The following is a 49,964-nucleotide window of genomic DNA, read 5'->3' as shown; positions in this document are numbered from 1 at the left end:
GACCACTGCACGCGGAAGCTTTCACCGGCGCGCGCACTGTCGGGGCCGGAGATGGAGACCTCGGGCAGTTCCGGCTCGGGGGGCGGCGTTTCTTCGACGATCGGCTGGGGTGCCGGGGCAGAAACGGCGGTCATCGCCTCGGACAATTCGGCGCCCGAGTTGGTATGGAACAACATGCCCCCGGTTTGCTCGGGCAGGCAGGAGAGGGTGTTAACCTCGTCTTCGGTCATGCCGAAACCCACCACATGGGCGCGGATGCCGATGCCTTGCGCGGCCAGTTCGGCGGCCAGCGCACAAGGGTCGCCGCCGCAGTTTTCCAGCCCGTCGGTGAAAAGGATCAGGTCGGCAGATTCGGCGGTGGGCGGGATCATGTCGCGCGCCATGGCCATCGAATCGGTCAGCGGCGTCATGCCCTGGGGGTTGAGCGCGCGTAGTCTTGCCGTCAGTTCCGCCCCGTCATGGACGCTGAGCGGCGCTATGGCCTCGATGTCGGAACAATCGCCGCGGCGTGTGTGACCATAGGCAACCACACCCAGCGGGACCGAGGCGTCACGTGTCTCGAAATACTCCTCCATGACGTCACGGGCAATCTCGATCCGGGTCAGGTCGCCTTCCAGTCGGTTCCACATGGATCCGGAAGCGTCGAACACCATGATGGCGACATGATCGCCGGCACGCTCCTGTGCCGCGAGCGGTGCGCCCAACAATGCAGTGGTCATGGCCATGGCTGTCAATCGTCGCATCATCAAATCCTTTTTGCCGGTTCTTCCCCTCGGATATGCCCCGGCGCGTGCTCAATAGTCACGGTAGCCGGTGGGGCATATCCACCAGATAAAGCAGGCGAAAGGTTTCAGTGCAAAGCCTTTCTGCATCGCGCCTCTGACCCGGGTGCCGGGTTTCGGCCTCACTTGCCGGAAAAAGCGAGCCCCGGTGTCGCGCCGCGTCCTGTCTGTTTCCACGCCTGCGCATGGCCGAGCCGGCGCAGCACTCTCGGGCTGCACCGGCAATGATACTGGCGGCGGATATGGTGGGGCGTCTCAGCCCGCCTTGAGCCGTTCGGCCAGCACCTTGCCGACCGCCTCTGCCAGATCGCCCTCGGGCAGTTCGTCAAGCGGCAGGGCGCCCATGGCATCCTGGGTGCGGGCAGTGGCGGCGGGCAGGTCGCCATTCAGGCCCAGCGCGTTCAACGTCGCCGCGCTTTCGCGCATCTCGGCGGCGCGGCGCTTGCCGTGGCGCAGGGTGCGTTCGAAATTGTAGCTCACATTCTCCGGCCAGCCGAGGCCCGGATAGCTTTTGCTGAGCGAGGCAAGCACCTTCTCGAATGCCCCCGAGGCCTGTGCGGCGAGCATGGCTTCGACGGTGATCGCCTCGAGCCCCTTCACGAAGACCGAGCGCACCATCTTGATCGCCGTGGCATCGCCCGGTGCATCCCCTGCGACCTCCAGCCTGAAGCCCAGCCCGGCCAGGTCGTCGGCCAGCGCCTCGGCGGCACCGCCAGCCAGCAGCACCGGTGTTGCGTGCCCCTTGGGGTGCACCGGTGCCATCACGGCCATGTCGATATAACGCCCGCCCCGATCATCGATCAGCGCGGCGGTTTCGCGCTTGCGCCCCGGCGAGACCGAGTTGATGTCGAAAAACACCTGCCCCTGCACCAGATGCGGGACGACGGATTTTGCCGCAACCAGGCTCTGGTCGGCGGTGACGGCGGAAAAGATCCAGTCGGCCTCGCGGATCGCATCGGCTGGATCGGAGCCCTGGCGCACGCCCCGGTTCGCCATGGCTTCGGCCATTGCGTCATCCTGACGGATATCGAAGGCTGCGATCCTATGGCTGCTGCCTGCAAGCAGGCTGTCTGTGAAGGCGCGGGCGGCCTCGCCGAAACCGATGAAAGCGATATTCATGCCTGTTCTCCTCAAGAATCATGGAGGTCCCTATCAGGACCTCGCACGCTATTGCAGCCGCGTTGCGCCGGTCGTGCGCGCGGCTTTGGTCTCTGGCGCCGGAGTGGCAGCGGCCGCGGGCAGCGGCGTGCCGGCCGGCACCAGGTATCTGGATGAAAGCTCTTGAATCCCGTTCAGCCCCAGCAGCCCGAGGTTTCGGCGGGTTTCGTCATTCAGGATCGCGATGGCGCGGTCGACACCGGCACGCGCACCCACTGCGGCCGCCGCCAGCAGCGGGCGTCCCACCAGCGCGAAATCGGCCCCCAGTGCCAGCGCCTTGAGCACGTCCGAGCCGCGCCTGACCCCGCCATCGATGCCGATGCAAAGCCCCGGGCAGGCCGCGCGGATCGCGGGCAGGGCGTGCAGTGGCGCCAGCGCCCCGTCAAGCTGGCGCCCGCCATGGTTGGAAACCACGATGGCCTCGGCGCCGATCTCTTGCGCGGTCACGGCATCTTCGGGCGCGAGCAGCCCCTTGATCACCAGCTTGCCCTTCCAGCGGTCGCGGATATGGCGGATGTGATCCCAGTTCAGGTGGTCGCGTTTGCCGAAATCGCGTTCGGCATGGCGCGACAGGATCGGCGCGCCGCGCGTGGCCATCGAGTTCTCGAAATGTGGCATCCCGTCTTGCGCCAGCGTGCGCATGAACGTGCCCAGCGACCAGCGCGGATGCGTCATCCCCTGCCACAACAGCCGCAGCGTGGGCCGCAACGGCCGGGTGAACCCGTTGCGGGTGTTGTTTTCGCGGTTGCCGGCGATCACCACGTCGATGGTGACGACAAGCGTGCCGAAGCCTGCCGCCGCTACCCGGTCGAGCAGCGCGTCGATCCGCTCATGCTCGCCGGGCACATAGGCCTGGAACCAGGCGTCCGGGTTGACCTCGCGGATCGCTTCAAGCGGGGTGAGCGACGAGCCGCTGAGCACGAAGGGAATGCCCGCATCGCGCGCCGCAGCGGCCAGCACCGCGTCGCCCTGATAGCCCATCAGCGCCGCAAGCCCCATCGGCGCGATACCGAAGGGCGCCTTCCATTGCTGACCCATGATGCTGGTCGCGATGTTGCGCTCGCGCACCCCCACCAGCGAACGGGGCACGAAATGCCACGACTGGTAGGCGTTGAAATTCGCGTCGAACGAGGCGCCGGTTTCCGCCACGCTGGCCAGATAGCCATATATCGCCAGCGGCAGATGCCGCGCGGCGGCGCGTTCGAAATCGCTCAGCGACAGCATACGCTCCATGCGCCGCACCGCGCGGGCAGGGCGATGATCGGCGGTCGAGATGCGGGCGGGAAGCTGGCTCATTGCGCGGTCCCCCCGCAGGCGGACTGTTCCGCAAGACCCGCGCAGGGCATCGCTGCCGCGAACGGCGCAGAAGGCAGGCTGTGACATGAATCTCGGGAGCCGATTGCGGGCGCGCAGAGGTGATAACCGTTCAAGGGTGACAGGCAATCCATAGGTTTCTTCCGGTTCACGATGTTACTTCCGGGGGTGATGCGCATCTGCGCCATCAGACGGCATCTAGGTCGCACCAATCGGCGCGGCTGTCCAGCAGGACTGCCGGTGTATTGCAGCCCGATCGGGGCGACTTCGCCTTTCTGCGGCGATTCCCGCAGGTCAGGGCAGCTGCGCGGCCGGTTTGCCAATTCTCTTGCGTAACTTCGCCGGGCAGGAGAAAACACCGGCATGACACAGCAACCTCCCCGCGCCCGCCTGCGTGTTCGCATCGTCTTTGACAGTCACGGCATGGTCGGCCCCGGCAAGGCCGAGTTGCTGGAGTGGATCGACCGGACCGGCTCGATCGCTGCGGCCGGACGCGAGATGGGGATGAGCTACAAGCGCGCCTGGATGCTGATCGAAACGCTGAACGCCATGTTTCGCGCGCCGCTGGTGGAAAGCACGCGCGGCGGCCCGCGCGGCGGCGGCGCCACCCTGACCGAGGCCGGGCGCGAGGTATTGCGCCTTTACCGCGCCTTCGAAGAGCAGGCCGCAAAGGCCGGCGATGCGCAGCTCGAGGCGCTGCGTGGACTCCTTTCGGATATTCCCCCAGGAAAATAACGCTTGCTCCGGCGGCGAACTTCCTGCGATATGTTCTGCGAGACATATCTGAGCCGGAGTGCCGATGCCATTTTCCGTTTTCCGCCGTGTGTGCCTTTCGTTTCTGGCTGTGTTCGCGCTGACCGTGTCGCCGCTGAAGGCGCAGGATCGCGCGCCGGTTGTCGCGGCCGCTTCGGACCTGCAGTTCGCGATTGCCGAAATCGCCTCCGCCTTCACCGTGCAGACCGGAATGCAGGTGCGGCTTTCGCTCGGCTCGACCGGAAATTTCGCCCGCCAGATTCGCGAAGGCGCCCCGTTCGAGATATTCATGGCTGCTGACGAGAAGTTCATCGCCGACCTGCACGCTGATGGCTTCACCCGCGACGAAGGCGACCTCTATGCCGTGGGCCGGGTGGTGATTATGGCGCCGCACGGCGCCAGCCTCGTTCCCGACGCCGAGTTGAACAACCTGGCCGAGATGCTGGCGGCGGGCCGGATCAGTCGCTTCGCCATCGCCAACCCCGAACATGCGCCCTACGGGATGCGCGCGCGCGAGGTGCTGCAATCCCGCGACCTGTGGGACGATCTGCAGCCTTTTCTGGTGCTGGGCGAGAATGTCAGTCAGGCGGCGCAGTTCGCGCTGTCGGGCAACGCCGAAGGGGGCATCATCGCCTATTCGTTGGCCCTCGCGCCGGAGGTCGGGCCCCGCGGCACCTATGAACTGGTCCCGGAGGACTGGCACGAACCACTGCGCCAGCGCATGGCGCTTCTGGACGGCGCGGGCGAGGTCGCCGAGGCCTTCTACGCCTATTTGATGGAGCCCGAGGCCCGCGCGATCATGGAGCGATACGGCTTCGCGCTCCCTGGCGGCTGAGCCATGGACTGGACCGCGCTTTTCCTCTCGCTGCGCCTTGCCGGATGGACGGTGGTGATCCTGCTGCCGGTTTCGGTGCTGGCGGGGCGGTATCTGGCTTATCGGCAGTTTCGCGGCAAGGGCGTGGTCGAGGCGCTGGTGATGTTGCCGCTGGTGCTGCCGCCCACGGTCTTCGGCTTTTATCTGCTGGTGGCTTTCGGGCGCGGCTCGCCCATCGGGCAATGGTGGCAGGAGGTCTTCGGCAGTCAGCTTGTGTTCAGCTTTCAGGGGCTGGTGGTGGCTTCGATCATCTTCAACCTGCCCTTTGCGATCCAGCCTGCGCAGCGGGGGTTCGAGGCCGTCGCCACAGAACTGCGCGAGGCGGCCGCCTGCTGCGGCCTGTCGCCCTGGCGCAGCCTGTGGAAGGTGGAGCTGCCGCTGGCCTGGCCTGGCGTGGTGACGGCAATGGTGCTGACCTTCGCGCATACGCTGGGCGAATTCGGCATCGTGCTGATGGTTGGCGGCTCGATCCCTGGTGAAACAAGGACCATCGCCATTGCCATCTATGACAGGGTGCAGGCCTTCGATGACCGTTCGGCGGCGGTCATGTCCCTGGTGCTGGTCGGCATTTCGCTGTTCACCATCGCGCTGACCTTCTGGCTGTCCTCGCGCCTGGGGCGGAGGCTGTCCTGATGGCGCTTGAGGTCATGGCACAGGCAGCTGCGCCCATCCCGCTTGACGCGGTATTCCGCGTCGCGTCCGGCGAGTTGCTGGCGCTGGTCGGGCATTCGGGTTCGGGCAAGACGACGCTTCTGCGCACGATCGCCGGGCTGTGGCGACCCGAAGTCGCAAGGGTAAGCGTGGACGGGCAGGCCTGGCTCGACACCGCCGCGGGGGTCAACCTGCCGCCGCACCGCCGCCGTCTGGGCGTGGTATTCCAGAGCTACGCGCTGTTTCCGCACATGACGGCGGCGCAGAATGTCATGGCGGCGATGGATGCTCCCGACCCGGCCGAGGCTGGGCGCATTCTCGATCTGGTCAATCTGCACGGGCTGGCGGCGCGCAGGCCCGCGCAGCTTTCGGGTGGGCAGCAGCAGCGCGTGGCACTGGCCCGTGCGCTGGCCCGCCGCCCGCGCGCGCTGCTGCTCGATGAACCTTTCTCAGCCGTTGATCGCGGCACGCGCGAGCGGCTTTACAGCGAGGTCATCGCCCTGCGCGCGCATCTGAACATGCCCGTGGTGCTGGTCACGCATGATGTGAACGAGGCGCAGCTTCTGGCCGACCGGATGGCGGTGATAGAAAAGGGCCGCATCCTGCGCGAAGGCACCACTGCCGAGGTCATGTCCGACGCGCAGGCCCTGCGCGCCATGGGTATCCGCGAGGTGGCGGTGATGCTGCCCGCCACCATCGCCGGGCATGATGCCGACGGGTTGACCAGGCTGGAGACCGCGGCCGGGCCGCTCTATCTGCCGGCGGTCGCGGGCCGCCCCGGTGCGGGCGTGCGCGTGCGGATCATGGCGCATGAGGTGATCCTGTCGCGTGCCCGCCCCGAAGGGCTTTCGGCGCAGAACATTCTTGCCGGAACCGTGATGCGGATCGTCCCTGGCAAGGGGCCGGCCGTTACCGTGCATGTGGCGGTTGGCGGGCACGAGATTCTTGCCCGGATCACCCGCCGTGCCGTCGAACAGATGGCCCTTGCCCCCGGCGATCCGGTTCACGCGATTCTCAAGACCATGTCGGTGGCACGCGATCATGTGGCGCAGGCGCCCGCCGGCCAGTGGCAGGCGGAATGACCCGCCCGGCGCGCCCCGGCCTTTCCTTCGGCATCGGCGCGGTCGTTGGCACGGCAGGCGGGCTGATCGGTCTGGGCGGTGCCGAATTCCGCCTGCCTGCGCTGGTGGGGGTGCTCCGCTTTTCCATGCGCGAGGCAATCGTGGTGAACCTGGTGGCAAGCTTCGTGGTGCTGACCGCGGCCCTGCCTTTCCGCACCGCCACCGTTCCCGTGGCCGAAATCCTGCCCCACATGCCGGCCGTGCTGGCGATGCTGGCAGGTTCGATGTCGGCGGCATGGCTGGGTGCGGGCTGGCTGCACCGGGTGCCCGACCGGGCTTTGGGGCGGCTGATCCTGATCCTGCTGGTCGTGCTCGGCCTCGTGCTGATTGCCGAAGGGCTGTTCGCGACCCAACCACAGCGGCTGGCGGGTGAGGGGCTGGCCGCCACCCTCCTTGCCGCGGCGGCCTGCGGCGTGGTGATCGGGCTTGTTTCGTCACTCCTCGGCGTGGCGGGTGGCGAGTTGATCATCCCCGCTTTCATCCTGTTGTTCGGCGTGGATGTGAAGCTGGCGGGCTCCTTGGCGATCCTGGTGGGGCTACCGACCATCGCGGTGGGGCTGTCACGCCATTTCGGGGCCGGCGCGGTGCTGCGTCAGAAAGCGCAGTGGCGTGGCACCATCCTGCCGCTTGCCGCAGGTTCCATCTGCGGCGCGATTCTCGGAGCGCTGGCGCTCGGGGCGGTGCCGTCGCAGGCGCTCAAGATCGGGTTGGGGCTGATCCTGATCTGGTCGGCCTGGGGGGTGTTTCGCCACCTGCCCGCGCCCGCGCGCCGCTAATTGCGTGCCGCCTCGCCGTTTGCCGCCCGCTTGCTCCGTGCGCGGGCTCAGCTTGCACAGGAGACGCAGCGCATCAGCGTGGGGTCCAGATCGAGGCGTTTGAAGCCGATAAACGTGCCGCAATCCTCGCACCAGCCGAAGTCATCCTCCTCCAGCCGCTTCAGGGCTGCCGCGATCGCCCGCTGCCGGCCGCTTCGGCGCGCTTCCTGCGCGGCGGCCATGGCCTGTTGCTGCATGGCATCCATCCGGCTCAGCCGCCCCACGCTTTGCTGATCCAGTTCGACAGGCCGGCGGTTGGCGGCCGTCTCGCCCGAGGCCTGGCGCAGTGCTTCGGCCTCGGCCTGCAGGCGGGGCAGATAGCGGGCGCGCAGCTCCTCGATATCCGGATCGCTCATGCTCGCAACGGAGCATGAAACCCGCCGCCCCGCAAGGGCAGGGCCACCGATGCTGGCGCGAACCTTCTCGCGCAAACGCAACCGCCGCCATTGCAGGGCAATGGCGGCGGTGTTTGCGGCGGTTCCAAAGGGACGAATCAGCCGCGCATTTGCCGGCTCGTCATTGTGTATTCCGATACTATCCATGCACCATGAGGCTGGGCACAATCATTTGCCTTCACATGGTGGTTTCCTGCAAGGGCTTGGTTGTATAAGGGGGCTGTGCCATCAGCTATCGTTGGCCTAGGGCCATGGAGGGGCAAGATTTCAACCATTGAATCCGTGAGCATCCGCCCCGTCACCGCAGCCGATCACCCCGCGCTGTGGGAGATGCTCGAACCAGTCTTCAGCGCCGGCGACACCTATGCGATCGATCCGGCCATTCCCCGTGATGCGGCGCTCGCCTACTGGTGCAGCGGAAACCACCGTGCCTTCATCGCAGAAGGCCCTCTCTTCTTGGAAAAAATATCCTCGGGGGGCGGCGCCGAAGGCGCCGGGGGGCAGACAGCCCCCCTGACCCTGCTGGGCAGCTATTACATCTGCCCCAATCAGCAGGGCGGCGGCGCCCATGTCTGCAATTGCGGCTTCGTCACCGCGCCACAGGCGCGCGGGCGGGGCATTGCACGCGCGATGCTGAACCATGCCCTGGACACCGCGCGCGCCATGGGCTTTCGCGCCATGCAGTTCAATTTCGTTGTCGAGACCAACACCCGTGCCATCGCCATCTGGCAAAGCCACGGCTTCGCTGTGGTTGGTCGCCTGCCGGGCGCCTTCCGCCACCCCACGCAGGGCTATATCGATGCCCTGGTGATGTATCGCAATCTTTGAAAGGATTCTCATGGCCCGTGCCGGTATCCCGCTGCTTGCCGTCCTGATCGACGCCGACAATTCGAGCCCACAATGGGCCGAGGCCATCTTCGAGGAGATCGCCGCGCTGGGCGAGGCCAGCGTGCGCCGTATCTATGGCGATTTCTCGCGCCCCGCGATGAAGGGCTGGAACGATCGCCTGGCGGGTCTGGCGCTGGTGCCGCACCATTCGCCCGCCAACACGGTGGGCAAGAACGCCTCCGACATCGCGCTGGTGATCGACGCGATGGACCTGCTGCATTCGGGCCGGTTCGATGGCTTCGTGCTGATCTCGTCGGACAGTGATTTCACCCGCCTCGCCTCGCGCATCCGCGAACAGGGGCTGGATGTTTACGGCATTGGCCAGCAAAAGACGCCCGAGGCCTTCCGCAAGGCCTGCAAGCGCTTCATCTTCGTCGAGAACCTGATGGCCACCGATGAAGAGCCCGACCCCAGGGCCCCGCGCGAGAAATCCCCCCGGAAGCTGGCACCATCGCAGGCGGTGCCGCTGATCGAGGCGGCGATGCGCGCCATCGGCGAGGATGAGGACTGGTATTCGCTGGGCCAGATCGGCCAGTTCATCATTGCCGCCAACCCCGATTTCGACGCCCGCACCTATGGCAGCGCCAAGCTCAGCGATCTGGTCGCCAAGACCGGGAAGTTCGAGATGCGCAAGGGCGAAGGCAACCAGACGGTGGTGCGCGCCAAGGGCTGACGTCTGCCGGGCGATTCCCTGAACTCCGAATTTCTGCTATGGTTCCTCCGTTTGGAGTGAAGCTAGGGGAGGAGGGTTGCAATGCCGGAATCAACATCAGCCGTCCATTCGGGCACCTGCTTTTGCCATTCCGTAGAGTTGCAGGCCGAAGGTGGACCATTCGCCATGGGATATTGCCATTGTGACGATTGCCGCCACTGGAGCGCGGGGCCGGTCAATGCCTTTACGCTCTGGCCGCGCGACGCGGTGCGCGTGACAAAGGGCGCCGACCGGCTCGCCATCTACCGCAAGACCGAAGCCAGCCACCGCATGTACTGCACCGAGTGCGGTGGTCATGTCATGACCGACCATCCCGGCGGCGATTTCACCGATGTTTATGCGGCCATCCTGCCCACGGTCCCGTTCAGGCCCGAAGTGCATGTGCATTACGCGCATTCGGTCCTGCCCATCCGTGACGGACTGCCGAAATACCGCGACGTGCCCGCCGAAATGGGCGGCTCCGGCGAAATGATGGCAGAGTGACGCGCGCGGCCTCCAGAAACAGAAGCCGCTTGTCAGGGAAATAGCTGCAGGGCGCGGCCTTCGGCGCCCCGGTGACGCGGGCCATCTCATCGACGCGCGCGCCTTCGTGGCCCGCGGGGCATCGTGGTCTCCTGCTTTGACTTGGGCCACCCGCCACGGCCAGAATGGACCGAACGGTTCAGTCCCGGCGCGTATCGCCTGCCTGTCGCGCGTATCCGCCGTGGCTGGTGCGGGTCTGGGGGGTGTGCTAACGGCTTGGCGTCATGATCGAGGTGTTTCTGCAGACGCTGCCGTTCTTCGGGCTTATCGGGCTAGGGTACTGGGCCGGGCGCAGCGGCTTCTTCAGTGCCGAGGCGACAGCCTATCTGACCAAGTTCGTTTTCTATTTCGCACTCTCGGCGCTGCTGTTTCGCTTCGCTGCAAACCTCTCGCTGGCCGAGGTGTTCGATTCCCGCTTCGTCGCGGCCTATCTTACCGGGAGCATCGCGGTTTATGCCCTGGCCACGCTGATCGCCCGGCTTCGCCGCCGCCCGGTGACCGAGGCCGCGATGGAGGCGCAATGCGCGGTGATCGGCAATACCGGATTTCTGGGTGTGCCGATGCTCGTCGTGCTGCTGGGCGAGGCCGCGGCGGGGCCGGTGCTGATGGTGCTGGCGCTCGATCTGATCGTGTTCTCCAGCCTGATCACGCTGATCGTCACGCTTGCGCGCGAAGGCCGGCTCTCGGCCGAGTTGCCGCGCATCCTGCTGGGCGGGCTGCTGCGTAACCCGATGATCGTGGCGATGGGGCTTGGCCTCGGCTGGTCGGCCATGGAGGCCCCGGTGCCGGGGCCGCTCAACGAGTTCCTCGCGATCCTCGGCGCGGCGGCGACGCCGGGCGCGCTCTTTGCCATTGGCGCGCAGCTCGCCACCAAGTCGGCCGAGCGGATGACGGTCGCCGGCTGGCTGTCCTTCGCCAAGCTGGTGCTGCATCCGGCGGCGGTGGCCTTTGCGGCGCTGGTGATCTTTTCTGTCGAGCCATTCGCCGCAGGGGTGATGATCGCCGCCGCCGCCTTGCCGGTGGCGGGCAATGTCTACATGCTGGCCCAGCATTACGGGGTGGCGCCACAGCGGGTATCGGCCGCGATCCTGCTTTCCACGGCGGCGAGCATCGCGACCGTGCCCGTGGTGATCGCCTTGATTGGAACACTTTGAACAGGCTTCAGGAGGCCGCAATGCAGACAGTTTCGGAAAACCGCTGCTTTGGTGGAGTGCAAGGGGTGTATGCGCACCCATCCAAGGCGACGGGCTGCGAGATGACTTTCGGCCTTTACCTGCCGCCTGCGGCCGAGCGGGGGCCGGTTCCGCTGCTGTGGTATCTCTCGGGGCTGACCTGCACGCATGAGAACGCGATGGTCAAGGCGGGCGCACAGCGTGCGGCGGCCGAGTTGGGGCTGGCGGTGGTGTTTCCCGACACCTCGCCGCGCGGCGACGGCGTGGCCGATGACGCGGCCTTCGATCTGGGCCAGGGTGCGGGGTTTTATGTCAACGCCACGCAAGCCCCCTGGGCGCCACATTTTCGTATGTGGGACTATATCAGTGACGAACTGCCGCGCGTGCTGTTGGCCAATTTCGCGCTGGACGAGACGCGTCAGGCGATCACTGGCCATTCGATGGGCGCGCACGGGGCGCTGACGTTGGCGATGTCGCTGCCGGGCCGCTTTGCAAGCGTCTCGGCCTTCGCGCCCATTGCCCATCCCACGGCAAGCGATTGGGGGCGCCCGCAGTTCACGGCCTATCTGGGCGAGGACGAGACCGCCTGGGCCGCGCATGATGCCACGCTGCTCATGCAGGCGCGCGGTTTCGATGGGCCGGTATTGGTGGATCAGGGGGGCGCGGATCAGTTCCTCGACAAGCTGATGCCCGAGGCGCTGGCACACGCGATGGCGGTGCGGCGCCAGCCGGGGCAGGTGCGTATCCAGAAAGGCTATGACCACAGCTATTTCTTTGTCTCCAGTTTCATGGCCGATCACGTCGCCTTTCATGCCGGAGCGCTGGGGCTGTGAGCGCGATCTACGTCGATGCCGATGCCTGCCCGGTCAAATCCGAGGCCGAGCGCGTTGCCACCCGCCATGGGCTGCGGTTGTTTCTGGTGTCGAACGGGGGGCTGCGGCCCTCGGCCAACCCGCTGGTCGAGACCGTCTTTGTCGCGCAGGGGCCGGATGAGGCCGATAAATGGATCGCCGATCGCGCCGGCGTGGGCGATATCGTCGTCACGGCCGACATTCCGCTGGCGGCGAAATGCGTTGAAGGCGGGGCGCAGGTGCTCAAACCCGATGGCGAGGCCTTGACGCAGGCCAATATCGGCAATGTCCTGGCCACGCGCGACCTGATGGCGGATTTGCGTGCAGCAGACCCGTTCCGTCAGGGCGGGGGGCGGCCCTTCTCACGCGCCGATCGTGCGAGGTTTCTCGACGCAATGGAACGCGCGGCGCGGCGCGCCATGACGGAAGGGAGGACACCGTGAGTATTGAAGTCATCGGCCCGGAGGCCGAGGCCCGCCTTGACTGGCTGGCGCTGCTGGACGCCTTCGAGGCCGGCCACCGCCTGCCGCGCGCCGAGATCACCGACAGTTTCCTCTATCGCGGGCAGGACACGCTCTTGTCACGCGCGGCCTGGATCGACGGGCTGGGGCTGGCGGTGAAGATGGCGACGATCTTTCCCGGCAATGCCGATGCGGGGCAGCCCACGGTCAATGGTGGGGTGTGCCTCTATTCCGACCGGGACGGCACGCTTGATGCGCTTGTGGATTTCCACCTTGTCACAAGGTGGAAAACTGCGGGCGACAGCCTGCTGGCGGCGCGGCATCTGGCGCGGCCCGACAGTCGCAACATCACGCTGTTGGGCGCGGGTACGGTCGCGCGGGCAATGGTCTCGGCCTATCGCGCGGTGTTCGAGGGCGCGCAATTCACCGTCTGGAGCCGCACCTTGGCCTCGGCCGCGCAGATGGCGGCCGAGCTTGACGGTGTGAGCGCCACCGACGATCTCGAATCCGCTGTGCGCGGGGCGGATATCATCTGCACCGCTACCATGGCGCGCGCGCCGATCCTGCGCGGCGCATGGCTGCAACCGGGCCAGCATGTTGATCTGATCGGCGCTTTTCGCCCCGACATGCGCGAGGCTGACGATGAATGCCTGCGCCGCGCACGGCTTTTCGTCGATTCGCGCGAGACCACGCTCGATCATATCGGAGAGCTGCGCATCCCGCTGGCCGAGGGCGTGATTTCGCAGGGCGATGTGCTGGCCGATTTCTATGACCTGCCGCAAGGCACATTCCGCCGCAACAGCGCCGATGAGATCACCATCGCCAAGAATGGCGGCGGCGCGCATCTCGACCTGATGACCGCGCGCTATATTCTGGATCGCTGGCGCATGGCTTGAAGCTGCGTTTCAGTCGATGATCTCGTCCGGATCGACACCCCAGAGCGCCGATTTCGGTGCCCAGCCGCGCTGACGCTCCACATTGAGGCGGCACCAGGTTTCGTTGCATTGCAGGATGCGGGCCACGACACCGGCCTCCAGATAGGCAATGACCGGCGCACGCGTGTCCGCCTGCAGGTGCAGGGGGGTCATGTCGGCTTCCACCAGGGCGGTGCGGGTGCCCGACAGCAGCGCAAAGTGCATCCAGCCCCCCGCCCCATCGGCATCCTGAACGCGGCGCCAATGCTCGAACTCGGCCGTGACCATGAGCGGCATGTCGCGCCGTTTGAAAACCCAATCCACCCGATGCGTCAGGCCGGGGCCGCGCCGTGCGTTGCCTTCGTTTGCCTTGAGCGAGACATAGCGCGGCAATGGCAGGTTGGTGACTGCCCCGCGCTCCTGTGCCGCGGCAACCGTGGGCGTGTGGACGGGAGAAACCAAAATCACCGCGGCCAGCGCCGCAAGCCGAAGAAATGTGAACATTTTTTGCCCGATCCAGTCTGGCGAATACGCGCGCCGGAAATGCCTGCCATGCCGGAGCTTGTATGCCGCCCCGCTATCGGTCACTTTGACAAGAGTGGGGTCTTTTGGAAAGCGCCAAGGAGGGGTCAGATGCCAGCAAAACGCCTGAGTGTGGTTGTCACGCGACGGTTGCCCGCTTCGGTCGAGACACGAATGAAGGAACTCTTCGATGTCGAGCTGCGAGACCCCGATACCAAAATGACCCGCGATGAACTGGCCGCCGCGATGCAGCGCGCCGATGTGCTGGTGCCCTGTGTGACCGATCAGATCGACGCCGGGCTGATGGCGCAGGCGGGCGACCGGCTTAAGCTGATCGCCAATTACGGTGCCGGGGTTGATCATATCGATGTCTCGACTGCACGGCAGCGCGGCATTCTGGTCTCGAACACCCCGGGCGTGGTCACCGAGGACACCGCCGACATGACTCTGGCGCTGATGCTGGCGGTGACACGGCGCATCCCCGAGGGGCTGGCGGAAATGCAGGCGGGCGCCTGGAACGGCTGGGCCCCGATGGCGCATCTGGGCGTGCGGATCGCGGGCAAGCGGCTCGGGATTCTGGGCATGGGCCGCATCGGGCAGGCGGTGGCCCGGCGCGCACGGGTATTCGGCATGCAGATCCATTATCACAATCGCAAGCGCCTGCGTCCGGAGATCGAGCAGGAGCATGAGGCCACATACTGGGAAAGCCTCGACCAGATGGTGGCACGGATGGATGTGGTTTCGATCAACTGCCCGCACACGCCCGCGACCTTTCACCTGATGAACGCGCGCCGGCTCAAGCTGATGAAGCCCACCGCGGTGATCGTGAACACCTCGCGCGGGGAGGTGGTCGACGAGAATGCGCTCACCCGGATGTTGCGCGCAGGCGAGCTGGCGGGTGCCGGCCTCGATGTGTTCGAGCGCGGCCACGAGATCAACCCGCGCCTGCGCCAGCTTTCCAATGTGGTGTTGCTGCCGCATATGGGATCAGCCACGCGGGAGGGGCGCGTTGAGATGGGCGAGAAGGTCATCATCAACATCAAGACCTTCGCCGATGGCCACCGTCCCCCCGACCAGGTGGTGCCCGGCGTGCTATAACCCGTGCGCGGCAGCGACGCGCGCCAAGCTGGGCAAAGGCCTAAATGACCGAAAATACCGGAAAAACCGTCACCGAGCGTTTGTCCCGGTCGGAGTTCTGGCCGCCGCCGCGCCCCCGCCGTGCTGACGGACGCCCCCGCCGCACCGGCATCGAGATCGAGTTTGCCGGCCTTTCCGTGCCCGAGGCGGCCGGCGTCGTGCAACGGCTCTGGGGTGGTGAGGCCCGCGCCGACGGCCCGCAGCGCATGGAGTTGCGCGGCACATCCATTGGTGAGGTCGAGGTATTGCTTGATACCGCGCTTGCGCGGCACGGCGGCACACCGCTGGCGGATGCCGCGCTGGAGTTGTCGCGCGCGGTTGTGCCGGTGGAGGTTGTTCTGCCGCCGCTGGCCCTGTCCGACCTGCCCGAGTCCGAGCGCCTGGTGCGGGCGTTGCGCGCCGCTGGGGCCGAGGGCACGCGCGAGGCGCTGGCCTACGGCTTCGGTGTGCATCTCAATCCCGAGTTGCCGGACGAGGAAGCCGCCACCATCCTGCCGGTGATCCGGGCCTATGCGCTGCTGGAAGACTGGCTGCGCAGCGCCGATCCGATCGACCCGGCGCGTTCAGTGCTGCCTTTTGTCGATCCGTACCCGCGCGGGTTTGTCGATCTGCTGGCGTCCGAGGCGCAGGAATGGTCGATAAACGAACTGGCGGGTGCCTATCTGGAGCATACGCCCAGCCGCAACCGGGGGCTTGATGCCTTGCCGCTGCTGGAGCACCTGCGCCCCGATATGGTGCGCGCGGCCCTGGGCGCCGGGGCGAAGGGCGGGCGGCCCACCTGGCATTACCGCTTGCCCGAGGCCCGCATCAATGAGCCCGGCTGGTCGCTGGCCTATGAGTGGAATCGCTGGTGCATCGTCGAGCGCGTGGCGGCGAGGCCTGTGCTGCTGGCAAAGCTGGCCGACGCCTGGCAGGCGCATCGGGCCAGCCTTGTGCGGCTGCGTAGCGACTGGGCGGTGCAGGTCGAGGCGATGCTTCGGGAGGCACGCATATGGCAGCCATAAAGCAATTTCAGAAAAAGTTGATAGACTTATTCGGTTCGAAATTGCGGCAAAACAGAAGGTTGAAGCGTTTTGGCGATTCAACAAATGGCCGAAACGCCTCAAGGCCGCTGATCGGAGTGACCACCTCGCGCCGCTCGGGCTGGCGGATCTTTCCGCTGATGGTGTTGTCTGTCTGGCTGGCCGGGGGCAGGGCGCGGCGCTGGGGCGCGGGCCGCCCGGCTGACATGGCCGCAGTCGATGGGGTTATTATCGGCGGCGGCGATGACATCTCGCCCGATCTTTACGGCGGGCGGCTGGTGATCTCGGCGCGGCTGGACCATGCGCGCGACGCGTTCGAACGCGCCCTGGTGCATGAGGCCCTGCAAGCGGGCAAGCCGGTGCTGGGTATCTGCCGTGGCTCGCAGATGCTCAACGTGGCGCTGGGCGGGACGCTGCATCAGGATGCCTATGCCGAATATACCGCCAGCGACAGGCGCTGGACTGTCTTGCCTCGTAAGCGCGTGGCGGTCGAAAGCGGCAGCCTGCTTGCGCGGGTGGCGGGCGGGGCGCAAATGCGCGTGAATGCGCTGCACACCCAGGCGGTGGACCGACTGGGCGCAGGGCTGCGCGTGGCCGCACGCGACAGTGGCGGCATGGTGCAGGCCATCGAGCGCGCAAGCGACCCTTTCGCGCTGGGCGTGCAGTGGCACCCCGAGCATCTGTTCTATGCCCGCCGCCAGCGTGCGCTGTTTCGCGCCCTGGTCGAGGCCGCGCGCGCCGGTCGAGACAGTGCCATGGCCCGGAACCATCGGGCGCAGTTGCGCGCCGTGGCGCTGGACGCCGAAAGAGGCGGTGCGGACGTTTGAGGCCGAAGGCGCGGCGTCGTGCTCAGGCCGCGTCACCCGCCGCCATGATCCGCCGGAACGCGTCGAAATCGGCCTGCGTGATGCCATGTCCCGCGCCGGGGTGCAGCCGCGTGGTGACATCGGCGCCCACTTTGCGCAGGATCAGCGCGCTTTGCTCGACGCGGGCGCGGGGAATGTGCGGGTCGCTGTCGTGGCAGCCCAAGTAAACGGGTACGCCGTCGAGCCTGTCTGCGTAATCGAAGGCCTTTGGCCCATGTCCGTAAAGCGCGGCTTCGGGTGTGCCCGCGGCGTCGCCAGTGCCGACCAGCCCGCCGGAAAGCCCCGCGACCCCGGCCCATGGCCCGCCGCTGCGCGCAGCATATTCCAGCGCAAGGCAGGCGCCCTGGCTGAACCCGGCGACAACGATGCGCGCGCGCGGCAATCCGCCCGCCTCGAGCAGCGCAACCGCGCGCCCGGCCGCGTTCAGAGCCGAGCCAAGCCATGGCTCAAGCTGCGCATGTGGCGCCAGGAAGCTGGTCGGCCACCAGGAATTTCCGGCCGCCTCGGGCGCGGCCACGGTTATGTCATCCATCCCAAGTGCTTGCGCCAGCCCCATGATCCCGGCCGCCGAGTCGCCCCGGCCATGCAGAAGCACCAGCCCCATCCGCGCCGCGGCGGGTGCGGCCCCCGCCGTGGCGATCGGCTTGCCCGCGTGTGGATCGGCCGCGCTCATGCCGGCACCTTGAGCGGCGGCAGATGCGCCTCGATCCTCGCGCGCAGCGGCTCGTGTTGTGGCGGAAGTTTCAGGCTGCTGCCCAGCTCGGCCTCGGTTTCATCGACCATGAAGCCGGGCGGGTCGGTCGCCACCTCGAACAGCACGCCGCCGGGCTCGCGGAAATAGATCGCGTTGAAATACTGCCGGTCGATCTGTGGCGTGACTTGCTGGCCTGCGGCCTGAAGACGGGCGCGAATGTCCAGTTGCATGGCGTCGTCGCTGGCCCGAAAGGCGATGTGGTGGATGGTGCCGGCCCCTTGCCGGCCGGGCGTGCCGTCGCGGCGCAGGATGTCGATGATCGCTCCCGGCGCATCGCCCGGCGCCTTGAGGCGCAGGCGTTCGCCGCCGCCGGCGTCGGCCTCGCTGCCAAGGTCGGTGTAGCCGAAGACATCGGTGAGGATACGCGCTGTCGGCGCCGGGTCATCGACCCAGAGCGTGACCGAGTGAAATCCGCCCAACGCGTCGCCGTCGATGTCGGCCTCGACCAGTTCGAGGCGCTGGCCATGCGGATCGCGCAGGGTCAGAACCCGCGCGCCGAAGCGCTCGCTCACCGTGCCTTCGGCGTGGCCCTCGTTGCGCAACCGTTCGGCCCAGTTGTCGAAGGCGGCGCGGGGCAGGTCATAAGCATAGGCCAGCGCCTGCCCGGGCCCCTCGCGCCCCGGAGCCGCGCCGACGAAGGGAAAGAAGGTAAGGATCGTGCCGGGGCTGCCGACGCGGTCGCCATAGTAGAGGTGATAGGTGCCGGGATCGTCGAAATTCACGGTCTTCTTGACCAGCCGCTGCCCAAGAACCCCGGTGTAGAAATCGAGGTTGGCCTGGGGTGCGCCGGATATGGCGGTGACATGGTGCAGCCCTGCAACGGGCGGCATGGCGGTGGCGGTGCGGGTCATCTCGATGTCTCCTGACTTGCGCGGCAGATGCGCATTCCCTTTACCAGCAAGATGAAAGCTGTTCGCCGCCGGAGCAAGGCACGCCGGTGCAGGGGAGATGTGCAGAATTGCAGAGGCTTCGCCGCTTTCACCGCTCGCGTGCGCTGCTTATCTTGTGAGACAAGCCGCACCCGCGCTTGAGGCACCCACACCCCTGTGCAATAACGTCCAGACGGCTTCTGCGGGCGTGGTGAAACTGGTAAACACAAAGGACTTAAAATCCTTCGCCGTCATAGGCTTGCGGGTTCAAGTCCCGCCGCCCGCACCAAGGATCGCGCATCGAACGCCAGGCATTCGGCAATACACGTCGGAACGGCCCGCGCCGCGCGGCATAACACTAGGAGCCCGTCATGGCCCATCCTCAGCCAAGTTTCCCGCCGCTGCATCCCGAAACGCGAATCGGCCACGTCCACCTCAAGGTCGCCGATCTGGAGCGCGCCATCGGCTTTTATGCCGGGGTGCTGGGGTTTGAGGTAATGCAGCGGATGGGGTCGGGCGCTGCGTTTCTCTCGGCCGGGGGGTATCACCATCATATCGGGCTGAACACCTGGGAAAGCGCCGGGGGCCGTCCGCCGGAACCGGGGCGCACAGGGCTTTACCATACCGCCATTCTCTACCCCACGCGCGCCGCTCTCGGGCATGCCGTGGCAAGGGTTCTGGCTGCGGGTATCCCGCTTGACGGGGCCGCTGACCACGGGGTTAGCGAAGCTGTCTACCTGCGTGATCCCGATGGCAATGGTGTGGAGCTTTACCGCGACCGTCCGCAGGCCGACTGGCCCCGCGATGCCGAAGGCGGTCTTGCAATGGTCAACGCGCCGCTCGATCTTGAGGGAATTCTCGCACAGGCGCGGGACGACCTCTGAAATACGCCTGGGCCGGCCTTTGCCGCCGCGCCAGACACATCGCTTGCCAGCCCTGCTGCCTATCGGTCATGATGCGCCCCGGTCTGAGGGGATGGATACATGCGGAAATTCCTCGTGGTGCTTGATGACAGCCGCGAATGTCTCAACGCGATACGGTTTGCCGCGCTGCGTGCGGCGCATACCGGCGGTGGCGTGACGATCCTGTCGATCATCCCTCCCGAGGAGTTTCAGCACTGGATCGGCGTGGGTGACATCATGCGCGCCGAGGCACGCGAGAGGATCGAAGCGCATTTCGAGGTTTTCGCGGCATGGATGCGCAAGAAGCAGGGGATCGACCCCGAACTGGTCATCCGCGAAGGCGAGCCGGTGGACGAAATCCTTGCCCAGATCCGCGAAGATCCGCAGATCGGTGTTCTGGTGCTGGGAGCCGGCACCGACCGCAACGGCCCCGGGCCGCTGGTGACACAGCTTTCGCGCGCGTCCGGCAGCCTGCCGGTGCCGATCACGATCGTGCCGGGCGAGTTGCCCAAGGAGCGACTTGAGAAGATCACCTGAAGCCCCGCACCGGGGGTCCCGAGCCTTGACTTGCTTAGGGCCGGGGCGCATATCGCTTGAAACGGAGGCGCCCATGTTCATCCAGACTGAATCAACCCCGAACCCCGCAACGCTCAAATTTCTGCCTGGCCAGCCGGTGCTGGATGCGGGCACGGCCGACTTCCCCGCGCCCGAGGCTGCGGCCCCCTCGCCGCTGGCGCGGCGGATCTTTGCCGTCGAGGGTGTCACCGGCGTCTTCTTCGGCACCGATTTCATCACCGTGACAAAGGACGACCCGGTGGACTGGGCGCATGTCAAGCCCGCGATCCTGGGTGCGATCATGGAGCACTACCAGTCAGGCCAGCCGGTGCTGGAGGGCGAGGCCGGTGCGCAATCGCGCATCGAACATGCCGAACATGACGGACCGGATGGCGATATTGTCGTGCAGATCAAGGAGCTGCTGGACACCCGCGTGCGTCCGGCGGTGGCACAGGATGGCGGCGACATCACCTTTCACGGGTTCGATCGCGGGGTCGTCTATCTGCATATGCAAGGCGCCTGCGCCGGCTGTCCGTCTTCGACGCTGACGTTGAAGATGGGCATCGAGAACCTGCTACGCCACTACATTCCCGAAGTGGTCGAGGTGCGCCCGGTTGCCGGATGATCCTCTGATCCTTGGCTTTGACACATCGGCCGCGCATTGCGCGGCCGCTTTGCTGTTTGGCGGAACCATCCTGGCTGAGGACCACGCCGAAATCGCCACTGGCCAGGCCGAACGCCTGATGCCCATGTGCGAGGGGCTGCTGGCGCAAGCCGGTATCGGCTGGCGCGATCTGGCGGGGCTGGGCGTGGGCGTGGGGCCGGGAAACTTCACCGGCATCCGCATTGCGGTGGCGGCGGCGCGGGGGCTGGCCCTGTCACTGCAGCGCCCGGCGGTGGGCGTGAGCGGCTTTTCCGCGCTGGCCGAGGGGGCGCCGGGCGCGGTGCTGACCTCGATCGATGCCCGGCGGGGGCAGTGCTATCTGCAGGTGATTGGCGCGGACGGGGTGGCGCAAGGCGCGCCCTTCATTGCCGCGCCCGATGCCCTGCCCGAACACCTGCCGGACCGGCCCGGGACGCGGTTGCGCGACAGCGGCCTTTCGGTCATCGGGCACGAGGCCGAGGCGCTGGCCCGGGTGACCGGCGGCGCCGCCACTGCGCCGCGCTTTTCGCTAGCCGTGGCCATCGCGCGCCAAGCCGCGGCCCGGCTTGATACGTCGCAGCCGCGGCCCGCGCCGCTTTACCTGCGCCCCGCCGATGCCGCGCCCCCATCCGAGGCGCCGCCGGTGCTGCTGCCGTGACCGGAGCGCGCGCGATGCCCGGCGCAGATCCGCAGGTTCTGGCACAGCTTCATGCGCGTTGCTTTGCCGATACGCGCGCCTGGAGCGCGGGGGAAATCGCAGCGCTCCTCGCCCGCCCCGAAGTCGTGGCCGTGACCTGCCCCGAGGGTTTTGCGCTGATCCGCGCCGCTGCGGGCGAGGCCGAGTTGCTGACCCTTGCGGTGGCCCCCGAGGCGCGGCGCCGCGGTGTCGGCAGGGCGCTACTGTTACAAGCGGTGCAGGCGGCGCGTGTGCGCGGCGCACAGGAGATGTTCCTGGAAGTTGCCAGCGACAACCACGCGGCGCTGGCCCTTTATGCCGCGGCCGGGTTCATGCAGGTCGGGCGGCGCCCCGGTTACTACCGCGATTGCCACGGTGGTGGCGCTGATGCCCTTGTGCTGCGATGCGAACTCGGCGATGTCTCGCCCGGGGGGTGATGCCCGGCTCCGGTTGGTGTTGCGGTGGCGAAATAGGCCCGACACAAGCGGAAGATGCCAAATCGCCCCCTTGCATTCGGCGCATTTCGACGTTGGAATGAGACATGCAGATCTACCTTCCGATCGCCGAGATTTCCATCAACGCCTTCCTGCTTCTGGGGATCGGCGGGGTGGTCGGAATGCTTTCGGGCATGTTCGGGGTTGGCGGTGGTTTTCTGATCACGCCGCTTCTGTTCTTCATTGGCATTCCCCCGGCGGTGGCAGTGGCGACCGGGGTCAATCAGGTGGTGGCCTCGTCGGTGTCGGGCGTGCTGGCGCATCTGCGGCGCAAGACGGTCGATCTGCGCATGGGCACAGTGCTGCTGGTTGGCGGGATATTCGGCTCGGCCCTGGGGATATGGGTCTTCTCGCAGATGCGCAGCCTCGGGCAGATCGACCTGTTCGTGCAGCTTTCCTATGTGGTCTTTCTGGGGGCCATCGGCTTTCTCATGTTGCAGGAGGCGCTGCGCGCCCTGTTGCGCACGCGCCGTGCTGATGCACCGCCCCGCCGCCTGCATCAGCACCTCTGGGTGCACAAGCTGCCGCTGAAGATGAAGTTCCGCACTTCGGGGCTTTATATCAGTGTGATCCCGCCGGTGCTGGTGGGGATCTCGGTGGGCTTTCTGGCGGCCATCATGGGGGTGGGTGGCGGCTTCATCATGGTGCCGGCGATGATCTACCTTCTGGGAATGCCCACCAAGGTGGTTGTGGGCACGTCGCTCTTTCAGATCATCTTTGTCGCGGCCTTCACCACGGTCATGCACGCCAGCAACACCTATTCGGTCGATATCCTGCTGGCGCTGTTTCTGATCATTGGCGGGGTGATCGGTGCGCAGATCGGCACCACGCTGGGCCTGCGGCTCAAGGCCGAACAGTTGCGCATCCTTCTGGCGCTGTTGGTGCTGCTCGTGTCGGGGAAGATTGCGCTCGATCTTCTGCTGACCCCGGCCGAGCTTTATTCGATCAGCATTGATGGGCGGTGGTGATGCGGATACCCGGGTTTCTCATCGCGTTCATCATGCTCCTGGGGCTGCCGGCCCGGGGCGAAGAGGTCGTGGCTGCGCTCAGCCAGACCAATGTGGCGCTGACGGCGACCTTCGAAGGATCGGAAATCCTGGTCTATGGCGCAGTCCGCCGCGAAGCGCCGATCCCCGAGGGCGATCCGCCCCTTGAAGTGATCGTTACCGTGCAGGGGCCGGCGGGGCCGCTGACTGTCTGGCGCAAGGCGCGCCGCGCGGGCATCTGGGTGAACGTCGAGGCCGTGAGCGTCAGTTCGGCCCCCAGCTATTACGCCGTGGCCACCAGCGGGCTGCTGGGCGATGTGCTTACCGCCACCGAGGATTTGCGCCATCGGGTTTCGATCCCGCGTGCGATCCGGGCCTTTGGCGCAGCCGACACCGTGCCTGACGCCGAGGCCTTCACCGATGCGCTGCTGCGCATCCGCGAGGAGGACGGGCTCTATCAACTGCTCGAAGGCGAAGTCGAGCTCGACCGCGACACGCTTTTCACCGCGCGCATTTCGCTGCCCGCGAATATCACCGAAGGGGTCTATTCGACGCGCATCTTCCTGACGCGGGGCGGCGCGGTGATCGACCGTTTCGACACCGCCATCGACGTGAGCAAGGTCGGTATCGAGCGCTGGCTTTTCGTCACGGCGCACGAGCAGCCGGTGTTCTATGGCCTGCTTGCGGTGCTGATCGCGATGTTCTCGGGCTGGGCTGCCTCGGCGGGGTTCCGGTATCTACGGTCCTGAGGCCGTGCCTGCGTTGCCGGATGCCCGCCCTGTCAGATCTGCTTGACCGGCATGTGCACGACCAGCCCGTCAAGATCATCCGTGACCTTCAGCTGACAGGTCAGACGCGAGCGTTCCGGATCGGGTTCATAGGCGAAGTCGAGCATGTCTTCTTCCATCGGCTCCCTGGCCGGCAGTTTGTCGACCCATGCGGGGTCAACATAGACATGACAGGTCGAGCAGGCGCAGGCGCCGCCACAATCGGCTTCGATTCCCGGAATGCCGTTGTCGCGCGCGCCCTCCATCACGGTCAGCCCGTTGGGCACATCGACATCATGCCTGGTGCCGTTCGACTCGACATAGGTAATCTTCGCCATTGATCGCTCCTTCCTACATGCTGCCTCGCGGCTGTCCGTGGGCACATAGGCCAGTCATCCTTGATTTGCCAGTCCGGAATGCAGCTTTGCCACCAGCCTGGCCGCCGCAGCCCGCCCTTTCGCGAAATCCTTCCGTCCTGCGGTGGAAAGGGGTATGCTTGCGGCCGGAAAACGGCATCAGACCGGCGAGCAGTATGACACGCACCTTCCTTGCCCTGGGGCTGAGTGGCGGGCTTCTTGCAGCCTGCGGCACGCCTGTGGCGCCGTTCGACGGGGCTGCGCGCGATCTCGGGCAGGAAGTGGTGCGCACCCATGATGACGGCCCGTCCGGTGCACGGCCGGGCACCTGCTGGGGGCAGGATGTGACCCCCGCAGTGGTTGAAACCGTGACCGAGCAGGTCATTCTCCAGCCTCCCGGTGCTGAGGGCGGCGGCGCAACTGTCTATCGCACCGAGACACACCAGAGCATCGTTCAGGAGCGTCAGGCGATCTGGTTCCGCACCCCCTGCGAACACGAGATGACCGCCGCGCTTGTGGAGACGCTGCAGCGCGCCTTGCGCGCACGCGGGCTATATGACGGCCCCATCAACGGGCAGATGGATGCCCCGACCCGTCGCGCCGTGCGGGCCTATCAGCGCGCGCAGGGGCTGAACAGCGGGCTTCTGTCTCTGACGGCGGCACGGCAGCTTGGGCTGGTGGAATACGATTTTTCCGAAGGGTGAGCGGGGCTGCTGCTCCGCAAGGGTAAAAAATGGGGCGCGGGAGTGGCCCCCGCGCCCCTATGCCGGCCGGTTCATGCCTGGCTTAGTTGTTTTCCTCGATGCTGACCGCAACGAAACGCGGATCACCGCCACGCCGCACCAGAAGCAGTAGTGTGCGGCGGCCGGCGTCGCGTGCCTCGGCAATGCGTTCCTCCAGGTCGCCGACACTGTTCACCGGGCGCTGCCCGGCTTCGGTGATGATGTCACCGGGGCGCAGGCCCTTGCTCCAGGCTTCGCTGAGTTCGTCAACATCGGTTACCGCCAACCCGGCAGTGCCGGATGAAAGCCCCAGTTCCTCGCGCAGCGCGTCTGTCAGCGGCTCAAGCATCATGCCGAGGATCTCGGCCGATTGCGGCTCTGCCGGGCTTGGCGCGGTATCGGGGCTGGCTGCCTCGGCCAGTTCGCGCTGGCCAAGCGTTACCGTCAGCGCGACCTCTTCGCCCTCACGGAAAACGACCATTTCGATGACGCTACCGGCTGCGGAATCGCCCACCTTGCGCACAAGGTCGCGGGTGTCGGCCACCTCGGTGCCATCGAACGTGACGATGACGTCGCCAGCCTGCACACCGGCCTCGCGCGAAGGGCCATCAGGCACATCGGTGACAAGCGCGCCGCGGGCCTCGTCAAGGCCAATGGCCTCGGCTATCTCTGGTGTCACATCCTGGATGCGCACGCCGATCCAGCCGCGCCGGGTTTCGCCGAATTCCTTGAGCTGATCCACAACCCGCATCACCACGGCCGAAGACATGGCAAAGCCGATGCCGATCGAGCCGCCCGTGGGCGACAGAATCGCGGTGTTCACGCCGATCACCTCGCCATCCATGTTGAACAGCGGCCCGCCCGAGTTGCCCCGGTTGATGGCCGCGTCGGTCTGGATGTAGTCGTCATAGCCGCCCTGCAGCACCCGGCCCTTGGCCGAGATGATGCCGGCACTGACCGAAAAGCCCTGCCCGAGTGGGTTGCCCACGGCGATCACCCAGTCACCCACGCGGCTGCCCTCGCTGTCGCCGAAGGGAACATGGGGCAGAACCTCGTCATGCTCGACCTTCAGCAATGCGATGTCAGTCTGCGGATCGGTGCCGACAAGCACAGCGTCGAGTTGCAGGCCCGAGAAGAACTCGACGCGAATCTCGTCGGCATCCTCGATGACGTGGTTGTTGGTGACGATATAGCCGTCTTCGGAAATGACGAAGCCCGATCCGAGCGCCTGGCTGCGGCGCGGGGGACGGTTGCCATCCGGCATGCGATCAAAGAAATCGCGGAAAAAATCCTCGAATGGCGATCCCTCGGGCATTTGTGGCATCTGGTCGGTCGGGCTGGCCACGGTGGTCGAGGTCGTGATGTTCACCACTGTCGGGCTGACCGTTTCGGCCAGATCCGCAAAGCTGCCCGGGGTGTCGCGTGCTTGCCCCATCGCGGCGAAGGTCTGGGCCAGCATCAGCACGAGCCCGAGCGCCAGCACCCAGGCAAGGCGTTGCACAATGGTCGTGCTGCCGGTTGGGCGGGTCATGGCGACGGCTTGGGCCGGGCGCGTGATCTTCGCCTTGTCTGTCATAGCAATCTCCTCTCGCTTCGCTGCGCGCGTCGTCCTGAAGCTGCCGCAGGCGCTTCTCCCTAGATAGGCTGGTCTCGGGCAGACGCAAAGGTTTGTTGGCAAACTCAATCAGACGTGAACCCGTCTGGCCCCAACCGGCGATGTGTTAAACCTGCCGTGGCGGCGCGCCGCCACGGCCTGCGCACGCCTTCAGACACCTAGCGCGCGGGCAAGCCAGATCAGCACCACACCCACCGCCAGCGCGACCAGCCCGATCATGCGCCGGGTCGCGGGGGGAATGCGCGTGATCGTGGCCAACAGGTCCTCCAGACGCGAAGGGGCCAGTGCGAACACCAGCCCCTCCACCACAAGAACCAGCCCGAGGGCCAGCAGGACATAGCCGATCATTGCAGAAGCGGCTCGCCCGGCGTCTCGGAGGCCGGTTCATCCTGCTCTTCGGGCAGTTCGGGCAGTATGGTCGACATATCCGGTAACCCGGCGCCGCCCGCACTGCGCAGATAGCTGAAGAACTCGCTATCGGGGCGCATCACCATCGAGGTGTTCTCGCTCTTCATCGCGCGCTCATATGAGGTCAGCGAACGGGTGAACGAGAAAAACTCCGGATCAAGGCCGAAAGCATCGGCATAGATCGCGTTGCGGCGGGCGTCGGCCTCACCGCGGATGATCTCGGATTCACGCCGCGCCGACGACACCAGCTCGACCACGGTGCGGTCGGCAAGCGCGCGCACCCGCTGAGCAGCCTCGTTACCGCGGGCGATCTCGTCTGCGGCTTCGCGTTCCCGCTCGGCACGCATCCGCGCGAAGGTGGCCTCGAGGTTCTGCTCGGGCAGGTCGGTGCGGGTCAGCCGCACGTCGATCACCTCGACCCCCAGCGTCGCCGCCTGACGACGCGCCAGGTCGCGAATGCGGTTCATCAGCACCGTGCGGTCTTCCGACAGCACCGCGCCCGAGGGCACCGCCCCCAGAACTTCGCGGATCGCGGCGTTCAGGATGCGTTCCAGCCGGCCCTGCGCCGCCATCACGCCCTCGATCCCCACCGCTTCGCGGAAATCGACGACATTGACGATGCGCCAGCGCATGAAGGCATCGACCACCAGGCGGCGGTCATCGAGCGGGGTGATTTCCAGCGGCTGCGATTGCAGCCCGAGGATACGCGCGTCGTAACGCACGACCTCCTGAATGAGCGGGATCTTGTAACCCAGGCCCGGCTCGGTCCGCACCTGCTTGACCTGGCCGAACTGCAACACCAGCACGTTCTCGCGCTCGTCCACGACGAACAGTGCCGAAATGCCCAGAGCACCCAGAACGACCAGTACGGGCAATATCATGGCAGTACGTTTCATCAGTTGCCCCCTTCGGTGGTCGCCGGACGGCGCCGCAGTTCATTGAGTGGCAGGTAGGGCACCACGCCCCCGGCGCCGGCTTCGTCGCCGCCGACACCGTCAAGCAGCACCATGTCGATCTCGCCCAGCACGCGTTCCATGGTTTCCAGATACATCCGGCGGCGCGTGACTTCAGGCGCCTTGACGTATTCTTCCCAGACCGAGACGAAGCGGCTGGCCTCACCCTCGGCGTTGTTGATCACCTCGGCCCTGTAGGCTTCGGCCTCTTCCTGGATCTGCGCGGCCTCGCCGCGGGCGGCGGCCAGAACCCTGTTGGCATAGGCGTCGGCCTGGCGTTCCAGCCGGTCGCGCTCCTGCCGTGCGGCCTGCACTTCGCGGAAACTGTCGATCACCTGCGCCGGCGGGTCGGCCTTGTCGAAGTTGACCCGGATGATGTTGATCCCGGCGTCATAGCTGTCGAGCGTGCCCTGTGCCGCCTGCCGCAGATCGGCAGCGATGGCGCCCCGGTCCCGGTTGAGGATCGGCGACAGTTCCGAGCGCGCGATGATGTCGCGCATCGCCGATTCCGACACGGCCCGCACCGTTTCCATCGGCGTGGACAGATTGAACAGGAAGTTGGCAGGGTTCGAGATGTTCCAGACGACCTGGAACTCGATATCCACCACCGCCTCGTCGCGGGTCAGCATCAGGCCGGTGTCGAGCCCGGCGCGGCCGGTGCCGACATCGGTCACACGCTCGCCGGTCACCTGCACGATTTCATGGGTGACGATCGGCCAGGGGGCAAAGTTCAGCCCCGGATTACCCTGCTTGTAGTAGCTGCCGAACAAAAGCTCGACCGAGCGTTCCTCGGGCTTGACGGTGTAGAACGAGGCAAAGGCCCACAGCGCCACCAGCGCCAGCCCGCCGAGCACGATGCCGCGGCGCGGAAAGCCGCCGTCACCGCCGCCGCTGCCGCCGCCGTTCTTGCCGCCGCCGCCCATCAATACGCGCAATTGCTGTTGGCCCTTGCGCACGAGATCGTCGATTTCGGGGATCGGGGGCTTGTCGCCGCCGCTGTTGCCCGGACGCCCGCCCGTGCCACGGCCTTTGTCGCCGCCGCCCGAGCCGCGCCCTCCCCAGGGTCCGCCAGTATTGGACATAAGCTGCTGCTCCTTCGTGATGCTCGAATGGGTGAAACGCATTCCTCCGGCCCGTGGGGCCTGCGCCAAAACTGTTTCCGCAGGGTCATACGGCAAGGCCCGACATGCCGCAACAGCGGGGTGCCACTTGCTTGCCCCGCTTTGCGCAAGCGCCGCGCCGCCCCTGCATCCGCGCGCCCTGAGGCATAAAGGCTCAGATCGCCCAGCAGAAAGGCCTTATCGCATGTCGCCCCCTTGCGGCAAAGGATGAAAGCGCCCCGGGTCGCGTAAATGTCAACTCAGCGTGCGGATGCCCGGCGCGGTTCTCAGGGAAAAGTGCGCACCGGCACCTTCATCGTGACCAGTTCCTCCGCCATGGTCGGATGCACAGCCACCGTGCGGTCGAAATCGGCCTTGGTCGCCCCCATCTTGATGGCGATGGCGGCAAGCTGGATCATCTCGCCCGCATTGTCAGCGACGATGTGGCAGCCCAGCACCTTCTGTGTCGCCCGAGAGACCACCAGCTTCATCAACACCCTGTCGGACCGCCCGGCAAAGGCGCTGTGCATCGCACGGAAAGAGGCGGCATAGATATCCACGGCCTCGTTTTCGCGCACTTCTTCCTCGGTCAGGCCTATGGTGCCCAGTTCCGGGCGGGTGAACACCGCGCTGGCGACCAACTCGTGATCGGCTGTGACGGGTTTGCCGCCGAAAACCGCCTCGGCAAAGGCCTGTCCCTCGCGAATCGCCACCGGCGTCAGGTTGATCCGGTCGGTCACATCGCCCACCGCATGAATGCCGGGCGCCGATGTCCGCGATTGTTCGTCCACCACGATCTCGCCGCGCCGGCCCAGAACGACGCCGGCATCCTCCAGCCCCATGTCCTGCGTATTGGGCACCCGCCCGGTGGCGAACATCACCTGCGCGAAGACCTGCTCATGCCCACCGGTATCCTTCACGCGCAAGCCGCCGGGTGCCTCTTCGATCTCGACCGGGTCGGTGCCGACATGCAGGTCGATCCCGCGTTCGCGCATCATCTCGGCCAGATGCCCGCGTGCCTCGCCGTCAAAGCCGCGCAGGATCTGCGCGCCCCGGTAAAATTGTGTGACCTTGACGCCCAGACCGCTCAGGATGCAGGCGAATTCGCAGGCGATGAAACCGCCGCCGATGATCAGGATCGACTCGGGCAAGGCCTCCAGGTGAAAGATCTCGTTCGAGGTCAACACAGGCAGGTCCGCCCATTTCCCGGGCACGAAAGGCCGCCCGCCCGTGGCCACGAGTATCCGCTCGGCGGTGAATTCCTCGCCACTGGCCAGGCGTACGCGCTGCGGCCCCACAAGCATGGCGCGGGCGTCATGGATCGTCACGCCTGCCTTCTGCGCGTTGGCCCGGTACAGCCCTTCCAGCCGGTCAAGCTCGGCATGCAGCTTGCCCTTGAACGCTGTCCAGTCAAAGCTTCCGGCTTCGGCCTGCCAGCCATAGGCGCGCGCATCCTCGATCGCATCCGGATAGGCCGAGGCGAAGACCATCAGCTTCTTGGGTACGCAGCCCCGAATGACACAGGTGCCGCCCATGCGGTATTCCTCGGCCAGCCCGACGCGTGCGCCCAGTTGCGCCGAAACCCGCGCCGCCCGCACCCCGCCCGAGCCGCCGCCAATCACGAACAGGTCATAGTCGAAGGCCATGCTGTCTCCTCTTTGTCCCGGCTCGGCACCATATGTGGCGCGGCCCTTCTTCTTGGTAAAAATATCCTCGCCGAAGGCATCCCGCAGCCTGCAACCGGAACCGGCCTTGCCCGCCGGGGCGAGGCGCTGCCCGCTCAGGCGTCGAGATCGCGAAACAGATTATCGGCTTCGGCGAAATCCACCTGGTCATGGGTGATCTTGCCTGTCCCGGCTTCGCGCAGCTCCACCCGGCCGTCACCATTGCCGATAACCACCATGTCGCAGATGTCGATGAACAACCCGTTCTCGACAATGCCGGGGATCTGGTTGAGCACCAGCGACACCTGCCTGGGGTTGCCGATGCGCATCAAGGCCAGGTCGAGGATCAGGTTGCCCTCATCGGTGCGGAACGGGGCATCGCCGTCCATCCGCAGCGTCACCTCATGGCCCAGCACATCGAGTCCGGCAAGCGTTTCCTCGATCAGCGCACGGGTGGCTTTCCAGCCGAAGGGGATGACCTCGACAGGCAGCGGAAAGCGGCCCAGCACGCTCACCTCCTTGGCGATATCGGTGATCACGATCATCCGGTCCGAGGCGGTCGCCACGATCTTTTCCTGCAACAGCGCGCCGCCGCCCCCCTTGATCAGCGCCAGTTCAGGGTCGAATTCGTCGGCGCCGTCGATGGTGAGATCCAGCCACCCGGCTTCATCCAGTTCCACCACATCTATGCCGACCTGCCGCGCCAGTTCGGCCGTGCGGGTCGATGTCGCCACGGCGGTGATCTTCAGCCCGCCTTCGCGCACCCGTGTGCCCAGGCAACGCACCATCCAAGCGGCGGTCGAGCCGGTGCCCAGCCCCACGCGCATACCATTTTCGACGAAATCGATCGCGCGGCGCGCGGCGGCATATTTCGCCTTGTCGATCGGAGAGAGCTGTCCGGCCATTCTGCAATTGCTCCGCATCTGGACTTTGCGGCCTTATAGGCCAGCCGCGCGGGCGCCGCGAGGGGAAAACCGGCCCGGCCTATCGCTGGATGGTTTCGAGGTATTCGGCCAGTGCGATCAACTTGACGGGCGTGGGCGTCAGGATGCCATCGCCCGAGTCGAAGCGTACGACATCGCCTTCCAGCAGCGCACCCATTTCCGGCATGCCCTCCTCGCCCACGCGTGCGCCGCGGGTGTATCCGTCGATTTTCGACATCACCTGGCGCATGGGAAATGTGCCATCGTTGCGCGCGGCCAGTGTGGTCAGGTCGGGTAGGGGCTGCGAATAGGCGCCCGCCGCGGGTCCGTCTCCCCGGCCGCCGGGGCCGTGGCAGACGGCGCAGTTCTCTTCATAAAGCGCCTGGCCCGAAACGGGCGGCGAAAGTTGCATACAGGCGGCCAGCCCGGCCCCAAGCAGGCCGAACCCGGCCAGCGAAATGAAGATGCTCCTTGCGTGCATGTCGCCTGCCCTCGCGCGGTGTCGGTTATCGTTGCGGCCCGCCTTGCGGGTGATGCACGCATTGTGACGGCGCCGGGGCGCCATGACAAGCCCGTGCGCCGTCATACCCCCCTTTCAGAATCATGACCGCGCGACTAGTTTCGCGCGGCAGGAAGGGTGGCAGAGTGGTCGATTGCAGCGGTCTTGAAAACCGCCGATGGGCAACCATCCGTGGGTTCGAATCCCACCCCTTCCGCCAATATATTTACTTAAATGATTGTTTTATATCAGTAATCACAATTTCATAACCCCACGATATCCCCCACACTGACTCGGCTCGCCCTGGAATGTGCGGGACAAGCCGCTGCCGCCCATGGGCAACGACCCGCGGGGTTGCCCCTTCCACGTCCAGCCGGTCGAGTCGCTTGTTTGCAGTGTCATGCGTCTCTGTTGATGGCGTGGGTGCCCCCTCCTGACGGCATCAACAGAGCCCCCAGCGTCGGGGGCCAGCCCACCAGCCCGAGGCGGAGCTCCTGGGCGACATGGGGAGTGCCGAATGCTTGCAAGTAGACGCCGGAAACGCACGCTTTTCAACATCGCGATCGACAGCGAATCGAAGGGCGCCGACCCGCGTTGCTTCAGCGCGGTGTTGTACGAAGGCCAGTTCCTGGTCTTGTACTTCGTGGGGGACCAACTGCTCATGCCCTCCAGCTATCATGCTGGATTTCCCACGTGAATCCCGGCCATCACCCGATTTGTGCAACAAAGCCGTCTCCAGGATGTGGCAACGATGGGTGAGGTGATCGATCACCGCCGGCTGTTCGTTATCTGTCGGACATGGCCTTGAGGCAGTCACGAACGAATTGCGGGACACTTCGGGTCTCTGCGGCCAGAAAGTCGATATCCTCCTGGTTCAGGGCGCTGCCTTCCGGCATCATCCCCTTTGCCTTGCGGATCAAGCTCTTGCGGACGCGGGGCAGATCGACATCGCGCAGTTTGAGCCGTGAGGGATGGTCAGGGATGACAACCGAAGTGCCGGGCACTTCATCCTCTGGGTCGCCGCGGCGGATATCGATACCACGATCGCGCGCGAAACTGAGCTGGGCTGAAGGCTGCTTGCCCGCGCCCGCATATTCGGTCTCCTGCACCACGATGGTCTGATCGGCGTTCATTTCCTGCGCCAGTGCGATGGCCGCCGCGAGCGCAATATTTCCCGCCGGCCCGCGCTCGAGCCCCTCCAGGCGGGCCAGCGCCTCGGTAACGTAGAACACCTCGCCCTGTTTCACGAGAAGGTAGCGGTCCATGTAGCGCAACGCCCGCGCGGCGTTGCGGGGCACGTCGGTCCGGTCGGGCCAGCCGGCGAAGGGAATGCCGAAGCCCGTATGACCGGTGGTGAAGTGCTTGCGGTTGAAATCCGTATCGCTTGCCATGTGCAGGCCGGCCAGATCGACACTGGCGGCGATGACCTTGCACGCGCTTGCGCCTGCCTTGATCAACCCGCGCGCGGTGCCTGTCAGGTTGCCCCCGCCCGCATGCGTGCAGATCACGGCATCGGGGGCGGCGCCGGTCGCCGCTTTCATCTGCTCCACGATCTCGACGCCCAGCGGCTCGACGCCCGCAATCGCATAGGGGGTGTAGAGCGAGGCATTGAAATAGCCCGTTTCCTCGAGAACGCGCAAGAACTGGTAGAACAGCTCCGGCCCGACCGAAAGCTGCAGCACTTCGGCGCCGTAGACTTCGCAGGCGCGGCCCTTTTCGACGATCTCGGGCTGGCCGATACCGAGACTGTCGAAGACTTCCTGCACGACAATGCAATCGAGACCGCGCATCGCCGCCTGGCTGGCCACCGCGGCACCGTAGTTGCCGCTGGTTGCAGCGACCGCTCCCTTGAAACCGGATGCCTTGGCGTGGTGCAGGCTCAAGGCCGCGCGCCGGGCCTTGTAGCTGCCTGAGGGGTTGGCGGCCTCGTCCTTGACGAAGATGCGTGCACCCCTGCCTTTCGGTGCGAGCTTGCGCACCAGCCGGTTGATCTGGCGCAGCTCGATCAGCGCGGTATCTCCCACCCCGGCGCACGCCTGAATTTCCCGCACCGCATCCAGGCTGTAGGCAACCTGCGCCATCAGCGCCTCATAGTCGAAGGTAACCGGATGCTGCAGGAAGGGCGCATAATCGAGGCCGAGCGCCGAAAGCATCGTTTCGTTGCGCCGGGCCATGACGGATTCATAATCGACTGATTTCATGCGATTTCTCCATCCGCTTCGGCCAGCATCTCGCGCAATTCCTCGCCCGCGCGCAGCAACTCCGGGATCGCGGCGGCGAAATCATGGCCGTAGGGTGGGTTGTGCGCCTCCAGCGTGCCGTGATAGCCGCGCCCCAGCGTGCTGCGAATCTCGACCTTGTCGCCGATTGCGGCCTCTTGCGTGACCAGCCAGCCCTTTACGCGCATTTCCAGCGGGACGGCCCGGGTCTCGTCCGGGATGGAGGCCGCGCGCTCATGTGGTGCAAGGATCACGGATCGGATACGGACCCAGTCACCCGTCTTGCATTTCATCGCATTGCTCCTCTCGGCGAAGTCGTTGTCATCCTGGGGCTGGTCAGCGGCAGGTCGGTCAGATGGACGAGCCCGGCTGGCGCATGGCCCAGATAGGCCAGCGCATTGACAGCCGCGGCCGCCGTCCCGGCTCCGCCTGCGATCTCGGGGGTTATCCGCATGTCGATCGTCTGATCCCCGGTGATGCGGATATGATCGGAGGTCTCCTGCCCCTCGGCTTCGGGGCGGATCTGCTGGGGATGTTCGAGCCGCAGCACCTCGCGCCCGCCGACATGGGCGCTGGCGCAGTGGCGGCACCCGGCCACCTCCCCCGGCACGATCCGCAGGTGCGGGGTTTCGCGCGCGACAGAGGAAATAATCGGTTCGCGGGTTTCGTTCACCGAATCGACGGACCAGCCCAGATGCCTGGCGATCAGTGCAATGGATTGCCCAAACCCCACATGCCCGACCACTTTGCCTGCCTGCAGCGCCTTTTCGAACCCTTCGGGCGTGAGGCCGACGCCCTGGCTGTGCAGGACCGTGGGGCCGAAATCGGACAGATCATTGGTGCGGGTTGCGTGAATGTGGTCGACCCGGCCACAGGGAACGGTCAGCGCCAGCACCAGAATATCCATGGCAAAGCCCGGATTCACGCCGGTGCCCATCACCCGCGCATCATGGCGCTTCGCGGTGGCCTCGAGCCGTGTCGCGATGCTCGCGCTCGCGGCTTGCGGACAGCTCATTTCCTCGGCGATCGAGATCACGTCATGACCATGGGTCAGGCAGATCTCGATCTCGCCCGCCACATCGCGCAGAAAGGAGGCCGTAGCGTGGAGCACCGTCGCCGGGGCACCCCTGAGCGCTTGCTCGACATCCGATGTAATGGCCGGCCCGGCCAGCGGGTCTGCCAGCCCGGCAAGGCGGCCCAGCGGCACACCGCGCTTTGCCGGATCCATGTCTATAGCGGCGCGGATGCGGTGGCCGCGCCCGCTTGCAAGCCGGGCGATCCGCTGGCCCATGGCCCCAACGCCGAACAGGATGATCTCGGACGTCATGAACGACTCCCTGAAAGTATGTATCAGGCCAGGCCCAGCAGGCGTGGCAAGGTCAATGAAATCGCCGGGATATAGACGATGGCCGCCAGCACTGCGATCTCGACCAGGATGAAGGGCAGGATGCGCCAGGCCACATCCTCGAAACGCACCTTTCCGACCGATGACGCCACGAACAGGCAGGCCCCCAGCGGCGGCGTGGCGAGCGCGATGTTGAGATTGACCACCATCACGATACCGAAATGCAGCGGGTCGATACCCAGCGAGACTGCAATCGGGTGCAGGATCGGGCCGAGGATGATCAGGATTGCCGTCATTTCCATGAACATTCCGATCACCAGCAATGCCAGCGTCACGATGAACAGGAAGATCAGCGGGTCGTCGCTGATGCCGAGCAGGAACTCGGCGAGCTGGCGCGGCACGCCCTCGCGCGCCAGAACCCAGCCCAGGATTGAGGCCGCCGCTAGAATGATGAACACCGCCCCCGAGGCACGCACCATGTCGTAAAGCATCGCGCCGAGATCGCGCAGGCCGAGGTTGCGATACAGGAAGAACCCGACCAGAAGCGCGTAAAGAACGGCCACCGCTGCGGCTTCGGTGGGGGTGAAGACCCCTCCCAGAATGCCTCCCAGAATGATGATCGGCATCATCAGGGGGATCAGGGCGCGCCGCAAGGCGGTCGCAAGCGGGGGCACTTCGCCGCGCAGGCTGGCCACGGGCAGATCGTCGCGCCGCGCCCGGAAGGCGATGTAGCCCATCAGCGACAGCGCCATGATGATGCCGGGGATCAGCCCGGCGGCAAACAACCCGGCGATGGAAACCTGCATCAGCGAGCCGTAGATCACCATGATGATCGAGGGCGGGATGATCGGCCCGATCACCGATGACGAGGCCGTGACCGCAGCCGCGAAGGCACGGTTGTAGCCCTGCGACGCCATGGCCGGGATCATCATGCGCCCGATCGCGGCCGTGTCCGCCACCGCAGCACCGGTCAGCCCCGCGAAGAAGACCGAGACCAGCACATTCACATGCGCGAGCGCCCCGCGCACCCCGCCCACCAGCGCATTGGCCAGATCGACCAGCCGTTCGGTGATGTTGATGCGGTTCATGATGTCGCCGGCCAGGATGAAGAACGGCATTGCCATGAGCGAGAACATGTCGATGCCCGAGAAGAGCCGCATCGGCACCAGCCGGATCAGGCTGGGGCCATCAGATTGCACTAGCGCGAAAAGGCCGGTGATGCCGATGGCGAAGGCCAGCGGCGTGCCCAGGATCACCAGCACCGCGAACAGCCCGACCATGAGCCAGAGCATCAGATCGGCCCCCCGCCCATCGGGCTTTCATGCTCGGGCTCGTTCTGGGCGCCCATGAGCAGAAGCAATGTCTGAATCACATGCTGGACCAGCATCAGCGCCCCCGCGACCGGCACCGCCAGCAAGGGCCACAGCATCGAGATACCCAGCGCGGGAGACATCTGGCGCCCGCCGCGTTCGGCGGCGGCCCAGCCCTCGATCATCATCACCCAAAGGAACCATCCAATGGCGCCGGCCACGAATAGATCGCCGATCAGGCGCAATGGTCGTGGAAGGAGATTGCGAATGGCGGTGATGCGGATGTGCTCGCCATGGCGCAGGGTGACCGAAGCGCCGACAAGGCCGATCCAGATCATCAGGTAGCGCGCCAGTTCCTCTGACCAGGTCAGCGGATCATTCAGCACATAGCGAAAGAATGTGGCCGCCAGCACCACGCCCACCATTACCGCGCCCGCGGCGACCAGTGGCACGGCGGTGACGAATTCCACCAGCCGGGCGATCCTGTGAAGCAGGGTTGCGATGCGGCTCACTTGCACGGCCTCGTGGATGCCTGGAAAGGATGCGCGCCCGGCCTGCTGCCGGGCGCGGCGTTACATCGGGGCCGGCGCCTTCACTCGGCGCCGTAGATTTCCGCCTCGGCGGCCGCGACCGCTTCGAGCATGGCCTCGGCCAGCGTCACCGCGCCGGCGCCGATCTCGTCGGCCAGCACCTCCATGACCGCCGGTGCGGCAAGGTCGCGAAACTGCGCCAGCTCGTCGGGCGAGGGCGCATAAACCTCAAGACCGGAATCCTCCAGGAACGCGGTGCCGAACCGGGTTGCGCGCAGCCCCATCTTGGCCCCACGCCCGGCGGTGCGGGCGGCTTCAACGGCGTTGGTGAAGATGCGGGTCTGTTCGGGTGTCAGGCTGTCGAGGAACAGATCGCTCGTCATCCACCAGTCGGCCCCGTAAAGGTGGTTGGTGACGGTGGCGTAGCGCTGCACTTCCTGAAGATTGCCCACCGCGACGATCGGAATCGGGTTGTGCTGCGCGTCCACCACGCCGGTTTCCAGGGCGCTGTAAAGCTCGTCCCACGGCACCGGGGTGGCGGCCGCCCCCAGCGCGTTCATCATCGCGATATGGCTGGGCACGGACATGGTGCGCACGCGCAGCCCCTCCATATCCGCGGGGCTGCGCACTTCGCGCGTGCTGTTGGTGAATACATAGAAATCGCCCGCTGTGACGGCCAGAAGGCGCAGGTCCGTGGCCGCGTGAATGTTCTCGGCCAGCATGTCGCCGAACGGGCCGTCAAAGACATGATCGGCCACGATCTCGCCGGGGAAGGCGAAAGGCAGGTCGATCGCGTTGATTTCCGGATAGAACTGCGCCAGCCCGCCGATCGCGGCGATGTTGACCTGGATGATATCGGCCTGCGTCAACTCCATGCGTTCGCGCTGGTTGCCCATCGCGCTTGCGGCCTGGATGTCCACTACCATGTCGCCATTCGAGCGGGTCTCGATGATGTCCTTGAAGACCATCGCGGACATATGTGCAGCCGATGTCGCGGCGTCGGCCGGCTCTTCATGCGCCAGGGTTATCGTCACCGATTGCGCCACGGCGGGGCCGGCGGCGATGGCGCTTGCGGCAAAGGCCAGTGCTGTATTGCGAAAACGTCCCATCATGTCCTCATCCTGTTGCGGGGCCTGTTGGCGCGTTCGCAGGAAGGTGCGACTGTGCATCAGGCCGGTTCCTGGTGCCCGCCTTGGCGGCGGGCCGCGCTACGCTGTCGGGTGATCTTGCGGTGTCGTCACCCAGCCTCCGATGCCGGCACGAACCCTCAGTCAGCCCATGGTACGAGTTTCGGGCGTTTGCGTTCGCATACAAGCACAACATTACGATACCGGTTTGCCGAAATGGCAACACTAGTACGGCGCCCGTTCAAGGCAGCGGGTCAGGATGCTGCAAAATCGGCGCGCGACCGGCGGCAAAGTGCGATGCCTGCGCCCCAGAAGCGCAATGCGGGCATCGCGCAGGGCCGGGTCGCTCAGCGATCTTGTCGCAAGCCGCCCGTCGCGCAGTTCGTCGATGATCGAACACATCGGCAGGATCGACACGCCCTGGCCTCGCAGTGCAAACCCGGTAAGCCCGAAAATTGAATCGCACAGAAGCGGCGGATCGAGGTCGATATCCGCATTCTGACGCACGACACGGTCGATCACGTCGCGGATGCCATAGCTGCTGTCGGGCGGAATGGCGAGCGGCTGACCCGCCAGATCGGACAGGGAAAGCGGCCCCTCGGGCAGCGCCAGACCCGGTGCGAACACGGCATAGAGCGGCGCGGGTGCCTGTGCGATCACCATCACATCGCGATGCGCCGGCGGGTCGAAGGCAAGGCCGAGATCGGCTTCATCAGAGGCCACGGCACGCACGACCCCGGTGCTGCCCGCGCGCGTGACCGACAGCTTCACGGCAGGCGATTTCGGCCGGAATTCGGCGATCGCATCTGATATGATGCCGCCGATCGTGCCCTCGACACAGACCACCCTTATCTGTCCGCGGCGCAGATCCTTTATCGCCTCGATCTCGCCGATCGCCCAGGCCTCCTGGCGAAGGGTCGTGCGCGCATGGTCGAAATAGATCTGTCCCGCATCGGTCAGCCGCAAGCCGCGGGCCTGGCGTTCGAACAGCGGAACGCCGAGATCTTCCTCGATCTGGGTTATCCGGCGGCTGAGCGCCGAGGCGGCGAGGTTGAGTTTCTCGGCCGCCTTGCGGATCGATCCCTCATTGGCGACCGTGAAGAAATATCGCAACTGCATGTCCCGCAACTGAGTCCCCCATCCTTAGCCTCGGCATGGATTTTCGTTTGCATCGCGCCTTCGGGCTGTTGTAACCACCATCTTACTCCGATGCACGGCCCGATCCCGCAGTCTGGCCCGCTGATGCAGGCGACGGGAACGCGGGAAATGACGAAAAGAGTGCTTCTCGGGCAATTCATGCACGAGACAAACACGTTCTGCCGACGGCTCACGGACGAATCCGCGTTCCGTGGCTTTTACTGTCACGAGGGTGATGCCGTCCTTGACGCGCTCGCCGGCACCCAGAACGAGGTGGCCGGCTTCGCCGATGTCGCGCGGGCCGAGGGCTGGAATCTGGTTACACCCGTCGCGACCTTCGCGACCCCGGGCGGGCCAGTGACGCATCGCGCCTGGGCGGCATTCGGTGAACGCATCCTGACGGCTGCGAGGCAGGACGGGCCTTTCGATGCGGTGCTGCTGTCGCTGCACGGTGCAATGGTACTGGAGGACGGCCGCGACGGTGATGCGCGGCTGGTGCGCGAGTTGCGCGCCATCATCGGGGCCGGGGTGCCACTGGTCGTGACGCTGGATCTGCACGCGAATCTTGCCCCGGGGATGGCGGATGACGCTGATATCATCCTGTCTTACAAGACGTTTCCGCATGTGGACATGCGCGACACCGGCCGCCGCGCGGCCGAGGCGCTGCGCCTTGTGCTGTCGAAAGCGCCGGCGCAAGCCGGTACCGTGGTGCGCAAGCCCGCGATGATATCCCTGCCCGAGGGCGGGCGCACCGACCGCGAGCCGATGATGGGCCTGATGGCCCGCGCCCAGGAACTGACCGATGCTGGGCGCGGGATTCTGGATGTGAGCCTGAATGCGGGCTTCACATTCTCTGATGTGCCCGAGATCGGCCCCAGCGTTTCGGTTGTGCATCTCGGCGCGCAGCAGGTTGCCGAACAGATTGCCGACGAGCTATGCGCGGCGATGTGGGCCGCACGCGACGCCGATCAGGAAGAGGTTCTGACGCCACGGCAGGCAGCCGGGATTGCCGCCACGCATCCCGCCGGGCGCGGCATCCGGCCACTCGTGCTTGCCGATATCTCAGACAACCCCGGCGATGGGGCATATGCGGATTCGACCGCGCTGCTCGCGGCCCTGTTGCAAGGCGGCGGCAACGATATCCTGTTCGGCGCGATGCATGACCCCGAAGCGGTTGCGGCTGCACGCGCGGCGGGGCGCGGCACCGATGTCGCGCTTTCCCTTGGGGGAAAAGCGGATCCGGACTTTGGCGGCGGCCCACTGCACGTCAAGGCCCATGTCGAGCATCTCGGAGATGGACGCTTCGTCGGCGGCGGACCCATGTGGAAGGGCGTGGCACAAAGCGCCGGGGCCAGTGCCCTGCTGCGTATCGGTGGGGTGCGGGTGCTGGTGACCAGTCACGCAACCCAGGCGCTCGATCTGGAGATCTTCCGCAGCAACGGGATCGATCCGCTGGCCATGCGCGTGGTGGCACTCAAATCCACGCAGCACTTTCGCGCCGCCTATGCGCCGGTCTCGATGCGAATCTGCCTCGTTGATGGGGGCGGCCTGGCCAGCCCCCGGCTCGAGCGCCTCAAATACAAACGCATACCGCGCCCGATCCACCCGCTAGACAACTGATTGCGTGCCCTGCGCCCTCATTGAGTACTTCGGCCTGCTCGTGTCCGCGCTCGACTGGCCACAGTGAAGCACTACCGGCTGACGCCGGTAGCACCGTGTTTGGAATGCAATTCCAGATACTGAAGTATGATATCTTCTGACCTGTTGCGTCCTTGATCGTGCGGTCCATCCGCTCCACCTGGCCATTCGTCCAAGGGTGGTTTGGCTTGGTCAGGCGGTGTTCGATCCTGCTCGACCATTGTCCTCGAACCGGTAGCTCTCATTATCGCAGCTCTGACGGCGTGCGTGGTCGTGGCGCTCCTGTGACGAACTTGTCCCATAATGCTTCCTTACATTCCTGCAAAGGGATCGCACCATCAAACCGTGGGATTAAACACCTACGGACACTCTCCGCCAGATTATATGATTAAGTATATGATATTGAGTTATAAAATATGAGAGCTTTGGTTGTCACCCCACATTTTTGCCCACAATCTGCTCCGTCTCACGTTCCCTTGACCACCTTTCCCCGGCCTGCACCTCGCGCGCCGGAATCCGGATCGGAGGATGGCTTTCGCGAATTCGGCACGGATCGCAAAATTGCATGCGCGGTATGGATGTTGGGTTAAGGACCGTTTTGGACTCTCCTGTGACCCATGAGGCTTGAGGATGGTTTGATCCCCTCACTCTCGCGATCTATATTCACCATATGTTCTATGCTTCGCCTCTTCCCTTCCCCCTGCGTGTTGCCCGCATGCACGAGGTTTGCGGCCCCGGCGCCGTGACCTTTGCTGCCATTGTCGCGGCGAAAGCCGGTGGCACGGTGTTGTGGGTGCGCGAGGGGTGGCTGCCGGAGGCATTGCATCCGCCGGGGCTTGCCGCGTTTCTCGACCCCGCGCGGGTGCTGGTGGCGCGGACGGATAATCAGACCGACAGCCTGGCAGTGGCCGAAGAGGCGCTCAAGGACGGGGTTGTGTCGCTTGTTGTGATCGAGATCACCCGCCCGCTTGATCTGCGCGAGGGGCGGCGGCTGCAACTGGCGGCCAAGGCGGGCGGGGCGATGGGGCTTTGCCTGATCCCTGAGGGCATGGGCAGCAATGCCACTGAAACCCGCTGGCGCGCGGCGCCGGTGTTCGACCCCGAACACGGTGACTCGACTCTGATGCGCTGGGAAATTATTAAGAACAAATCAGGAACTTTTGGGGCCTGGCATGTTCGATGGGATGAACAGGCGCATCGTCTGCATGTGGTTTCCCCGGTTGGCGAGCGACCGGGTTCTGCGGGGTCAGGCGCTTGATGCGCCGTTTGTTCTGACGCTTCGGCAGGGCAACAGCGACCGGCTGCATTGCCTCAATGCGCGGGCCGAGGCGGCGGGCCTTCACCGGGGCATGAGCCTGGCCGATGCGCGCGCCTTTTGCCCCAATCTGGTCAGCCGCCCGGCGCGGCCCGAACACGATGCCCGCTTTCTGGCCGCACTACGGCGCTGGGCCATGCGCTATTGCCCCTGGGTAGGCCTTGAGGGTGCGGACGGGCTGGTGCTGGATGTCACCGGTGCGGCCCATCTTTGGGGGGGCGAGGGGACGATGCTGGCCGACATGCGCGCCCGCGCAGCCCGTGCGGGGCTGACGCTGCGGCTGGGGCTGGGCGGCACGCGCGGCGCGGCCTGGGCACGGGCGCATTATGGCGAGGGAGAAGAGCCGCTGGAGGCGCTGCCGGTCGCCGCACTACGGCTGGACGAGGCAATCTGCACCCCCTTGCAACGTCTGGGCCTGCGGACCATTGGCGATCTGTCGAATACCGCCCGCGCGCCGCTCGTGCGTCGCTTCGGCCCCGAGGTGCTGTTGCGGCTGGATCAGGCGCTTGGTGCGGTGCCCGAGGCTGTCTCGCCCCGGTCCGACCCGCCTCATTACGGTGTGCGCCAGACCTTCCCCGAGCCCATCGGCCTTGTCGCCGATGTCATGGCCGCCACCGCACGCCTGCTCGAGGCGCTATGCCACAAGCTGCGCCAGCACGAGGCGGGCGCGCGGCGGCTGATGCTGACCCTGCGCCGGGTGGATCAGGGCAGCCAGCAGGTCGAGTTGCGGTTGGCGGCGGCGATGCGTGATCCGGCCCGTATCCTGCCGCTTTTCGAGCGCGGCGTGGCCGAAGTGGATGCAGGCTTCGGCATCGATCAGATCCGGCTCGAAGCCATCGTGGTCGAACGTCTGCCCGCCCGGCAGCACGGGTTTGCCCCGGCGCGCCACGGGGCCGAGCAGCTGAACGACCTGATCACCCGCATCGGTACCCGCATCGGGCTTGAAAATGTGCTGCGGTTCCTGCCTGCCGACAGCCATATCCCCGAACGCAGCTTCATCATCGCGTCGGCGGCCTATAGCGCGGCCGAAAGCGGCTGGTCCTGCCCGCGCCCGCGGCCGTTGCGGCTGTTTCCCCCCGAACCCGTCGCGGGCACTGGCTCGCGCCCGCCCATGCGTTTCCGCTGGCGGCGCATGGCGCTTGAGACGGCGCGTGCCACAGGGCCTGAACGGATCGCCCCGGAATGGTGGCTCAATGACGAGAACTGGCGCGTGGGGCTGCGTGACTATTGGCGGGTCGACACAAGGCAGGGCCGCCGGCTGTGGCTGTTTCATACGCCGCAAAACCCCGGCTGGTTCGTGCAGGGGGAGTTTGCATGAGCTACGCCGAGCTTTGCACGACCTCGAATTTCACCTTTCTGACCGGGGCCTCGCACCCCGAGGAGCTGGTGCTGCGCGCGGCCGAACTGGGGCTTTCGGCCGTCGCCATCACCGACCGCAACAGCCTGGCCGGGGTGGTGCGCGCCTGGTCAGCGCTCAAGACCCTGCGCGAGGAAAGCGAAACGGCGCTGCGGGTGCGTTCGGGCACGCGGGTGGATGCCTCATCCCGGCAGGAGATCGCGGCGTGTGAGCTGCCGTCACCACCGCCGGGCGTGCTGCCGCGCCTGATCGTGGGGGCGCGGCTGGTGATGCGTGACTGCCCGGTCGAATGGCTGGCCCTGCCCACCGACCGCGCCGCCTATCACCGGCTGGCCCGGCTGCTGAGCCTGGGCAAGGGCCGCGCGCGCAAGGGGGAATGCCACCTCGATCTGGGCGATCTGGAAACCGGCTGCCAGGGTATGATCCTGATTGCCCTGCCGCCCGCTGACCTTTCCGCCGAAGCCCCGCTGCGCGCCCTTCGGCGGCGCTGGCCGGGGCATGTGTTTCTGGGCGCTGCGCCGCGTTATGATGGCTCCGATCAGGCCTGGCTCGACGCCTGCGCCAATCTTGCGCTGCGCTGTGGCACACCGATGGTGGCGGTGGGCGATGTGCTGATGCACCGCGCTGCCCGCCGCCCGCTGGCCGATGTGCTGACCTGCCTGCGCGAGGGGATCACCATCGACATGATCGGCACCCGCGCCCTGCCCAATGCCGAGCGCAGGCTGAAAGGTGCGGCCGATATGGCGCGCCTCTATCATCGTCACCCCGCCGCGCTGCGCCGCACGCTGGAGATCGCCGCGCGGTGCAGTTTCGATCTGGGGGAACTCAGTTACGAATATCCGGACGAAGTTGCGAATGGCGAGGTTCCGCAAGCGCGGCTTGAGCGGCTGACGCGCGCAGGGCTGTCCCGGCGCTGCCCCGGTGGCATTCCCGCGCGCTATCATGCGCTGGCCGACAAGGAACTGGGCCTTGTGGGGGAACTGGGCTATGCTGCCTATTTCCTGACCGTGCATGACATCGTGGCCGAGGCCCGGGGCCGCGGCATCCTGTGCCAGGGACGCGGCTCGGCGGCCAATTCGATCATCTGCTGGGCGCTGGGCATCACGGATGTCAGCCCCGACACGATCGGCATGGTGTTCGAGCGTTTCATCTCGCGCCACCGTGGCGAGCCGCCCGATATCGACGTGGATTTCGAGCACGAGCGGCGCGAGGAAATCATCCAGTGGATCTATGAACGCTATGGCCGCCACCGCGCCGGGCTGTGCGCCACCGTCATCCATTTCCGGTCACGCGCAGCTATCCGCGAAGTGGGCAAGGTCATGGGGCTGAGCGCCGATGTCACCGCCAGCCTGGCGGGCCAGATATGGGGCATGTCGGGCAAGGGGCCCGACCCCGCGCGCATTGCCGAGCTGGGCCTTGATACGCGCGACCGGCGGCTTGCCCAGACCATCCGCCTGATTGGCGAGATCACCGGCTTTCCCCGCCACCTGAGCCAGCATGTCGGCGGCTTTGTCATCACCCGCGATCGGCTTGATGAGCTGTGTCCGATCGAGAACGCGGCGATGGAGGGGCGCACTGTCATCGAATGGGACAAGGACGACATCGACGCGCTGGGTATCCTCAAGGTCGATGTGCTGAGCCTTGGCATGCTGACCTGCCTGCGCAAGGCGTTCGATCTGTTGGAGGCGCATGGGCAACCCCGCCTGACGCTGGCCGACGTGCCGCAGGAGGACGCCGCGACCTATGACATGCTGTGCCGCGCCGATGCGGTGGGGGTGTTTCAGGTGGAAAGCCGCGCGCAGATGAATTTCCTGCCCCGGATGCGGCCGCGCACCTTCTATGACCTGGTGATCGAGGTGGCCATTATCCGCCCCGGCCCGATCCAGGGCGGCATGGTCAAACCCTATATCCGCCGCCGGCAGGGGCTTGAGGCACCCGAGCCCTTTGGCCCCGAACTTGCGGAGGTCACGCGCAAGACGCTGGGCGTGCCGCTGTTTCAGGAACAGGCCATGCGCATCGCCGTGGTTGGCGCGGGCTACACGGCGGAAGAGGCCGACAAGCTGCGCCGCTCGCTGGCGTCGTTCCGGCGCATGGGCACGATTGGCGCGCATCGTGACCGTTTCATCGGCGGAATGCAGGCCAGGGGCTATGACCGCGCGGTCGCGGAGGCCTGTTTCGCACAGATCGAAGGATTCGCAGATTACGGCTTTCCCGAAAGCCACGCGGCGGCCTTTGCCATGCTGACCTATGTGTCGTCCTGGCTGAAATGCCATCACCCGGCAGTGTTCGCCTGCGCGCTGCTCAACAGCCAGCCGATGGGGTTCTATGCCCCGGCGCAGATCGTGCGGGACGTGCGCGAGCACGGCGTCGAGGTCCGGCCAATCTGCGTCAATCACAGCGACTGGGACAACACGCTGGAACGCCGCGCTGACGGCGCGCTGGCCCTGCGGTTGGGGTTTCGCCAGATCAAGGGCTTTCGCGAAGAAGACGCAGGCTGGATCGTGGCGGCGCGCGGCAATGGCTATCCCGACCCCGAAAGCCTCTGGCTGCGCGCGGGGCTGTCGCCATCGGTGCTGGAGCGCCTGGCCGAGGCCGACGCCTTTGCCGGGCAGGGGCTGACGCGGCGCGATGCGCTTTGGGCGGTGCGCGCCATTCGCGCGCCTAGCCCCCTGCCGCTCTTTGCCGATCCGCTCGATGGTGAAGGGGGGCGCGAGCCCGAAGTCACCCTGCCGTCGATGCATCTGGGCGAAGAGGTGGTCGAGGATTACCTCGCCCTGCGGCTGAGCCTGCGCGCCCATCCGATGGAACTCTTGCGCCCCGCCATCCCCGGCCTGACCGCCCATGACCAACTCGCCAGCGTGGCGCCGGGGCGGCTGAGTGTCTGCGGGCTGGTCATCACCCGCCAGCGGCCCGGCACGGCCTCGGGGGTGATATTCCTGACGCTGGAGGATGAAACCGGGGTGTCGAACATCGTGGTCTGGCCCAAGGTTTACACGCGTTTCCGCCGCATCGTCATGGGCGGGCGGCTCTTGCGCGTGACCGGGCGGATCGAACGCGAAGGCATCGTCGTGCATCTGATCGCCGAGCAGATCGAAGACCTGTCGCACCGCTTGTCGGAACTGGGGCACCCGCTGGACGAGGCCGTGGGCCTGACCCATCCGGTCACGGATGACGCACCCCGCCCGCCACGCTATCCGCCCCGCGCCCGCCACCCCCGCGAACAGGCCAAACGGCTGTTTCCCAGCCGGGATTTCCACTGAGGGGCGGTCAGAAGTTCCATCTCCGCGACCTTGGGGCAGGTGTTCATGATGCCCCGGCCTCCCCATCGGCGCACCGCTTCTTCCGGTTCGACGCCTGTCAGCACATGCCAATGGCCTGTGGCTGATGGCGGCCGACGCCCGGGGCGATACGATCGACCAGCAGATCTATTATTCGGTCGGCGGCGGCTTTGTTGTCACCGAGGAGGAGCTGGCCGCGCAGCAGGGTGGCTCGGGCCGGGCCGCGCCGTGCCGCCGACCTAAACAAGGGACTAGGCCGGATCTCGCAGGTGATGTCGGATTGCATTGAGCGCGGTCCCGAGGCCGAGAGGACACCTCCCGGCGGCCTGAATGTGCCGTGCCGTCGCGATCCGCGGAAATGGCGTGCCTTTCATGCCGCTTTACAACTGCATCGAGGCGATGCGCCAGACCGGCGCGCCGGGATGGACACGGTCAACCCCCGCCCATAAGGTGGCGCGCATGGCCACAGATCGTCCCACTCTCGGCATCCTGCTGATGCTTGGCTTTTGCGTGCTCGCGCCCCTGGGCGACGGGCTGGCGAAGCTTGCGACGCAAACCATGCCGGTGGTGCAGATCGTTGCCGCGCGCTTCATCGCGCAGGCAGTGATCCTGATACCGCTGGCACTGCTGGCTGGCCGCGACCTGCGGATGTCGGCCGGGGTGCTGTGGATTACCCTCGTGCGCACGCTACTGCATGTTTCGGCGCTGGCGGCGCTGTTCGTCGCGCTGATCTACATGCCGCTGGCCGAGACGCTGGCGATCGTTTTTGTCCAGCCCTTCCTGATGATCCTGCTGGCGCGCGGGGTAATGGGCGAAGAGGTCGGCGCGCGGCGACTTGCAGCCTGTGGCGTGGGGTTTGTCGGAACGCTGCTGGTCATCCAGCCCGCCTTTGCACAGGCCGGGCCGATCGCGTTGTTGCCGCTTTACGTGGCGGTGGCTTTCACGGCCTTCATCATGCTCACGCGGCGGATCGCCCGCGCGGGCGATCCGCTGGTATTGCAGGCCATGAGCGGGGCGATGGCGTTGCCGATGGTGCTGCCGGTGCTGGTGCTGGGCATGGCGCTGGATCTGCCTGCGATTGCCCCGGTGGCGCCGGGCTGGTCGGGCTGGTGGCTGCTGTTGCTGATCGGGGGCGTCGGCACGCTGGCGCATCTGCTGATGACCTGGGCGTTGCGTTTCGCGCCCTCGGCGACGCTGGCGCCGATCCAGTACATGGAGTTGCCCTTCACCGTGCTGATCGGCTGGCTGATGTTTCGCGACTTCCCGGACCGGCTGGCGCTTGCCGGGATCGTGGTGATCATCGGCTCGGGGCTTTACATCGTGTTCCGCGAGCGCCGGCTCAGCCTGACGCCGCGCGCAGTGCCGCAAGCGCGTCTTCCAGTGCCGCCGCGGGCAGAAGGACAAGCATCGCCTCCGCCGAAAGGCTGAGCTGTACCGCGCCGGAGTCGTCCACCATGTTCGAGATGCCGACCATCCCGCCGGGGGCAAAGCGCACCCCGTCAAGCGGCCAGCGCAACCCCTGGCTATGGCCATGCACCTCGCCCATGGGAAACAGCGACAGCCGCGTGCCCGGGGCAAGCCGCAGGGCCAGTTCGCGCGGCGCAACGAAGCACAGGTCATGCACGCCAAGGGCCACGCAGCGCCGTGCGCCATGGCGCACCAGAACGTTGAACATGCCCAGTGTATGATCCAGCCGGTTGCCGGTGAAGCCCACCGCCAGCACGAAGGGCGCCGCGATCGAACGCAGCGCCTTGTCGAAATCGGTGGTGTCCTGCTCGGTGATGCGGTGCAGCCGGCCCGGACCCAGCCGCGCCCAGGCCGCCGGGCTGAGCGAATCGAGATCGCCGATCACGCATTCGGGTTCATGGCCCATGGCCAGCAGGTGATCGGCCCCGCCATCGGCCGCAACCAGCCGCGGCGCGAGGGACAGCGCGGCCTCAAGCGTCTCGCGCCGGATATCGCCCGCTCCGGCAAGTGTGACACCACAGTTTGAGTTGACGAGGATTTGCGACATCGCAAGACTATGCCCAATTGTGGCGGCGCAAGGCAATGGCAGCCACATTCAGTCCTTCAAATCACCCATTTCTGATCATGGAAAGGTTCCCTGGGGGTGCAAGGGTGAAAAGAATTGGATTTGGCAGAAAGCGAGCGTCCGATGGTCGGTCCTAGCAAGATACTTACAGTTTCCTACGGGACATTCTCCTGTACCCTCGAAGGGTTTGATGAACCCTTCTCGACGATGAAGGCGATTGCCGAGTATTTCCGCGACCTCGCCGCCGATGACCGCTATTTCGGTGCCGAGCCGCCAACCCCCGATGCCGAAATGCTACACCGCATCGCCGAGCGCGAGATTCAGCGCCGGGTCGAATCACGGGTGCAGGGCAACGGGATCGTGCTTCGTCCCCGCGATGCCGATACCGAATCGGGCGCCGCCCAGGCTGCCTGGTCGGCCGCGCCGCTGGTGACGGCTGCAGCCATGCGCGCAGATGTGCCCGGAGCCCCGGCACCGGGAACCGGCACGCCCGCACCAAAGGCAGCACCAGACGAGCCTGAAGCGCCCGCTGCCGAAACCGGCGGGCAGCCCCAGCCCCTGGCAAGCGCATATCAGGTTACAAGCGCGTATCAGGCCGCGGCTGAAACGGCCGCGCCGGAGGGCTCTTTTGAAGCGGCCGGACCCGCGCAGGAACCCGAGGCACCCGGCCAGCCCGAGGCTGTGGAACACGCCGAAGAGGCACCTGCCGCCGCCGCTGCGCCGGCCGACGACTGGGCCGGAAATGCCGCCGCGGACGACGAAATGCTTGACAGCGCCGCATATGGGCCGGAGTTCCTCGAAGCCGAAGCCGAAGCCGAAGCCGAAGCCGAAGCCGAAGCCGAAGCCGAAGCCGAAGCCGA

At 66.1% G+C, this 49,964-nt stretch carries 53 protein-coding genes, 2 tRNA genes and 3 pseudogenes; 33 read left to right on the top strand and 25 right to left on the bottom strand.

The genetic code is table 11. The features are described from left to right. From DQ229_RS02340 to DQ229_RS02330, 3 genes are all read right to left on the bottom strand, one after another. On the bottom strand, positions 1 to 743 hold a 743-nt coding region (locus DQ229_RS02340), incomplete at its 3' end, for a vWA domain-containing protein (RefSeq protein WP_202909492.1). Positions 744 to 1,037: 294 nt separating this feature from the next. Next, positions 1,038 to 1,901 carry an NAD(P)-dependent oxidoreductase gene (locus tag DQ229_RS02335; protein ID WP_114964666.1) on the bottom strand — a complete coding sequence of 288 codons (864 nt, stop codon included), beginning with the start codon at positions 1,899 to 1,901 and terminating at the stop codon, positions 1,038 to 1,040. A gap of 48 nt (positions 1,902 to 1,949) precedes the next feature. Continuing rightward, positions 1,950 to 3,236 carry an alpha-hydroxy acid oxidase gene (locus tag DQ229_RS02330; RefSeq protein WP_114964665.1) on the bottom strand — a complete coding sequence of 429 codons (1,287 nt, stop codon included), beginning with the start codon at positions 3,234 to 3,236 and terminating at the stop codon, positions 1,950 to 1,952. A 381-nt stretch (positions 3,237 to 3,617) separates the two neighbouring features. On the opposite strand from DQ229_RS02330, the gene DQ229_RS02325 reads away from it, so the two are divergent. The 5 genes from DQ229_RS02325 (at position 3,618) to DQ229_RS02305 (ending at position 7,429) form a co-directional block, all read left to right on the top strand. After that, positions 3,618 to 3,989: a winged helix-turn-helix domain-containing protein gene (locus DQ229_RS02325; protein WP_114964664.1), complete on the top strand. Its 372-nt coding sequence runs from the start codon at positions 3,618 to 3,620 to the stop codon at positions 3,987 to 3,989. Positions 3,990 to 4,053: 64 nt separating this feature from the next. Beyond that, the gene (gene modA, locus DQ229_RS02320) at positions 4,054 to 4,842 is read left to right on the top strand and encodes a molybdate ABC transporter substrate-binding protein (RefSeq protein WP_114964663.1); all 789 of its coding nucleotides are present in this window, start codon (positions 4,054 to 4,056) and stop codon (positions 4,840 to 4,842) included. Positions 4,843 to 4,845: 3 nt separating this feature from the next. After that, complete coding sequence (gene modB, locus DQ229_RS02315) at positions 4,846 to 5,514, top strand: molybdate ABC transporter permease subunit (protein ID WP_114964662.1); 669 nt, start codon at positions 4,846 to 4,848, stop codon at positions 5,512 to 5,514. Further along, the gene (gene modC / locus DQ229_RS02310) at positions 5,514 to 6,614 is read left to right on the top strand and encodes a molybdenum ABC transporter ATP-binding protein (protein ID WP_114964661.1); all 1,101 of its coding nucleotides are present in this window, start codon (positions 5,514 to 5,516) and stop codon (positions 6,612 to 6,614) included. Before modB ends, modC begins: the two co-directional genes overlap by 1 nt. Continuing rightward, positions 6,611 to 7,429, top strand: coding sequence for a sulfite exporter TauE/SafE family protein (locus DQ229_RS02305; protein ID WP_114964660.1), 819 nt, complete (start codon positions 6,611 to 6,613; stop codon positions 7,427 to 7,429). The genes modC and DQ229_RS02305 overlap by 4 nt, the downstream gene beginning before the upstream one ends. Before the next feature lie 47 nt (positions 7,430 to 7,476). Here the strand turns inward: DQ229_RS02305 and DQ229_RS02300 are convergent, their stop codons facing one another. Beyond that, positions 7,477 to 7,824 (bottom strand): TraR/DksA family transcriptional regulator, encoded by a 348-nt coding sequence (locus DQ229_RS02300; protein ID WP_114964659.1) that lies wholly within the window; start codon positions 7,822 to 7,824, stop codon positions 7,477 to 7,479. A gap of 369 nt (positions 7,825 to 8,193) precedes the next feature. Here DQ229_RS02300 and DQ229_RS02295 point away from each other — a divergent pair, with 369 nt between their 5' ends. The 3 genes from DQ229_RS02295 to DQ229_RS02285 all read left to right on the top strand — a co-directional run bounded on the left by DQ229_RS02295 (position 8,194) and on the right by DQ229_RS02285 (position 9,946). Next, positions 8,194 to 8,691: a GNAT family N-acetyltransferase gene (locus DQ229_RS02295; protein WP_114964673.1), complete on the top strand. Its 498-nt coding sequence runs from the start codon at positions 8,194 to 8,196 to the stop codon at positions 8,689 to 8,691. Between the two features lie 10 nt (positions 8,692 to 8,701). Beyond that, on the top strand, positions 8,702 to 9,424 hold the full coding sequence (locus DQ229_RS02290) for an NYN domain-containing protein (protein ID WP_114964658.1): 723 nt from the start codon (positions 8,702 to 8,704) through the stop codon (positions 9,422 to 9,424). 81 nt (positions 9,425 to 9,505) lie between these two features. Further along, positions 9,506 to 9,946, top strand: a complete 441-nt coding sequence (locus tag DQ229_RS02285; RefSeq protein WP_114964657.1) for a GFA family protein — start codon at positions 9,506 to 9,508, stop codon at positions 9,944 to 9,946. A gap of 1 nt (position 9,947) precedes the next feature. Here the strand turns inward: DQ229_RS02285 and DQ229_RS16700 are convergent. Next, positions 9,948 to 10,058: pseudogene (locus tag DQ229_RS16700) on the bottom strand (TetR/AcrR family transcriptional regulator); the annotation flags it as partial. 151 nt (positions 10,059 to 10,209) lie between these two features. Between DQ229_RS16700 and DQ229_RS02280 the strand changes: the two are divergent. The 4 genes from DQ229_RS02280 to DQ229_RS02265 are packed head-to-tail and all read left to right on the top strand — an operon-like array spanning position 10,210 to position 13,365. Continuing rightward, entirely contained in the window at positions 10,210 to 11,139 is a 930-nt protein-coding gene (locus tag DQ229_RS02280) for an AEC family transporter (RefSeq protein WP_114964656.1), read from the top strand. 20 nt (positions 11,140 to 11,159) lie between these two features. Continuing rightward, the gene (gene fghA / locus DQ229_RS02275) at positions 11,160 to 11,990 is read left to right on the top strand and encodes an S-formylglutathione hydrolase (protein ID WP_114964655.1); all 831 of its coding nucleotides are present in this window, start codon (positions 11,160 to 11,162) and stop codon (positions 11,988 to 11,990) included. Then, on the top strand, positions 11,987 to 12,451 hold the full coding sequence (locus tag DQ229_RS02270; protein ID WP_114964654.1) for a YaiI/YqxD family protein: 465 nt from the start codon (positions 11,987 to 11,989) through the stop codon (positions 12,449 to 12,451). The genes fghA and DQ229_RS02270 overlap by 4 nt, the downstream gene beginning before the upstream one ends. Beyond that, on the top strand, positions 12,448 to 13,365 hold the full coding sequence (locus DQ229_RS02265; RefSeq protein ID WP_114964653.1) for an ornithine cyclodeaminase family protein: 918 nt from the start codon (positions 12,448 to 12,450) through the stop codon (positions 13,363 to 13,365). Before DQ229_RS02270 ends, DQ229_RS02265 begins: the two co-directional genes overlap by 4 nt. A gap of 9 nt (positions 13,366 to 13,374) precedes the next feature. Here the strand turns inward: DQ229_RS02265 and DQ229_RS02260 are convergent, their stop codons facing one another. Further along, on the bottom strand, positions 13,375 to 13,887 hold the full coding sequence (locus DQ229_RS02260; protein ID WP_114964672.1) for an SH3 domain-containing protein: 513 nt from the start codon (positions 13,885 to 13,887) through the stop codon (positions 13,375 to 13,377). Positions 13,888 to 14,016: 129 nt separating this feature from the next. Here DQ229_RS02260 and DQ229_RS02255 point away from each other — a divergent pair, with 129 nt between their 5' ends. The 3 genes from DQ229_RS02255 (at position 14,017) to DQ229_RS02245 (ending at position 16,891) form a co-directional block, all read left to right on the top strand. Then, positions 14,017 to 15,003: a 2-hydroxyacid dehydrogenase gene (locus tag DQ229_RS02255; protein ID WP_114964652.1), complete on the top strand. Its 987-nt coding sequence runs from the start codon at positions 14,017 to 14,019 to the stop codon at positions 15,001 to 15,003. Between the two features lie 44 nt (positions 15,004 to 15,047). Beyond that, on the top strand, positions 15,048 to 16,046 hold the full coding sequence (locus tag DQ229_RS02250; protein ID WP_114964651.1) for an amidoligase family protein: 999 nt from the start codon (positions 15,048 to 15,050) through the stop codon (positions 16,044 to 16,046). Positions 16,047 to 16,204: 158 nt separating this feature from the next. Next, positions 16,205 to 16,891, top strand: coding sequence for a gamma-glutamyl-gamma-aminobutyrate hydrolase family protein (locus DQ229_RS02245; protein WP_238380928.1), 687 nt, complete (start codon positions 16,205 to 16,207; stop codon positions 16,889 to 16,891). A gap of 22 nt (positions 16,892 to 16,913) precedes the next feature. On the opposite strand, the gene DQ229_RS02240 is transcribed toward DQ229_RS02245, so the two are convergent. Together DQ229_RS02240 and DQ229_RS02235 are read right to left on the bottom strand one after the other, a co-directional pair. Continuing rightward, entirely contained in the window at positions 16,914 to 17,603 is a 690-nt protein-coding gene (locus DQ229_RS02240) for an alpha/beta hydrolase (RefSeq protein ID WP_114964649.1), read from the bottom strand. Continuing rightward, positions 17,600 to 18,535 (bottom strand): ring-cleaving dioxygenase, encoded by a 936-nt coding sequence (locus DQ229_RS02235; RefSeq protein WP_238380926.1) that lies wholly within the window; start codon positions 18,533 to 18,535, stop codon positions 17,600 to 17,602. Before DQ229_RS02235 ends, DQ229_RS02240 begins: the two co-directional genes overlap by 4 nt. A gap of 220 nt (positions 18,536 to 18,755) precedes the next feature. Between DQ229_RS02235 and DQ229_RS02230 the strand changes: the two genes are divergently transcribed. The 8 genes from DQ229_RS02230 to DQ229_RS02195 all read left to right on the top strand — a co-directional run bounded on the left by DQ229_RS02230 (position 18,756) and on the right by DQ229_RS02195 (position 23,558). Beyond that, positions 18,756 to 18,842, top strand: a tRNA-Leu gene (locus DQ229_RS02230). An 82-nt stretch (positions 18,843 to 18,924) separates the two neighbouring features. After that, the gene (locus tag DQ229_RS02225; RefSeq protein ID WP_114964648.1) at positions 18,925 to 19,437 is read left to right on the top strand and encodes a VOC family protein; all 513 of its coding nucleotides are present in this window, start codon (positions 18,925 to 18,927) and stop codon (positions 19,435 to 19,437) included. A 99-nt stretch (positions 19,438 to 19,536) separates the two neighbouring features. After that, complete coding sequence (locus tag DQ229_RS02220; RefSeq protein ID WP_114964647.1) at positions 19,537 to 19,992, top strand: universal stress protein; 456 nt, start codon at positions 19,537 to 19,539, stop codon at positions 19,990 to 19,992. Positions 19,993 to 20,065: 73 nt separating this feature from the next. Then, the gene (locus tag DQ229_RS02215) at positions 20,066 to 20,635 is read left to right on the top strand and encodes a NifU family protein (RefSeq protein ID WP_114964646.1); all 570 of its coding nucleotides are present in this window, start codon (positions 20,066 to 20,068) and stop codon (positions 20,633 to 20,635) included. Then, complete coding sequence (tsaB, locus tag DQ229_RS02210) at positions 20,625 to 21,311, top strand: tRNA (adenosine(37)-N6)-threonylcarbamoyltransferase complex dimerization subunit type 1 TsaB (RefSeq protein ID WP_114964645.1); 687 nt, start codon at positions 20,625 to 20,627, stop codon at positions 21,309 to 21,311. The genes DQ229_RS02215 and tsaB overlap by 11 nt, the downstream gene beginning before the upstream one ends. Before the next feature lie 14 nt (positions 21,312 to 21,325). Next, a complete protein-coding gene (locus DQ229_RS02205) occupies positions 21,326 to 21,766 on the top strand; it encodes a GNAT family N-acetyltransferase (protein ID WP_114964644.1) in 441 nt (146 codons plus the stop codon). Positions 21,767 to 21,870: 104 nt separating this feature from the next. Beyond that, positions 21,871 to 22,791 carry a sulfite exporter TauE/SafE family protein gene (locus DQ229_RS02200; protein ID WP_114964643.1) on the top strand — a complete coding sequence of 307 codons (921 nt, stop codon included), beginning with the start codon at positions 21,871 to 21,873 and terminating at the stop codon, positions 22,789 to 22,791. Beyond that, positions 22,791 to 23,558: a TIGR02186 family protein gene (locus DQ229_RS02195; RefSeq protein ID WP_114964642.1), complete on the top strand. Its 768-nt coding sequence runs from the start codon at positions 22,791 to 22,793 to the stop codon at positions 23,556 to 23,558. The genes DQ229_RS02200 and DQ229_RS02195 overlap by 1 nt, the downstream gene beginning before the upstream one ends. 32 nt (positions 23,559 to 23,590) lie before the next feature. On the opposite strand, the gene DQ229_RS02190 is transcribed toward DQ229_RS02195, so the two are convergent. Next, positions 23,591 to 23,914, bottom strand: coding sequence for a 2Fe-2S iron-sulfur cluster-binding protein (locus DQ229_RS02190; RefSeq protein WP_114964641.1), 324 nt, complete (start codon positions 23,912 to 23,914; stop codon positions 23,591 to 23,593). A gap of 194 nt (positions 23,915 to 24,108) precedes the next feature. Between DQ229_RS02190 and DQ229_RS02185 the strand changes: the two genes are divergently transcribed. Further along, complete coding sequence (locus DQ229_RS02185; protein WP_114964640.1) at positions 24,109 to 24,636, top strand: peptidoglycan-binding domain-containing protein; 528 nt, start codon at positions 24,109 to 24,111, stop codon at positions 24,634 to 24,636. Between the two features lie 82 nt (positions 24,637 to 24,718). On the opposite strand, the gene DQ229_RS02180 is transcribed toward DQ229_RS02185, so the two are convergent. The 7 genes from DQ229_RS02180 to DQ229_RS02150 form a co-directional block, all read right to left on the bottom strand. After that, entirely contained in the window at positions 24,719 to 26,185 is a 1,467-nt protein-coding gene (locus DQ229_RS02180) for a Do family serine endopeptidase (protein ID WP_238380927.1), read from the bottom strand. Positions 26,186 to 26,419: 234 nt separating this feature from the next. Next, positions 26,420 to 26,617: a DUF2065 domain-containing protein gene (locus DQ229_RS02175; RefSeq protein WP_238380925.1), complete on the bottom strand. Its 198-nt coding sequence runs from the start codon at positions 26,615 to 26,617 to the stop codon at positions 26,420 to 26,422. After that, positions 26,614 to 27,573, bottom strand: coding sequence for a protease modulator HflC (gene hflC, locus DQ229_RS02170; RefSeq protein WP_114964638.1), 960 nt, complete (start codon positions 27,571 to 27,573; stop codon positions 26,614 to 26,616). The genes DQ229_RS02175 and hflC overlap by 4 nt, the downstream gene beginning before the upstream one ends. Continuing rightward, complete coding sequence (gene hflK / locus DQ229_RS02165) at positions 27,573 to 28,712, bottom strand: FtsH protease activity modulator HflK (RefSeq protein ID WP_114964669.1); 1,140 nt, start codon at positions 28,710 to 28,712, stop codon at positions 27,573 to 27,575. The genes hflC and hflK overlap by 1 nt, the downstream gene beginning before the upstream one ends. 305 nt (positions 28,713 to 29,017) lie before the next feature. Further along, complete coding sequence (gorA, locus tag DQ229_RS02160) at positions 29,018 to 30,376, bottom strand: glutathione-disulfide reductase (RefSeq protein WP_114964637.1); 1,359 nt, start codon at positions 30,374 to 30,376, stop codon at positions 29,018 to 29,020. Positions 30,377 to 30,510: 134 nt separating this feature from the next. Next, positions 30,511 to 31,299, bottom strand: a complete 789-nt coding sequence (gene rpiA / locus DQ229_RS02155; protein ID WP_114964636.1) for a ribose-5-phosphate isomerase RpiA — start codon at positions 31,297 to 31,299, stop codon at positions 30,511 to 30,513. 79 nt (positions 31,300 to 31,378) lie between these two features. Beyond that, positions 31,379 to 31,798 carry a c-type cytochrome gene (locus DQ229_RS02150; RefSeq protein WP_114964668.1) on the bottom strand — a complete coding sequence of 140 codons (420 nt, stop codon included), beginning with the start codon at positions 31,796 to 31,798 and terminating at the stop codon, positions 31,379 to 31,381. A 150-nt stretch (positions 31,799 to 31,948) separates the two neighbouring features. Between DQ229_RS02150 and DQ229_RS02145 the strand changes: the two genes are divergently transcribed. Both DQ229_RS02145 and DQ229_RS16435 read left to right on the top strand, forming a co-directional pair. Then, positions 31,949 to 32,036, top strand: a tRNA-Ser gene (locus DQ229_RS02145). A 297-nt stretch (positions 32,037 to 32,333) separates the two neighbouring features. Further along, positions 32,334 to 32,513, top strand: coding sequence for a hypothetical protein (locus tag DQ229_RS16435; protein WP_162300725.1), 180 nt, complete (start codon positions 32,334 to 32,336; stop codon positions 32,511 to 32,513). Positions 32,514 to 32,601: 88 nt separating this feature from the next. On the opposite strand, the gene ortB is transcribed toward DQ229_RS16435, so the two are convergent. The 7 genes from ortB to DQ229_RS02105 form a co-directional block, all read right to left on the bottom strand. Continuing rightward, positions 32,602 to 34,017, bottom strand: coding sequence for a 2-amino-4-oxopentanoate thiolase subunit OrtB (ortB, locus tag DQ229_RS02135; RefSeq protein ID WP_114964634.1), 1,416 nt, complete (start codon positions 34,015 to 34,017; stop codon positions 32,602 to 32,604). Further along, on the bottom strand, positions 34,014 to 34,328 hold the full coding sequence (gene ortA / locus DQ229_RS02130; RefSeq protein ID WP_114964633.1) for a 2-amino-4-oxopentanoate thiolase subunit OrtA: 315 nt from the start codon (positions 34,326 to 34,328) through the stop codon (positions 34,014 to 34,016). The genes ortB and ortA overlap by 4 nt, the downstream gene beginning before the upstream one ends. Beyond that, positions 34,325 to 35,362, bottom strand: coding sequence for an NADP-binding protein (locus DQ229_RS02125; RefSeq protein WP_114964632.1), 1,038 nt, complete (start codon positions 35,360 to 35,362; stop codon positions 34,325 to 34,327). Before DQ229_RS02125 ends, ortA begins: the two co-directional genes overlap by 4 nt. A gap of 23 nt (positions 35,363 to 35,385) precedes the next feature. Further along, positions 35,386 to 36,672, bottom strand: a complete 1,287-nt coding sequence (locus tag DQ229_RS02120) for a TRAP transporter large permease (protein ID WP_114964631.1) — start codon at positions 36,670 to 36,672, stop codon at positions 35,386 to 35,388. Then, on the bottom strand, positions 36,672 to 37,202 hold the full coding sequence (locus tag DQ229_RS02115) for a TRAP transporter small permease (protein WP_114964630.1): 531 nt from the start codon (positions 37,200 to 37,202) through the stop codon (positions 36,672 to 36,674). The genes DQ229_RS02120 and DQ229_RS02115 overlap by 1 nt, the downstream gene beginning before the upstream one ends. A gap of 80 nt (positions 37,203 to 37,282) precedes the next feature. Continuing rightward, positions 37,283 to 38,332 carry a TRAP transporter substrate-binding protein DctP gene (gene dctP / locus DQ229_RS02110; protein ID WP_162300727.1) on the bottom strand — a complete coding sequence of 350 codons (1,050 nt, stop codon included), beginning with the start codon at positions 38,330 to 38,332 and terminating at the stop codon, positions 37,283 to 37,285. A 240-nt stretch (positions 38,333 to 38,572) separates the two neighbouring features. Continuing rightward, positions 38,573 to 39,466 (bottom strand): LysR family transcriptional regulator, encoded by an 894-nt coding sequence (locus DQ229_RS02105; protein ID WP_114964628.1) that lies wholly within the window; start codon positions 39,464 to 39,466, stop codon positions 38,573 to 38,575. Between the two features lie 147 nt (positions 39,467 to 39,613). On the opposite strand from DQ229_RS02105, the gene DQ229_RS02100 reads away from it, so the two are divergent. Further along, the gene (locus DQ229_RS02100) at positions 39,614 to 41,104 is read left to right on the top strand and encodes a M81 family metallopeptidase (protein WP_162300726.1); all 1,491 of its coding nucleotides are present in this window, start codon (positions 39,614 to 39,616) and stop codon (positions 41,102 to 41,104) included. A gap of 124 nt (positions 41,105 to 41,228) precedes the next feature. Here DQ229_RS02100 and DQ229_RS16975 read toward each other — a convergent pair. After that, a pseudogene (locus tag DQ229_RS16975) lies at positions 41,229 to 41,330 on the bottom strand (IS481 family transposase); the annotation flags it as partial. Between the two features lie 507 nt (positions 41,331 to 41,837). Between DQ229_RS16975 and DQ229_RS02090 the strand changes: the two are divergent. The 5 genes from DQ229_RS02090 (at position 41,838) to DQ229_RS02070 (ending at position 48,500) form a co-directional block, all read left to right on the top strand. Next, positions 41,838 to 42,380, top strand: a complete 543-nt coding sequence (locus DQ229_RS02090; protein WP_338014136.1) for an ImuA family protein — start codon at positions 41,838 to 41,840, stop codon at positions 42,378 to 42,380. Then, complete coding sequence (locus DQ229_RS02085) at positions 42,295 to 43,755, top strand: Y-family DNA polymerase (RefSeq protein WP_114964624.1); 1,461 nt, start codon at positions 42,295 to 42,297, stop codon at positions 43,753 to 43,755. Before DQ229_RS02090 ends, DQ229_RS02085 begins: the two co-directional genes overlap by 86 nt. Beyond that, positions 43,752 to 47,054 (top strand): error-prone DNA polymerase, encoded by a 3,303-nt coding sequence (locus DQ229_RS02080; RefSeq protein WP_114964623.1) that lies wholly within the window; start codon positions 43,752 to 43,754, stop codon positions 47,052 to 47,054. The genes DQ229_RS02085 and DQ229_RS02080 overlap by 4 nt, the downstream gene beginning before the upstream one ends. A gap of 124 nt (positions 47,055 to 47,178) precedes the next feature. Then, positions 47,179 to 47,361: a serine dehydratase beta chain gene (locus DQ229_RS16695; protein ID WP_238380924.1), complete on the top strand. Its 183-nt coding sequence runs from the start codon at positions 47,179 to 47,181 to the stop codon at positions 47,359 to 47,361. An 83-nt stretch (positions 47,362 to 47,444) separates the two neighbouring features. Further along, a complete protein-coding gene (locus DQ229_RS02070; protein WP_338014135.1) occupies positions 47,445 to 48,500 on the top strand; it encodes a DMT family transporter in 1,056 nt (351 codons plus the stop codon). Here DQ229_RS02070 and DQ229_RS02065 read toward each other — a convergent pair. After that, positions 48,412 to 49,086, bottom strand: a complete 675-nt coding sequence (locus DQ229_RS02065) for a thiamine diphosphokinase (protein WP_114964622.1) — start codon at positions 49,084 to 49,086, stop codon at positions 48,412 to 48,414. The genes DQ229_RS02070 and DQ229_RS02065 overlap by 89 nt on opposite strands. 141 nt (positions 49,087 to 49,227) lie before the next feature. Between DQ229_RS02065 and DQ229_RS02060 the strand changes: the two are divergent. Next, positions 49,228 to 49,964 (top strand): annotated as a pseudogene (locus DQ229_RS02060) (chemotaxis protein CheA); the annotation flags it as partial.

This window comes from Alkalilacustris brevis (assembly GCF_003350345.1).
Classification (GTDB): Bacteria; Pseudomonadota; Alphaproteobacteria; order Rhodobacterales; family Rhodobacteraceae; genus Alkalilacustris; species Alkalilacustris brevis.
The sequence above is the reverse complement of the archived record's forward strand: the minus strand, read 5'-3'. Positions and strand labels throughout refer to the sequence as shown.

Coding starts and splice junctions, on each gene's coding strand:
- DQ229_RS16435 (WP_162300725.1), top strand. CDS start 32,334: ATGCTTGCAAGTAGACGCCGGAAACGCACGCTTTTCAACATCGCGATC.
- ortB (WP_114964634.1), bottom strand. CDS start 34,017: ATGAAATCAGTCGATTATGAATCCGTCATGGCCCGGCGCAACGAAACG.
- DQ229_RS02280 (WP_114964656.1), top strand. CDS start 10,210: ATGATCGAGGTGTTTCTGCAGACGCTGCCGTTCTTCGGGCTTATCGGG.
- hflC (WP_114964638.1), bottom strand. CDS start 27,573: ATGAAACGTACTGCCATGATATTGCCCGTACTGGTCGTTCTGGGTGCT.
- DQ229_RS02090 (WP_338014136.1), top strand. CDS start 41,838: ATGCACGAGGTTTGCGGCCCCGGCGCCGTGACCTTTGCTGCCATTGTC.
- DQ229_RS02290 (WP_114964658.1), top strand. CDS start 8,702: ATGGCCCGTGCCGGTATCCCGCTGCTTGCCGTCCTGATCGACGCCGAC.
- DQ229_RS02220 (WP_114964647.1), top strand. CDS start 19,537: ATGCGGAAATTCCTCGTGGTGCTTGATGACAGCCGCGAATGTCTCAAC.
- dctP (WP_162300727.1), bottom strand. CDS start 38,332: ATGATGGGACGTTTTCGCAATACAGCACTGGCCTTTGCCGCAAGCGCC.
- DQ229_RS02205 (WP_114964644.1), top strand. CDS start 21,326: ATGCCCGGCGCAGATCCGCAGGTTCTGGCACAGCTTCATGCGCGTTGC.
- rpiA (WP_114964636.1), bottom strand. CDS start 31,299: ATGGCCGGACAGCTCTCTCCGATCGACAAGGCGAAATATGCCGCCGCG.
- DQ229_RS02120 (WP_114964631.1), bottom strand. CDS start 36,672: ATGCTCTGGCTCATGGTCGGGCTGTTCGCGGTGCTGGTGATCCTGGGC.
- DQ229_RS02180 (WP_238380927.1), bottom strand. CDS start 26,185: ATGACCCGCCCAACCGGCAGCACGACCATTGTGCAACGCCTTGCCTGG.
- DQ229_RS02175 (WP_238380925.1), bottom strand. CDS start 26,617: ATGATCGGCTATGTCCTGCTGGCCCTCGGGCTGGTTCTTGTGGTGGAG.
- DQ229_RS02195 (WP_114964642.1), top strand. CDS start 22,791: ATGCGGATACCCGGGTTTCTCATCGCGTTCATCATGCTCCTGGGGCTG.
- DQ229_RS02125 (WP_114964632.1), bottom strand. CDS start 35,362: ATGACGTCCGAGATCATCCTGTTCGGCGTTGGGGCCATGGGCCAGCGG.
- DQ229_RS02070 (WP_338014135.1), top strand. CDS start 47,445: ATGCCGCTTTACAACTGCATCGAGGCGATGCGCCAGACCGGCGCGCCG.
- DQ229_RS02185 (WP_114964640.1), top strand. CDS start 24,109: ATGACACGCACCTTCCTTGCCCTGGGGCTGAGTGGCGGGCTTCTTGCA.
- hflK (WP_114964669.1), bottom strand. CDS start 28,712: ATGTCCAATACTGGCGGACCCTGGGGAGGGCGCGGCTCGGGCGGCGGC.
- DQ229_RS02335 (WP_114964666.1), bottom strand. CDS start 1,901: ATGAATATCGCTTTCATCGGTTTCGGCGAGGCCGCCCGCGCCTTCACA.
- DQ229_RS02105 (WP_114964628.1), bottom strand. CDS start 39,466: ATGCAGTTGCGATATTTCTTCACGGTCGCCAATGAGGGATCGATCCGC.
- DQ229_RS02215 (WP_114964646.1), top strand. CDS start 20,066: ATGTTCATCCAGACTGAATCAACCCCGAACCCCGCAACGCTCAAATTT.
- DQ229_RS02295 (WP_114964673.1), top strand. CDS start 8,194: ATGCTCGAACCAGTCTTCAGCGCCGGCGACACCTATGCGATCGATCCG.
- DQ229_RS02245 (WP_238380928.1), top strand. CDS start 16,205: ATGGTGTTGTCTGTCTGGCTGGCCGGGGGCAGGGCGCGGCGCTGGGGC.
- DQ229_RS02085 (WP_114964624.1), top strand. CDS start 42,295: ATGTTCGATGGGATGAACAGGCGCATCGTCTGCATGTGGTTTCCCCGG.
- DQ229_RS02305 (WP_114964660.1), top strand. CDS start 6,611: ATGACCCGCCCGGCGCGCCCCGGCCTTTCCTTCGGCATCGGCGCGGTC.
- DQ229_RS02330 (WP_114964665.1), bottom strand. CDS start 3,236: ATGAGCCAGCTTCCCGCCCGCATCTCGACCGCCGATCATCGCCCTGCC.
- DQ229_RS02240 (WP_114964649.1), bottom strand. CDS start 17,603: ATGAGCGCGGCCGATCCACACGCGGGCAAGCCGATCGCCACGGCGGGG.
- DQ229_RS02285 (WP_114964657.1), top strand. CDS start 9,506: ATGCCGGAATCAACATCAGCCGTCCATTCGGGCACCTGCTTTTGCCAT.
- DQ229_RS02225 (WP_114964648.1), top strand. CDS start 18,925: ATGGCCCATCCTCAGCCAAGTTTCCCGCCGCTGCATCCCGAAACGCGA.
- DQ229_RS02235 (WP_238380926.1), bottom strand. CDS start 18,535: ATGACCCGCACCGCCACCGCCATGCCGCCCGTTGCAGGGCTGCACCAT.
- DQ229_RS02100 (WP_162300726.1), top strand. CDS start 39,614: ATGACGAAAAGAGTGCTTCTCGGGCAATTCATGCACGAGACAAACACG.
- DQ229_RS02200 (WP_114964643.1), top strand. CDS start 21,871: ATGCAGATCTACCTTCCGATCGCCGAGATTTCCATCAACGCCTTCCTG.
- DQ229_RS02260 (WP_114964672.1), bottom strand. CDS start 13,887: ATGTTCACATTTCTTCGGCTTGCGGCGCTGGCCGCGGTGATTTTGGTT.
- DQ229_RS02065 (WP_114964622.1), bottom strand. CDS start 49,086: ATGTCGCAAATCCTCGTCAACTCAAACTGTGGTGTCACACTTGCCGGA.
- DQ229_RS02190 (WP_114964641.1), bottom strand. CDS start 23,914: ATGGCGAAGATTACCTATGTCGAGTCGAACGGCACCAGGCATGATGTC.
- DQ229_RS02250 (WP_114964651.1), top strand. CDS start 15,048: ATGACCGAAAATACCGGAAAAACCGTCACCGAGCGTTTGTCCCGGTCG.
- DQ229_RS02080 (WP_114964623.1), top strand. CDS start 43,752: ATGAGCTACGCCGAGCTTTGCACGACCTCGAATTTCACCTTTCTGACC.
- DQ229_RS16695 (WP_238380924.1), top strand. CDS start 47,179: ATGGCGGCCGACGCCCGGGGCGATACGATCGACCAGCAGATCTATTAT.
- DQ229_RS02325 (WP_114964664.1), top strand. CDS start 3,618: ATGACACAGCAACCTCCCCGCGCCCGCCTGCGTGTTCGCATCGTCTTT.
- modC (WP_114964661.1), top strand. CDS start 5,514: ATGGCGCTTGAGGTCATGGCACAGGCAGCTGCGCCCATCCCGCTTGAC.
- fghA (WP_114964655.1), top strand. CDS start 11,160: ATGCAGACAGTTTCGGAAAACCGCTGCTTTGGTGGAGTGCAAGGGGTG.
- ortA (WP_114964633.1), bottom strand. CDS start 34,328: ATGAAATGCAAGACGGGTGACTGGGTCCGTATCCGATCCGTGATCCTT.
- gorA (WP_114964637.1), bottom strand. CDS start 30,376: ATGGCCTTCGACTATGACCTGTTCGTGATTGGCGGCGGCTCGGGCGGG.
- DQ229_RS02150 (WP_114964668.1), bottom strand. CDS start 31,798: ATGCACGCAAGGAGCATCTTCATTTCGCTGGCCGGGTTCGGCCTGCTT.
- modB (WP_114964662.1), top strand. CDS start 4,846: ATGGACTGGACCGCGCTTTTCCTCTCGCTGCGCCTTGCCGGATGGACG.
- DQ229_RS02255 (WP_114964652.1), top strand. CDS start 14,017: ATGCCAGCAAAACGCCTGAGTGTGGTTGTCACGCGACGGTTGCCCGCT.
- modA (WP_114964663.1), top strand. CDS start 4,054: ATGCCATTTTCCGTTTTCCGCCGTGTGTGCCTTTCGTTTCTGGCTGTG.
- DQ229_RS02300 (WP_114964659.1), bottom strand. CDS start 7,824: ATGAGCGATCCGGATATCGAGGAGCTGCGCGCCCGCTATCTGCCCCGC.